Raw genomic sequence first — 56,941 nt, 5'->3', positions numbered from 1 at the left:
AGAATACCGATTCCATATGGGCAGCCTGTTGAGACCGGAGGAGATGTCCCGGTTTATTCGCATCTATACGGAAGCTTTGAAGGGATCGCATATCGACGTAGGCGGCATGTTTTTCATCGCTTGGGTTGCTCAAGTCTGTTCTGCTCTGCAGTATACCGTTTCTTGCCATCAAGCGGCCTTAAACCTGCATCTGGATCAATTGGAGCTGCAGCTCCGCCATCACTCCGATGGTCCTGCGCTGGCTTTCAGAGCGGATTCCTGCGTCGGCACGCCCTGCCCTGCCGATAACAGAGAAGAATGGCTGAGTGCGATTTTTCATCATTGGTATATCGGGCAGGTGAAGCCTCTCATCGCCTCCGTCTCCGAAGCCGCCGGCATTCCAACGGCTCAGCTGTGGGCCCAATTGGTCACCCGGCTGTATTATACGATTGACGTGATGATCGGGGAAGCGGAGGATGAAGAGACGAGAAGCCGGATTAAGGACGATTTTGCCGTTCTGGTACACCGCATCGGACCCCGGATTTTCGAGAAAAAAACCAATCTGCTGGATCTTAATTTTAAAATGGTCGAGTCTCCTGCTGATCCGGATCGTTTACTCCGGGTGAAAGCCGCGTGCTGCCTATACTACAAAACGGAAAAAGCATGCGGGAATTACTGCTTTACATGTCCCAAACTCAGCGATAAGGACCGTGAAGAGAAAAGGCGAAAGCTTTTGACAGGGACGCTTTGATCGGAAATATAAGATAAGAGTGCCGGTGTATCATACACAGCCCCGGATGAAAAAACAAGGAGGACCGGATCAGCATGCCAACGGCAAATGATCGTAGTCCTCCAACCGTGTCTGACACGGAAACCCCATTTCCTACTCTTTTCCTGTCGCCACCGGATTGTCCTTATAGCTGATCCAATCACTCCAGCTGCCTGCGTACAGCTTGACATTGTCGAATCCGGCCTCGCTAAGCGCCAGCACGTTCGGACACGCCGTCACACCGGAGCCGCAATAGACGATAAGCTCATCGGCGTTGCGCAAGTCTGCGAACCTGGCCTTTTGCTCCGAATCATCCTTCCATCCCCCTGAAGCTTGCAATCCTTCTTTCCAGAAATACTGCTTCGCTCCCGGAATATGTCCGGCCACCGGATCGATCGTTTCTTCGAGGCCAAGGTAACGTTTCTCTTCGCGAGAATCCACAAGCACCGTACCTGGACGCTTCAACCGGTCCTTCACCTGCTCCACATTCACCAGCATCTCGCTGCGCACCTTCGGCGTGAATACGGCCTGCTGCTCCACAGGCAGCTCCTCCGTTACGGGATACCCCGCTTCCTTCCATGCCGAGTAGCCCTTATCCAAAATATAGACTTCGTCATGACCAAGATATTTCAACAACCACCAAAACCGCGAGGCCATCGCACCGTCTTGATCGTCGTAAGCGACAACGACGGAATGCTCGTGGATACCCGCCCGGCCAAGCTTGGCGGCAAGCTCCCCGGGATCGGGAAGCGGATGGCGCCCTCCGTGCTTCTCTTTCGGACCGGACAAATCACGTTCGAGATCAAAATAAAACGCTCCGCAAATATGATCGATATCATAGCTTTGTTTTCCGGCCTCAGGCTGGCCTAATATAAAGCGGCAGTCCGCGATCACGATATGGTCCTGGATGCCGTGCTCAAACAACCATTCTTGACTGACTACATGCTTCAAGATCCAATCACTTCCTTTAATGGGGTGATATGCTGTATATTAACAGTATACACCCGAAGGGAGAAGCTGAAAAGAAAGTGATACCCAACGAGCCCCGGATTTTTTATATTGCCCCGCTCACGGAGGCGCACTGCCGCGACATCTGCAGCTGGGTTTATCCTCCGCCATACCATACCTACCATTTCCGGCCATGGGAGCTTATGCTTTCCGATCAAGAGGAATTCGCCGATGCTGAAATTCGAGTGAACCAGTACCGTGCCGTTCTGGACGCAAGCGGTGAGCTGAGCGGATTTGTGCAGTTTTTTCCTATGGTGGGCGTTACCCGGTTGGGTCTGGGCATGCGTCCCGATTTATGCGGCTGCGGCAACGGAATTCATTTTGTAAGAGCGATTGTACAGGAAGCCCAACGGTTGTCTCCGCAAAATCAAATCGACCTTGAAGTGATGACTTGGAATGAAAGAGCGATCCGTGTGTATACCCGCGCCGGTTTTATCATTACGGACACCTACCAACGGATGACCCCTACCGGCATGGAAGAGTTCCACTGTATGGTATGGTCCGCATAAGGATGCATGAGAACAGATTCATTTCCGAAAACCCGCATAAGCTTCGTCGTACCTCCGGGCGCTGGTAAAGTCAAGCTCCGTCAGTCCCCCGGCGTTCCACGAGGTGAGGCGAAGCGTCACCAGCCGATAATCGATGGAAATCATCGGATGATGGTTCAGTTCCTCGGCAATCCGGGCCACTTCATCCACGAACCCGATGCCGTCCATGAAAGACGCGAAGCGGTACTTCCTTGCGATCCATTTCCCGTTCTCTTCCAACGCCCAGCCTTCCGTCCGGTTCAGGCCGACTTTCACTTCCTCTTCCGTTAATCTCCTGTGCATGCCCATCCCTCCTATACCAAATAGATGACCGTCGTAAGCGTTTCTCCTTGGTCAATGCGGATCAAGTGCCGTTTGGGGTCATGCGTGACCATACAATCGCCTATGCTCATTTGCGCCTCTACTCCCAGTCCATAGAACAGATCATCCGCCAACGTCTTCATGCATTCCTTCTGTTCCTCCTCGCTCATGGCGTCCCAATCGTCCGCCGGCATCTCCAGAAATTCGCAGCAGCCTTCCACTCCCCGCAGTGCATCGGTAAAATCATTGATGATGTCGTTGTATTCCCTTCCGAATTTAATGCCCATGGCCACCTGTCCTTCCAGCGGTAAATTCGCTTTTGCCTCATTGTACTCACAAATCCCTTGTGCCCGCAACCAGTGACGGACCAACAAAAACTCGGGTCTCGACCAATTTTCTACGCATTCATATGCAAAATCTGATACACTATAAGGATAGACAAAACAGGCGGAGGGCGAAACATGCTCAAGCTGCAGATCCCTAAAAATCGAATACACGAGCTGACAAGGCATCTGCAGAGCGATTTTGAACTGGACCGGCTCGAGCGGGGATGGGAATATTTCCACAAAGGCCGTGTTGCCGGACTCGAGCTGAAGCACGGCGTGGAAGTGCATGCCTTGGTGCTCGAGCCAAATTGCGAGGTCGTCATCGACATCGACCATTTCAGTAAAAGCGAATGCAGTTGTTCAACCGTCAGGAACTGCGAGCATATTGCTGCGGTCGTCTTTACTCTGTATGCTTCTTACGCGCGGCCCGAGCTTCTCCTTCAACAGCTGAAGCAGGCCATTATGATTCGCAGCCGACAGCAGCAGATCCGGTCAGGCGGCCGTACGGCGGATAAACGTCAGCAGGATCGGCTTGAGCCACCCACAGAAGAACAAAGCCCCGTGCAATGGCAGCGTTTTTTTGACCAGCAGTTTTACGGCTTCTCGCTGTCTCAGCAGCATTCGATCGAGCTGTTCCACAACGCGGCCAAAGAAAAGCTTGCCCCCTACGGCGAGGGTTGGAAATCTCCCCTTAAGGAGCTCTATGATCTGCATTTGCTGCTGTTCATCATGCGGAAGATCGAGCAGTTTTACCAAGAGACGAAAGCATCGTATCTTTCTTACTATATTGAAACCGGGTGCAGAACGATCGGACGAAAGTGTCAGGAAGAGCTGCTCCGCCTTACGCCGACGCTGGATGTGGAAGCCTTGACGCAAAGCTATTCCGCGGAGTGGAAAGAAACGCTGCATCTGATTTCGGAGTCCGCTCTGTCCGGGAAGGAGTCCCCTGTTTCGTGGCCCACCGTGTACCGCAGCGTTTGGTGGCGGATGGCAAACCTCTCTTCATGGATCGCGGAGGAACAGACTCGACTGCAGCATATGCTGCAAGCAAAGGACCTGATGCCAAAGCGTAAGGATGCGCTGCTGATGGCGGACGCGCATTTTGCCGTCATCGCGGGGGATGACGAAGCCGCCAGGCGGCAGATGGAGCAGCTCAGCAAACGTGAGGCGCGGGATTTCTTCTTTTATTTGCACCACTGCCATAAAGAGCAGGCATGGGAACGCATGCTGGCATGGCTGCGATGGCTGCTGCCGGTGGTACAGCGCGCCCAGCAGGAGGAATTACGGCAGTTTTGCCAGTATTGGATGGAAGCCGTAGGGCGGCAATCCGACGATGCGGAATGGGTGTCCGTCATGGTAGCGCTGCTGCCGCGCACGTACAACTTCTATTCGGCATATCTGCTGAAGGGCCGGCGGTATAAAGCCTGGATCGATTTGCAGTTGGCCAACCGCGTTTCCCCGAATGACCTGTACTCCGTCGATCTGCAATCCGTAGAGAAGCAGAACCCGGCACTGGTACTGCCGCTGTATCACCAAGCGGTGGAACGGTGCATTGCCGGGAAGAACCGCACCGCTTACAAGTCCGCAACCAAATTGCTCAAAAAGCTGAACAATCTATATAAAAAGCTGGACCGTCTGAACGATTGGGAGGATTACATCTACCGGCTGGCCGTAAAATACTCTCGCCTTCGCGCATTACAAGAAGAGTTGAGGAAAGGAAAATGGATACCATGATCGATACGGGAAGCATCAGCGTAAATGTGCGATGGGCGCCTCAGGGCGGATTCTTCCTGTGGGGTACCCGTCACAACGGCGGCATCTGCGACGCTTACGACCTGCGGGACTGGTTGTTTGCCTGGCATGCTCCTTCCTTCTACGGCACGTTCATTGAGGTCATCGAATGGATGAATCTGGAAGGTGTGCTGCTTCCGACGCTGGAGGCGCTGGACTATTGGGCCGCTCCAAGCACCGTTATGCATCAGCGGCTGAACTACAGCCGCGAGCTGGAAGAGCTGATGCGGCTGGCGCCGGCCGTCAAAGAGGCGCTGACGCAAGGCCGCTTTATGCCCGATTTTGCCAAGTGGAAAGCCGGGACGCTCGGCTGGAAGCTATTGCTGGATGAAGAAGCGGCCGCTCTGGCTGCCTCTCCCGCAGCGGAGCTTTGGATGGACCAGCTCATTCCCGCCTGGATCGATGCAGACGGGGTCATGCGTCAAAATCTTGAGCGGCTGGAGCGCTCATTTCCTCTGCTCTCCCGCAGCAAATCGGCCGCCGATCTGTGGATGGACGAGGAGGATTGGCTGATCTCCATTGGCTGGCAGTCTGACGGCACGCCTTTTCGAACATGCCTGAAGCTTGAGGAGCCTGCAACTGCCGGCGGCGCCTGGCCGCTGCGCGTCGTGCTGCAGGACCGGGGGGACCAAAACGTGCAGTACGAGGCGGACCCTTCGGTTCTCAAAGCTTGGGCCACCGCGGAGACGGACGGGGAAGCGGCCGCCGGTGTGCCCGAGGCTTGGCGCAGACACCTCGGACGTGCCGTTCGCGATGCCGCCAAGTGGCGGCGCATGGTCCCCTTTCTCGCCGAAGGCGAGGAAGGCATACGCAGCCTGCTCACGCCGGACGAGGCCTGGGAACTGCTAGTGAATGGCAGCATTCGTCTGGTGGAGGCAGGCTACTCCGTATTCCTGCCGGCGTGGTGGGAGCGCATCCGCAAGTGGCGTCCCCGCCTCAAGGCGAAAATCAAGTCGTCGGTGGGGACCGGCCCCCAGCCGATGTTCGGCCTCAATCAGCTAATGCAGTTCGACTGGAAAATCGCCCTGGGCGACATCGAGCTGACGGAAGAAGAATTTCGCGAGCTGCTGGAACAAAACCGCAGGCTGGTGCAAATCCGCGGCCAGTGGGTACAGCTCGATCCCGTTCATCTCGCACAGCTGCAAAGCGTAATGCATCAGGTGCAGAAGAAGCAGGGCCTGTCCTTTCGGGACGTGCTGGAGCTGCACCTGCTGGGTACGAGCGACGGCGAGGAAGACAAGCAATTCCACCGCTCTTTGAAGATGGAGGTCGAGCTCAACGATCAGCTTCAGGAGCTGGTCGATCTTCTGAATCATGCCAAGCGGCCGCCGCTCACCGAGCCGCCCGACAGCTTCCGCGGCACCTTAAGGCCTTATCAGGTCGAGGGTATTTCGTGGCTTATGTTCTTGAGGGAATGCGGCCTGGGCGGATGCCTGGCCGACGATATGGGGCTGGGCAAAACGATTCAAATGATCACCTACCTGCTCCTTCTGCGGGAGAAACGGCTGAGCGAGGGAACGACGGATCCTTCACCCTCCCTGCTGATTTGCCCCACCTCGGTGCTAGGCAACTGGCAGAAGGAGCTGCAGCGCTTCGCTCCCGACCTGCGGGTTCATCTGCACTATGGTCCGGGACGCGCCAAGGGAGAACGTTTCACCGAAAGTTGCCGCGGCAGCGATCTTGTGCTGACGACTTATACGCTGGCACACTTGGATGAAGCGGAGCTCTCCTCCTTGCATTGGGAATCCATATGTCTGGACGAGGCGCAGAACATCAAGAACGCCTACACGAAACAGGCATCATCCATACGCAAGCTGACGGGACGGCACCGGATCGCTCTGACTGGTACACCCATCGAGAACCGGCTGACCGAGCTGTGGTCGATTTTTGATTTTTTGAACCCCGGTTACCTTGGAACGCTGCGCGATTTTACACAGCGGTATGTCGGAGCCATCGAACGAACCCAGGATCAAGAGCTCATCGCTAAGGTACAGCGGCTCATCCGCCCGTTCCTTTTGCGGCGGGTGAAGAAGGATCCTTCGATTCAGCTTGATTTGCCGGAAAAATACGAGTATAAAACCTATGTCTCTCTTACTACGGAACAAGCTACGCTTTATGAAAACTACATTCGCGACATGTTCGAGCGCATCGACACGCTTTCGCCGATGCAACGCCGGGGCATGATTTTAACAGCCCTGACCAAGCTGAAGCAAATCTGCAACCATCCCGCATTGCTCGCCAAAGAGTCGGCCCGGTCGCCATGGCGCGGACGTTCCAACAAAGTCGAAAGGCTGCTGGAGATGGTTCAGGAGCTGAGGCAGGAAGGGGACAAATGTCTTATCTTCACTCAGTTTGTAGAGAGCGGTCTGCTGCTGCAGCGGGTGTTCGAAGAAGAATTCGGCGGCAAGGTCCCGTTCCTGCACGGCGGGAGTTCCAAAGCGGAGCGTGACCGGATGATCGAGGTATTCCAAAATGAAGCGGAGCCGGACACCCCGGATTCAGGCATTTTCCTGCTCTCGCTGAAAGCCGGAGGCACAGGGCTCAACCTCACGGCCGCCAACCACGTGTTTCACTTTGACCGCTGGTGGAACCCCGCGGTAGAGAATCAAGCGACCGACCGGGCTTTCCGGATCGGCCAGACCCGCCATGTGCAGGTGCACAAATTCGTCACGCTGGGCACGCTGGAGGAGCGCATTGACGAGATGATCGATAAAAAGATGGAGCTCAGCCAGCAAATCGTTGGCAGCGGGGAGCAGTGGATCACCGAGTTATCGACGGAGGATCTCAAGGATCTGTTCTCGCTGCGCAGTGAGTGGGTCGAAAAGTAAACCCGGGAGGACCGGACAGCCGGTCCTTCCGCCCTTCTGTTGCTGCATCAAGCCCAACTTCATTGAACCGTGTAGACCGCCTCCGGCACCCAGCTCCGATGGCCGAAATCACGGCCCCGGATACATACGCGATCCGGATACACTTCAACGATGAGCCCTTCGCTCTTTCCCGCTTCAGGCGCGTAGGGTCCGGCTTCGTGCGACGGATCGCGGACAGAGGAGCTGTTCGCCATCACAAAGTGATCGCGCACGACGGTACGCGGCTGCGCCAGTTCCCGGTGGGAATGTCCCGAAAACAGAAGCACCTGAGGATAGGAAGACAACAGCGCCTTGAGCTTCCGATGCTGAACTACGCCTCTTCCGCTCCCTTCCCGTCCGCTCCCGGACACGGTATCCGGAAGGGGTTGATGCAGGAAGACGAATATCGGTTTCCTGACGGAGGCGGCTTCCTTTAATTTCGCTTCTAACCATTGCAACTGGCCGGCGGATAGAAAAGCATCTTCTTGCACCGACGGGTCGGACTGTCTATAGCGCTCCGTTCCAAGAAACAGAAACCGGAAGCCCCTAACCTCCCGTTCATAGTAAACTTTCGGCTCCCCGATAAAACTCAAAAATCGTTGGCTGGCAGCGGCTTCCGTCTCCCCGTTGGGGAATGTGTCCGGGCTCCAGCGTCCCAGCCGATCATGCCACATGCGGTAAAACTCATGATTGCCGATAGTATAAAAAATCCGCCGCGGATGGGGATGCTTATCCAACATTTGGCGAAGTGTACGGTAATCCTCCGGATTCCCGTTGCCCAAATCCCCGTTGATAATGAGCGCCTCAGCCTGGGGAACGGTATGGTGAAGATCGTCGAGTGCTTGTCCGAATGTTTGCAGGGCACGTTTGTCCCAGTTCTGCACATGGATGTCGCTGAGAACGGCGAACGTCATGATCCGTTCCTGCGGCTGGATCAAAGCCGCCCCTTCCACAGCATGGAGCGCGAGCCCCGCGGCAATCGCCGTGCCGATCATTAAGGCAAATCGAAAATGCAATTCATCCACTCTCCTGCTGATAATTCCAATGGATATGGATTTAATATGCCAATTTTCCCCGGCGATTACCCTAATCTATACTTCTCATGTTATAATTGGATGGATTGGGATGTAGAAGAACCGGAGCGCATCCGGACAGATCGGATGGTATGTACATGTACAAGCCGGTTTCAAGAAGCGCAACCGTGATGATGCATTCTTGTTGCGCCAATCCTACGTATAATGACGTAGAGTCAACCAGAACAAAATCCCGGAGAACCGGGATCCGTTCAATAATGGAGGTTAACGAATGCGTTACGCCATCAGCTACAAAGGTAAAATACTTGGAGAACCGATGACTCGTGAGCAGGCCGAAGTTGCACTGATGCGATTAAGCCTTTGTTTCAATAACCTGAAAATCGTTGAAGTCACTTCTGACTCATCTACGCAAGCGCTTTCTGCAAAGTATACCGGATAAGCATTCGGATGAGCATTAAGCTTAAAGTTCGTTTCAAAAGCTTCAATCGAAGAACAGTCAGACCGGCTATGCCGACGACTGGAAGGTGCCCGTAGTCCGAATAACCGGGAAATTCCACGAACAGGTTGCTCCCGTTCTGAATCGTGTTGATTACTCTTTATGTTTTATCCCGCAGATGTTTTTGTCAAACTACTTTCTAACATATCTATAATAAAAAGGAATCGCTCAGCTTCCCGAAATACATGGTCTGCCAGCAGGGGATGGATAATACTCTTTATACGACAAGACTCAATTAATTCTTTAGCAGTCTTTTTAAAATCGCGAAGAGATTTAACGGAAATTCGATTCTGATCAAGGAATTGGTCTAGTAAAGGAACTGTCTGGGATTGAGGTCGCATGGATTCCAAATCTCTGGCTTGAAAGAGCAATTGGTCGAAATCATGACTAAAGTTACGTGATTGTTCAACTAACTGCCGTTCAGAGGGGTCCAGTAAATGTCCAATAAATTTTGCATGGTCAGCCATTATCCTTAAGAAAAATACATTTTCATTAATGATTGCATCTGGTAAAGGGTCTAATCTTCCCGTATTCAGTTCTTCCAATCGGTTTCTAAAGTAAAATGCTTCTCTACTAATGTGATCGACCAACAATGGAAAGTTATTGGCTCCTGGAAGTTGGCAGCTTAAAATTAATCCTAACACTTTTCTTTTAAAAGCCCATATGCGGGAAGCCGCATTGTGCACTTCTACATTGAATCTTTTTATTACTTCAGGGTCTGTTTCAGATGTGAATGCGTTTGACCTTCTTTCAATTTCCTCAAACACCGCGTAAAACTGATTCGCCTCATGTATTAACTGGGTGTCATCGCAACGAAACCCTAATTTCAGAAAAAGCGAATGTTCCTTCATTATACGTGACCAAAACCGGACTTCGTCTAAAGAACGCATAACGAATCCATTGGACATAGTTACACCTCCATTTTACTCAATGATTAAATATTATGGACTTTGAAAGAAAGTATTCTTAAATGATGGATTCATGCGGTCCGTTTCCGCATTGACTGATCTGTGATCATCATTCATGACGGATGTTTCAGGGCATCCGTCTTTTTATTTGCCCGGCTAATTGGCAGAGAAGGGTATAGCATAAACTCCCCAAATCCACTTTAAATGATCTTGCTTGGGTAACGCACATTTTATTTAATTTCTATGGCTCAGTTCATATTGAGTTCACAAATCTGATTTATAGTATCATACATAGCGAAGTTAATTTAAAAATATGAACAGGAGGAAAAAATGAATGAAAGCTTGCTGTAATAAGATGAAACCGGGAAAGAAGGTATCCGTATTTTTGCCGGTGGTGATATCTTTTCTAGCTACCCAACACTGGTTTCATGCGCTCATCTTTCTGGTTATTGGAGGATCCGCAACCACCATGTTGAGCATGGAAGACATGATTTTATTTCGGCGTGCGATGATTGTATTAACACTTGGAACCTTGCTCTGGTCGGTTTATCAAATCGTTAGAGACGGATGGAAAAATAAAAAAATGATCGTCATGACATCCATTTCTTTCGTGGTTTCTATGACTTTTGTCATTGTTACGTTGGTTAAAATGGGATGGTGAGCCTCTGTCTAAGAATGATGTCAAATCGGTCGTTTTTACATGTCGTTATACCCTACTCCGGTATTGTAAATGAAAGACCTTAATCATCGAGGAGGAAATCAAATGAAGAAGTTATTATTGCGTTTCGTCGTTTATTTATGTAGTTTCGTTGTGTTTGTGGGAGGGGTCGGAGCGTTCGGATATTTTCGTTCTCAAAAAGATTTTTACGGTTCGGTTCGCCAAGAGCCCGTTCCTTCTTTGCAAGGAATAAAGCAACCCGAATATGATCCCAATAAACCTACGGTTGCCGTCTTGCTGGGGAATGAAACCACGGAAGGATTGGATTTCATGACTCCGTATCAATTGTTTTCTATGACTGGCGCATACAATGTGTTTGCCGTTGCTGCGGACAATCAGGTGAAGTCACTGACTGGCGGCTTGGATGTGGTGCCGCACTACTCTTTTAAAGAAATGGATGAACTGCTGGGTAAAAGTCCTGACATTATCGCGATCCCTTACATGACCATGCTTGACCAAAAGAGCTATCAACCCGTCCGTGAATGGATACAACAACACAAGGAAACCACTTTATTGAGCATTTGCGCGGGCGCGGACAATCTTGCCGCTACTGGATTATTAAATGGAAAGTCAGCGGCATCTCACTGGCAAACGATGTGGATTCTTTCAAAGAAATATCCTGAAGTGAACTGGAAAAGGGATCTGCGTTATGTTACTAATGATGATCATGTGATATCCTCAGCAGGTATTTCATCAGGAATCGATGCCGTCCTCTATGTCATCTCACAAAAACTGGGCGATCCGATGGCGGCCAAAATAGCGAAAGAATTGAATTATCCTTCTTATCACTTCCTTCAAAATCCAAAGGTCGAACCATTTTACATCGATCTGCGCTATGCAACCTATGTATTGAATAACGCTTTTCAGTGGAACAAGAAAAAGGCAGGCGTGCTGCTGTATGACGGTATGGAGGAAATGGCACTGGCTTCCGTATTTGATATCTATTCAGACACCGGAACGACAAAGGTCCTTTCCGTTTCAAGCGCGGATGCCCCCATTGTGACGAAACACGGTTTGAACCTGCTATCCAGATACACGATGTCGAATGCCCCGCAATTGGATAAAATGATCGTTTCGGGAACACAAGCCAAATCGCTGGCTGCGGAGGATGTTAAAAACTGGAACGAAAGAGGAAAGACCACGGAGCTCCAGCTCGTCCATAGCGATTCCCCGGATCGATTTATGTTCGAAGTCCAACTTGAAGATTTAGCCCGGCAAGAGGACCTTCAAACGGCCAGACATGCGGTGAAACGAATGGAATATCGTGCGAATGATATCCATCTTGAAGGCAACCCGTTTCCTCTTGAAACTTACGCGAACCTGCTTTTGACCGTTGTCATATCCGTGTTGGCAGCTTTTTATATTGACAGACAGTTCATCATGAAGAAGAAATAGAAATGCCCTTCACCTTTTTTTAAATTTTCGCGGAAGCATGGAGGGGAAAGTCACACCACTGCTAAATCGGATTCCCCTCACTTCCACGGCATTTTACCGCCGCGATTAAAGGTTTCCGCATAAACAATATGGTGTCCATAGCGTAAGTTCATTCAACGGACTGACCAAAATAATGATTGCGAGGGTTGGTTGAAATGGGTAAATGGGTCATATTTGATAAATGGGTCATAACGTCAATTCTTTATGTGGCAGTCATGATAGGTGGCTTTACCATATATGATGAGTTTATCGCTGATGATACAAAACCTGCATCTGTACAAGAGCATCAATACGATGAAAATCATGGCGAAGAGGATGGAAGCAGCCATGAACATGGAAGTCATTCACAGCATGAGGATCATAGCGAGGTAATTACGTTTGTTCAATCTGATGAAAATGAAATAAAGATTTTTTTGAAGGATAAAGCAGGAAACCCAGTTAACGATTTAGAAGTAAATCATGAGAAGCTTCTTCATCTGATCATTGTGGATGAACGTCTGCAGAAGTATTATCACGTGCACCCCGAACAGTCGGGCAATGGCGAGTTTAGAATTGGAAATATGCTGCCAGAAGGATTTTATAAAGCCTTTACTGATATTAAACCGAAAAATTTAGCATTTCATGCAGAACCGATTCCGTTTGTAGTCGGCACTCCAAGCGGATCAACGAACAACGAGGAGCTTAAGCCGGACAATACGCTTACTCAGCATATCGACGGAGAAACCGTAACACTGAATATGAGTTCTTTTGATGTCAATAAGCCTGTAACGTTAGCATTTGATCTCGATAAAACCAATTTAACTCCTTATTTGGGAGCGATGGGGCATGTTGTCATTCTTGATGAAACTGCACAGAAGTTTCTTCATGTTCATCCGGCCAATCATGAGGATCCGGTTTTTGAAACAGAGTTCAAGCAGCCGGGCATCTATAAAATATGGGCTGAGTTTAAACAACATGGAAAAGTGAGAGCATTTCCTTTTGTGGTAGAAATCAAAGGGGAGAATTAAATTTGCCAAGGATATTAGTGGTAGATGATGAAGCTCACATCCGGGAATTGATACGTTTGTACTTGGAAGATGAGGGGTTTGAGCTCGTAGAAAAATCGAACGGAGCGGAGGCGTTGGAGTATGCCGAAAATCATCGAGTTGACCTGGTGATTTTGGATATTATGATGCCGAAAATGGATGGATGGGTCCTATGCCGGAAGCTCCGTGAATATGGGGATATACCGATATTGATGGTTACCGCGAGGGGGCAGTCGGCAGATCGAATCAAAGGATTTATGCTTGGAACGGATGATTACTTGGCGAAACCGTTCGACCCGGTCGAGCTGGTTCTTCGGGTGAAGGCGCTGCTCAAGCGGTATCGTATTTCTACTTCCAGTGTGATTCAATTGGGTGACGTTTCTTTAGACCGCAATAGTTATCAGGTGATCTACAACGGCGGGAGGACCGTCACCATTCCGATGAAAGAATTTGAACTGCTTTACAAACTGGGCAGCTATGCCGGGCAGTTTGTTTACGCGGGAACATTTGATTGAGGACATTTGGGGCGTGGATTATGAAGGGGATGAACGGACGGTGGATGTTCACATCAAGAGGCTAAGGGAACGGTTTGCCGAATTTGAGTCTCAATTCCGCATTGTGACCATTCGCGGCTTGGGTTATCGGCTGGAGGTGTACAAAGATTAAATCGCTCTATACCCGCGTTGTATTTGTCTTTGTCGGCATTGTGATGTTGAGCCTGGTTACGGCATTTGTTGTTTCGTCCTTTTTGTATGAAGGCCGCATTCAAAAGCTAATAGAAAAAACGCTCATCCTGAACGGGGAGAAGATCATACATTCTTACCAGACAACATCATCCGCCGATTTGATTCCTTTCATGCAAAGCCTTTCTGGCCTTTCGGGTAACCTTCTTCAACTGTACAATAAGGACGGTACCCCCCTCCTTGATAGAAACAAGATATCCTTGCTAATGGATTCTGCTCAAATTGAACGCGTGCTTTCAGGCGATATCGTCCGCCATATCGATACCAGTGAGCACCAGAATGCACACGTCCCTCATTTTCCGGTCATCGGACTTCCATTTCAGGTCAATGGGGAGCCTTACGGTTTATTTGTAACCGTGGAGAAGAATCCGATCGAAGACGAGATCATGAATTCCATTCATCTCATGTATATTATTATCTTGTTTTTCGGGAGTTTTCTTATTATCGTCGCTGCCCGTTATATCGTCCACCCGATTCTTCGTTTGACAGAAGCAACAAAGCTTATGGCAAAAGGAAAGTTCGATGTTGAGCTGCAAACAAAACGGAAGGATGAAATTGGTGCTTTGAGCGTTAGCTTTACTGAAATGGCACAAGAGCTTGCGAAGCTGGATCAAATGCGGCAAGATTTCGTATCCAACGTCTCGCATGAAATTCAATCGCCTTTAACTTCGATTTCAGGTTTTAGCAAAGCGTTAAAGCAGAAGAAATTGAGTGAGGAAAGCCGAATCCATTATTTGACCATCATCGAACAGGAATGCGAGAGATTATCGCGATTAAGTCAAAATTTGCTTCAACTATCCTATTTACAGCAGGAACTTCATCCGTTGAAGCGAAGTACGTACCGACTGGATGAGCAGCTTCGAAAGGTCGTCATTGCGTTGGAGCCTCAATGGACAGCCAAAGACATTGAAATGGATGTTCAATTAGAGGCTATTACGGTACAAGCGGATGAAGATCAGCTCAACCAGGTGTGGATCAATTTACTGAATAATAGCATTAAATTCACGCCGGTCCGTGGAACGATTCGGATTGAAGCCGGTAAGAATAACCATCTGATCACCGTCTCTATAACCGATAATGGCATTGGGATTCCTGAGGAAGAACGTGCAGATATCTTTAAACCGTTCCATAAAGTGGATAAATCCCGCGATCCTTCCGTTAAGGGAAACGGACTCGGTTTGTCGATCGTGAAAAAAATCATCGATCTTCATACCGGTGATATTCAAGTATCAGGAGCACCAGGAACAGGTTCAACGTTTACGGTTACATTGCCACAGTCAATTAAAAGTTGATCGTTTTTTCACATAACAAACGCAAAAATCCTGACCGTTTCCATGAGCGGTCAGGCATCAAACCTCCCTATTGGACTCCCAAGTGCCTCAGGAAACGGCGGAAGCCTTGACGGCCATGCGCATCCAGCTTATATACGCCCGCATCCTGGAGCACATTCAAAAATTTGCGGCCCACTTCGTTCCGAAGCACTTCTGCAGCCTTCTCGTCCGGCAATGCCGTGCCGTAGCGTTCAACCAGTTCCTTCAGCCAAGCTTTATGCTTGTGCAGCGGATGCCCGGGGTCCAGCATCATCCGCTCGTCCAACGCTGTCTCTTCGGTCAGCAATCTTGCTGCCAGTTCCAGTTCGTCCTTTAAACGTCCCGGCAGCACCGCCAGACCCATGACCTCAATCAAGCCGATGTTTTCCTTCTTAATATGATGCAGTTCCCGATGCGGGTGGAAAATACCTTCCGGATGCTCCGCACTGGTTCGGTTGTTGCGCAGCACAAGATCCAGCTCGTAATCGCCGCTTGCATTTTTGCGGGCAATGGGAGTCACGGTATTGTGCGGCACCTTCGTCCCCTCTTGCTCGGAGTAGGCTTTGATGTCTTGTGAGGGATCGCTATATTCCTTCCAGCGCTCCAAAACCATAGCGGCAAGCTTCAGCAGAAGCTCCCGGTCACGGCTTGAGAGGCGGATGACCGACATGGGCCAATGGACGATGCCGAGCTTCACTCCTGCAAAGTCCGGATGGCTGAAGCTTTCCTCCACCTCCGCCCGTTCCATCGGAAATCGGTGACGGCCGCCTTGAAAATGGTCGTGATTCAGAATCGATCCGCCCACGATCGGCAGATCGGCATTCGAGCCGATAAAATAGTGTGGAAACCGGTCAACGAAGTCAAGCAGCCGCCCGAGGGTCATCTTTGTCATTTTCATCGGCCGGTGCAACCCGTCGAAAATAATACTGTGCTCATGATAATACACATAAGGCGAATATTGGAAATACCACGTTTCACCCAACAGCTCAAGCGGAATAACCCGCAAATTCTGCCTGGCAGGGTGATTCAACCTTCCCGCATAACCCACGTTCTCTACACAGAGCAGGCACCGGGGATAATGGCTTTGAGGGGCATTTTTGAGCATCGCGATGGTTTTGGGGTCCATCTCCGGCTTGGAGAGATTAACGGTGATTTCCAGGTCTCCATACTCCGTCGGTGCAAGCCAATACAGATTTTTACGGATCCGGTCCATACGAATATAGTTGGAATCGATACACAGCTTATAGAAAAAGTCCGTCGCCCGCTCTACTCCGTCCCTCCTCGCTATAGTCCAAAACCGCTCTGCCAGCTCCGACTGCCGCGGCATCAGTTGGCCCATGATACGGGAATCCATTAAATCGCGCAGCGTCGTATGGTTTTCTTCCAATATCCCCGTTTCGGCCGCGTAATCCAGCAGCGGTTCAAGCAGCTCTGCAGGACTGTCTGCGGCAGGCTCCCTCAGCTCTCCCGTATAAGGCTCGGCAATGCGAAGCAAATCGAGCAATCCGTTGCGCGCCGCGTAAACATCCAGCGGCTCAAGCAGCTTCTGCGCCAATCCGAACTGAAGCAAGCGTTCCACCAGGTAAGCCGCCTTTCGATCGGAAGTGCTGCAGCCCGTTTCCGTTTGGTTATATTCCATTGTCATCCCTCCCCCTTCTAAGCTGTGGTCCCCACTTCCAGTCTTATTTGCCGTAGCCGTTCGGATGTGTCCGATGCCATTTCCACGCAGAGGCAATGATTTGCGTAAGGATGTCCCGTTTCGGCTTCCACCCCAGCTCGGCTTTCATACGTTCCGAGGAAGCGACCAGAATGGCCGGATCTCCGGCGCGGCGCGCTTCCATGACGGCAGGAATCGGGTGCCCCGTCACTTCACGTGCGATATCGATAACTTCCTTCACAGAGAAGCCTCGGCCATTACCGAGATTGTATACGCTGCTTTCCCCGCCCCGACGCAGCTTCTCCACCGCGAGGATATGCGCATCCGCCAGGTCGCTGACGTGAATATAATCACGGATGCACGTGCCGTCGGGCGTCGCATAGTCATCACCAAAGATGGAAATGTGGGGCCGCTGACCCAACGCCACCTGCAGAATAATCGGAATCAGATGCGTCTCTGGCGTGTGGTCCTCTCCGATTTGGCCCCCTTCATGCGCACCTGCGGCATTAAAATAACGCAGGGATACATATTTGATCCCGTGGGCCGTATCGAACCAATGCATCATTTTTTCCATCGCCAGCTTCGTTTCCCCGTAAGTGTTGGTCGGAAGCGTTCGATCGGTTTCGAGAATCGGGATGTTTTCCGGCTCTCCGTAGGTGGCTGCAGTAGATGAAAAGACGATTTTTTTCACGCCATATTCGTTCATTTTTTCCAGGAGGCATAAAGTCCCGTAAACATTATTGTGATAATATTTACCAGGCTTCTGCATGCTTTCGCTGACAAGCGAATTTGCTGCGAAGTGAATCACCGCATCAATGTCATTTTCTCTAAATACCGAATCCAAAAACTCCGCATCACGAATGTCTCCCACATACAGTTTTCCGCCGAGCACCGCATCGCGATGCCCTTGCTGCAAATTATCGACCACCACGACCTCTTCTTCTTTTGCCAGCAGCTCCGCCACCGTATGCGAACCGATGTAGCCCGCTCCACCAGTAACCAAAATAGCCATGTTTCTCTCCTTCCGTCTCCCCATGGGCGACTCTCTTCTATATTTCCTTGACTCCATCTCCAATGTCACATACATAGAAGTCCGGATGCAAGCCGGTTTTTCTCAAATATTCGCGGCCGACCTCTTCGATGAACCGCTCTACGCTGTCCTGATGCACAAGGGATACGGTACAGCCTCCGAAGCCGGCACCGGTCATTCGCGACCCGAGCACGCCTGGAACCTGAAGCGCCGACTCCACCATCGTATCAAGCTCCGGGCCCGTCACCTCGTACAAGTCTTGCAGGGAGCGATGGGAATCCGTCATGAGTCCCCCGAACGCTTCCAAATCACCTTGTTCCAACACCTTAATGGACTGCTGCACACGGTCGATTTCTTCCACTACGTGCTGTGCCCGTTTCTTCACGGTTTCATCCTCAATGAGATGCTTGGCCTCCTCAAATTGTTCCAACGACAGCTGTCCGAGCAGCGTTAGTCCCGGATGCAGCGCTTGCAAATCACGTACCGCCAGCTCACATTGGGTGCGCCTTTCGTTATATTTGGAATCGACGAGCCCGCGTTTCTTATTGGTGTTGCCGATCACCAGCCTATAGACGCCGGTTTCAAAAGGCACATGCCGATATTCCAGCGTATCGCACATCAGCAGAATCGCGTGATCCTTCTTCCCCATGGCCACTGCGAATTGATCCATGATCCCGCACTGCACGCCAACAAACGTATTTTCGGCCTTCTGCGACAAAAGAGCAATGTCAACCTTGTCCGCGGGCTGTTCTTCCATGGACAGCAGACCGTAAGCCGTCACCACTTCGATGGAAGCCGAGGAAGACAAGCCGGACCCGTTCGGAATCGCACCGCTGTAAAGGATATCATACCCTCCGACAGCTACGCCCTTCTCTTGCAGCCCACGAATAATCCCTTTGGGATAATTGATCCAGCCGTCTTCCTGGTTGTATACCAAACCTTGAATGGAAATATGTTTGCGGAGAGGGAAATTCATCGAAGCCAAACCCACTTGCCCGTCGGCCCGCTTGCGAATCAGCATCGTCGTCCCGAAGGTAAGTGCCGCAGGCAATACGCAGCCCCCGTTGTAATCCGTATGCTCACCGATCAGATTCACGCGCCCCGGGGCATAAAACACCCGAATCGGACGGGAATCTCCAGCCCCGTAAAGCTTTACGAACTGCTCCTTCAATGCTTGGATTTCTGTCATGAGGGCTTCACCTCGTTTACCATAGTATATTGGAAAAATCCATTGTTGTTCTGATCAATCTATGCCTCAAGTATAACGCGGACGCTTCCGCCGACACTATGGAAGGATGTAAGCTTGATATGGATAAATGTTAGATTATTGCGGGTCCGCTGCCCATGACATGGTATAATGTAACCATAAATAAGAGGTTCCGGAGCGTGTTGTACCCCCTTTCCGCTGACGGCTTGACCGAAGCGGATCGGAACGCTCCGCCGTGCGCCATGCAAACATGGATCGTTTGCATACTGCGGAATACATTTCAATCCACAGCAAAGGAGGCAGCCCTTCTAATGCCCGTTTCCTCATCAGCCAAACGGACCTATAGCTATTACGTCGTTTCGAACCCGGAGACTCCGACGGAAGGCAGCCCGCTGACGGTGCTGTTCTCCGGCAACAGCCAAACCAGGCCCGGGCACAAACCGGGTCCGAAGGTCGTCGACTATTATCTTATTCATCACATCTTGTCCGGGAAAGGAACATATGCTTGTATGGGACGAACCTATCAGCTCGGCGCAGGGGACAGCTTCCTGATCGAGCCGGGCCAGCTGATTCATTACGCGGCGGATTGGGATGAGCCTTGGCATTATTGCTGGATTGCCTTTGAGGGTCCCCAAGCGTCCATGATGCTGCAGGACATCGGCCTCAGCTCGCTTGCCCCCATCGTCCATACCGGTCGCAGGCGAAAGATCGGCGCGTTGTATCGCCAGATTCAGCTTGCCTTTCAATCCCGCAGCGCCGGCGCCAATCTCCGGGCGAACGGGTTGCTTCATCTGCTGTTCGCGGAGTACGCCGAAGCCCTTCGTCCGCAGCAGACGAGCATGCCCAGACAAACCACGGGCGGAGAGCAGACGGTACAACAGGCGCTGCAATATTTGACCGCCCAGTATGCCGAGCCGATCACCATCGAGCTGATGGCCGAAACGCTGGGCTACAACCGCGCGTATTTGTCGACGTTGTTCAAAAAGCATACCGGGCTGACCCCCGTAACGTTTCTGCTGCGGCTGCGGCTGGATAAGGCGCGCCACCTGCTTCGGGAACGGCCGGAGCTTACCGTCGAACAGATCGCCTCGTCGGTCGGCTTCCAGGATCCGTTATATTTCTCCAAGCAGTTTAAACGGCATTATCAGGCTTCGCCTACGGAATACCGCAATGCGGTGCTTCATCCGATACCTCAAGGTTAACAGGCCATTCATCCGGCTTGGACAATGTTATATTTTATTTTATCTTAGATTGTAAATTATGGAAACGGGGATTTAGTCGGGGTCGTCAACAACTGGTTTAGGTGAGAAGACACTGGCCGGGGAAAAATCTTTATTGTTGAAAAGAGCCCCGGCACCTAACGCTTCCGGGACTCGAAATCGGCTTGTTGAGCCGCATCGTGGAAGTAAACGGCGTCTTGTCGCCGCTTGCCTCCCAAGACAGATTACAAAATTCAGGTGCCTGAATCCGTCACGTATGAGCTTCATGCCCGATCTGACGAAACAAAGCTTCCAGCTCATCAGGCTTGAGATCGCGCCACCGCCCTAACGGCAAATCGCCAAGCTTGATATTCATGATACGCACCCTCTTCAGCTTTCGCACCTCATATCCGAAAGCCGCGCACATCCGCCTGATCTGCCGGTTGAGTCCTTGGGTCAAAATAATGCGGAACGTACGATCGTCCAGACGTGTGATCCGACACGGCTTAGTCACGGTTCCGAGAATGCGAACGCCGCCGGACATGCCCTGAACAAACATCGGCGTGATCGGCTTATCCACCGTAACGATATATTCTTTTTCGTGCTCGTATTCCGAACGCAAAATTTTATTGACGATATCCCCGTCATTGGTCAGCAAAATAAGCCCTTCGGAATCCTTATCGAGCCGCCCGATCGGAAAAATCCGCTCCCGATGCCCCACGAAATCCACGATATTGCCTCGGATATGCCGCTCCGTCGTACTGGTAATGCCCACCGGCTTGTTTAGTGCGATGTACACATGCTTCTTTTTAGCACCCACTCTTTTCCCGTCAATCCGTACTTCATCGCCCTCGTTTACTTGAGTTCCCAGCTCCGCCAGCTTGCCGTTAATGGTCACGCGCTTCGCTTCGATCAATTTATCCACTTCACGACGGGAACAAAAACCCGTTTCGCTTATAAACTTGTTAATTCGCATGAAAACCCTACTTCCGCATATCATTGGCATTTTTCATTGCTTTATTATATCATGCCGGTTTCCCGTATCAAATTTCCGAAACCCGTGTCACGGTTTTCCGTTTTTCAGCCCGTCCACCAGCTTAAAAAGGGGGGTGGCTGCGAATAGGTTAGCAGAGATAGAAAGGGGTATAGATGGAATGAAACGTTCACCGATAAATGGCTGGTTGAGCCGGAACCCTAAAGAATCCAAACCGTCGGCCTCCCTCCAAAAGCCATCCGGTGTGAGGCATAATCCGTCCGGTTCCCCTGAAAGGAACCATAAGCAGGCGCTTCAGGCCGCACGTGCCGCTTGGGGCAAAACAGCCGGAAAATCGCAGGGGGCTAGCAGTTCCCAGGGACCTGCCGTGAAACCGGAACAAAAGCAGAACAAGACGGATATCGCTGGACCGGAAACAGAAGCACCGTCTAAAGTCGCAAAATCCGGGAAGTGGAGGGTCAAGCGCCGGATGCTGCTGTGGAGTGCTCTGCTGCTGTTTTGGGCCGGTACATCCTTCATCGGTCTGTTCGCATTGTGGGTTCGCGGCTTGGACATCAGCAAGCTCGAGCATCCGCTTCCCGAGCCGAGCTTCGTGATGGATGCCGGCGAACAGCCGGTTTCCCAGCTTTCCTCCTCGCGCATCATCCCTGTGCCGCTTGAGGAGATTCCGGCAGACCTGAAAAACGCCGTGATCGCCGTGGAAGATCGCCGCTTCTATGAACACGCGGGATTCGATCTCTGGTCGATCGGGAGGGCGCTGATCCGCGATCTGCAGTCGGGCTCCCTGAAGGAAGGCGGCAGCACGATTACACAGCAGCTGGCCAAAAACCTGTTCCTGGATTCGGATAAAACGCTCAGCCGGAAAGTGAAAGAATTGGGCTACGCCATCAAAATCAATTTTGCCTACAGCAAGGATGAAATCTTGGAGCTGTACTTAAACAGCATCTATTATGGAGAAGGACGCTGGGGCGTGGAAGGAGCGGCCCGGCAATATTTCGGCAAGCCGGTTAAAGAACTGACACTGGCGGAATCGGCTCTGCTCGCCGGGCTGCCGAAGGCGCCGACGCTCTACTCGCCTGTCAAAAATCCGGATAAAGCCTTGGAACGCCGCAATCTGGTTCTTTCCTTGATGCTGGAACAGGGGACCATTGACGAAGCGACTTACGCGCAAACCATCAATCAGCCGATTGCGCTCAAACCCGACAATGGAGAATCGCTCAAGGGACGATATCCCTCCTTCGTAGATTATGTGATGGATGAAGCGGAGAGGCTGTACGGCTTCACGGAGCAGCAAATACTGACGCTGGGACTCCGCATTCATACGACAATGGATGTGAAGGTGCAGCAGGCTGCCGAAGAAGTGTATCGCACCGATGCGCTGTTTCCCGCAGGTCCGGGGGATCGGCCTGTTCAAAGCGGAGTCGTCGTGCTCGATCATCGTACCGGCGGCATTCGGGCCATCGTCGGGGCACGCGGGGATCAGGTATACCGCGGCTTCAACCGCGCTACGAAGCTGAAGCGCCAGCCAGGCTCTACGTTCAAGCCGCTGGCTGTTTACGGCCCTGCGCTCGAACGCGGGTACACTCCCGACTCGCTGCTTTACGATGGCCGGCTCGACATCGGAGGCTACCGGCCCAGCAACTGGGATGGACAGACGCGCGGGCAGGTTACATTGCGGGAGGCCGTACTGCGCTCGTGGAACATCCCTCCCGTCTGGCTCCTGAACGAAATCGGGATCGATGCGGGGCTGGACTATGTACGCCGGGCCGGCATCGACCTGCCGGAGAAAGACCGCAACTTGAGCCTGGCTCTCGGCGGTCTGTCCGCGGGCGTCTCCCCCCTGCAGATGGCACAGGCCTACGGCGCCATCGCCAATCAAGGGGTGATGGAACGGGCTCACGCCATCACACGGATCACAACCAAGGACGGGCATCCCTTGGTCGAAGCCGTACCGCAGAGGACAATGCTCACAGCTCCCGTCCATGCTTATACGATGACGCAGCTTCTGCAGGAAGCCGTAGCCGTCGGAACGGGCCAAGCGGCTGCGCTTCTTGACGGACGCCCCACGGCGGGGAAGACAGGCACGACCCAGCTGCCGGATACCCCTGAATTTGCAAGGATTGGCGGCAACGGGGCGAAAGATGCCTGGTTCGTAGGATTTACACCCGAGCTAACCGCCGCGATCTGGCTCGGGTACGACAAGACCGATCAGAATCATTACCTGACGACCTCGGGCGGTGCGGTGCCGGCGGTGCTCTTTCGTGAAATCATGACCCGGGCGTTAAAGGATGTGCCGGTCACCCCGTTCCCTGTCCCGGATGAAGTGCTTGCCGCACAGCAAGCCCAACTGCAAGCCAAGCCATCCAAGCGGCAAAATATGTACCGTGACGAAGAAGATCGCAAGCCCGAACGCGAAGAAAGAAGAGCTAAGGAAGAAAGGAAAGATCGAAAGAGCGACGATTAACTTAGAGTTCGCCGAGCTTTTTGGCAGGCATACCTGCGTTTTCGTGCTTCATAAACAGAAAAAGAGTGGAAGCGAGTGCGACCAGCGCGACAATGAAGCCATAAAGGAACAGCCGGTGTATCCCGGTCATAAATTCGGGAGCATTCGTCAGGAGCGCCCCCATGATCGTTACTCCCGCCGCTGTCCCGATATTACGGGCAAACACCTGCAGCGAGGTGGAAATTCCCTTCTGATGGGAATCGACAAGCTGCTGGGAGCCGATGACGGAAACGGTAACCAGCAAGCCGAAGGCCATCCCCTGCAGCAGCAAGGCGCCATTAACGAACCAGAAGCCCCCCTGATCCGGTAAAAACAGCAAAAGCAGACCCGACAGAACCAAAAGGGCATTCCCGATCACGAGCAGCGGCCGGTAGCCGAATTTCAGTATCCATTTGCCTGCAGGCACCCCCATGAGGCTCCACCCAACGGACATGCCGATGAGCGCCAGCCCGCTCATAAAGACCGAATATCCCTGGTGCTGCAAATAATATGGAATGTAGCTCGAAGCGCCGAATAAAGCTGCACAGGTCAAAAAGGCATTCAGATTCATCCACGCTACCGTCCCGTTTCGCATCAGCTCCATCGGTACGATCGGGGACGGATGCCTTCGCTCATTCCATATGAAAAGCGCCATGAACAGCAGGCCCAGGACGGTATACAGCAGATAGCCTTCCGCAACCACCGTGTTGAGAAGGAGAAGTCCGATCCCCAACCCGAACAAAAGCGATCCTGTATAATTGATTGTGCTTTTGCGGGCCTGGTATACTTCCCGATATGGAATCAGCAGCAATAAAGAGGCCAGACAAATCGGGATGTTGATATAGAAAATCCAGCGCCATGTTAATCGCTCGATAAACAAACTGCCCAGGAGGGGCGCCAATACAGCCGATAATCCCCACATACCTGTAAAAAGCGCCTGGATTTTGCCCCGCGCTTCCACTGAGAACAAATCGCCCGCAATGATAGCCGGAAAGGCAATCATCGCTCCGGCCCCCAGCCCTTGGACGCCGCGGTACAGAACCAACTCCAGCATGGAGGATGCCATTCCGCACAGGATGGAGCCTACCAAAAAGATTAAGATCCCAACGGCCAGTACTTTTTTCCTCCCGAATATATCGGAGATCCGTCCGCTGAGCGGCGTTACGATCGTACAGATAATCATATAGGAAGCGAAGCTCCACGCATACAGCTTTACATTTCCAAGCTCTTCGGCGATTAACGGCATCGTCGTATTCATAATGGTCGTATCTATCGATGAAATCAGCACGGCGAGCACTATGCTGGTCATCACGGCCATGCGGTTCCATTGGAGGCTCATCGGATTTCCCCACCCTTCCGTTCCTTCGATTTTTGCAGTACTTCCAATATATCACAGCTTCCGGGTCCGATCTACCAATGCATGAATGACTCTCTCATCGGAGAGGATAAGAAAAGTTCACATTATCCGAATGCCGATAGAAGGAGCTTGACGATGAAAATCGAAACCAAATCTTATCAAGTCGCCCGTTTGCCGAAAACATCAGAATCGGAGACGGTCAGCATCATTCAGGAGGCCGAGTCCAAGCTTTCCGGGCTGACCGGACAAGCCATTACCCTGATCGCTTATTCCAAGTCGGAAGAGGGAGATTCTCATGCCTGAAAGCCGCAAATCCCGTATAACGCCGGAACACAGACATAACGAACCGACCATTGCGCCGGGCTTAAACACTCACGATCCTTTGGAGGAGAAAGCTTCCCGCGAGGAAATCGAGCATGGGGATTCCACCTCGGTCATTCGGTTGTATCTTGACCGTACGCCCGAGGAGTAATCATTCAATCGAGTAGGAGGGGGCGTGACATAGAGGGTCTTGCCCTCAGCTACGGTAGGCGCTCGCCAGCCCCCGTTCGGGACTCTCACCCTAAAGATGACGCCCATGCTGGGCGTACCAAAAAAAGGACCTGACGGAACAGCGTCAGGTCCTTCTACGTGTCTGATGAAGGCATGTTGACCTTTTAATCGTCGTCGTGGTCATCATCGTCGTCATCGTGCTTGCCGCGGTCTTTGTCATGCCCTTTTCCCTTGTTGTGCTCCTTCTCCTTTCCTTTGCCTTTGAGCTCCGATTTCGGATGTTCGGCCGGAGGGATTATCACGGCACCGGTATCGTCTTTCCATTGAATATCCAGCTTCCATTTGGCGGAAGAGACATCCCGCAGTTTGAACTCCGCTGCTAAACGCTGCTTCAGCGCCTGCACCCAAGCGGCTTTATCCTCGGGCAGCCCCTGCATCAACATTAACAACACGTGCTCTGCCTCCGCGCCTTTCATGCGGATCACCGAGCGATCCTTCATTTTGATCTGCAGTTCCGCTTCTGCTTCTTTGCCCTTCGGCTCGTGCTCCAGCTTGAGCTCCAGCTCCTTGCTTTTCAGTTCAAGCTCCAGCTCTTTCCACGGCCAGGCATAGAGATCCTGCTCCATTGGAACGTGTGTGCTGCCTGCAGAAGGCTGAGCAGCCGGCGGCACGGCAGAGACACCGGAGTTCACATCCGATGAAGGCGCAGACCCCCCGCTACTGTCAGGTTTTGTTTCCGCAGGCGAAGCTGCTTCCACCGAAGGTGCTGCTTGTGCGGACGGAGCCGGACCGGCATCAGCAGGCACGGCAGGAGCCGCTTCTGCATCCGTGCTTTGATCCGCCGCTTTGATATAAGCCGCTTGATTTTTACTGTTAAAGATGATGTCCAGTGTATCGCCCTGCTTCAGTTCCGCCAACGTCGCCTTTTGCGAATTCCGGTATACCCACACATCCGCTGCAAGCGGATACGTTCTCTCCATGTCCTCATAGGCCACAGTGATTCTACGGTTTCCTTCGTCCAGACAAACGAATTGGCCCTTGACCTGCTCCGAAATTTCCGCCGAAACCGGCTGGTCACCGATCCAAGCCGCGCCGCTGATCAAGCTGATGATCAGCAAACCCGCGATCACCATCCATGCGATTTTTTTTCTTGCCCCCATGGTTCCCCCTCCTGCTTCAAAATGGCCTCAATAAAACCCATTACCGCTCGATGTCATTGTTGAAGAGTCACCATAAGGTTCGCATGTTCCGCCAATTTTCAGGCCATCCGTTTACACCCATTCCCAGCGATGCTCGTACTGGAGCAAACGCGGGTGGATTCCTCCGACTCCCTTACCAGATATCAAGAGGCGGAGCTTTCTGATCCAGGCTTCGAATGAATCATAAGAGGCCAGCAAATTCGCCGTGTCGCCAGTAACATATACGAAGAAAGGCCCATCGTATTTATCTTCGAGGAAACGGAAGGCTGTGTCGACCGGAGTGTATTTTTTACGTTTGTTTTCAAACCGCTCGATCACATAATCCAGATCGGTCCCGGCGGCATCAAGCAAGGCCTGGAGCGCATCCACCCTGCGATAGTGCGGCGTGAAGGCGCCTTTGACCATTCTGCGGAGCGTCTCTTCATGAAGAGGGTAAAATACGGTCTTGGCCAGGTTTCGCCGGTCGGCCAGCTCCCAAACCTTCTCCAGATCCCGCTCCGTAAATTCCTCGAAACTATCGTATACCCAAAGACTTCCTCGTTCCTTATTCCGCGGATCAGGCGGCTCGTAACCGAAAGGCACCCGGATGTTATCGCACGCCATTGTCTTCTACCTCCTTACCGAAGTCTCCGGATTAGTATCCCGTGAAGCCTTTTTCCCATGCGGGAAGGAAGGGATACCGGGTCCGAAGTATATTTTCCCAGATTGAGGAGCACGTTAAATCATGAAATCAGCAGCAGGTAAGCGAAAGGAGGACGCTCGCATGTCGGAGAACAAAAAGCATCAAGGCAACTATGAGGGAACGGCATCTACGGAAGCAGAAAATCAAAGCATGGAATTTGTGAACGATACGGTAGAGAACGTCAAAACCACGAAAAATTTGATCGGCGCCACGCAAAAAGAAAAAGAATAAGCGTCGAACACCCGGGTGGGATAGCCGATCCGGGTGTTCGTCCTGCTTTTATCCTTCCGCTCCACTTAACCAAGCCTCCCGAAGCGGCTGCCACGCCTCCAGCTTGGCGCTGAACGTCATTGCCCGGGCCGGACTCGACGACGGCAGCAGCCTGTAGCATCGAAGCGCGGCATCCTTCTCCACAGGCTTCACATAACGCCGATACAACTGCTCCGAAGCGCTCCCGTTAAAGAAAACAAATCGAATATACGGGCAGCGCTGATAAAAACGTTCAAAATCGTTAGCTTCCGGCCGACGGATCGCCGTATCAAGACTGCCTTGGCGCTCGCATGACCGCAACACGTCCCAAAGCGCCACCCGGCGCGATAAAGCGAACCGAATCCGGGCCTCATAAGAAGGCTCCGGGGCGCCACCGTCCAGCAGCGCATAGAGAAGCCTCCAAAAATGATTGCGCGGATGCCCGTAATACTGCCCCACGTCAAGCGACGCCTTCCCCGGCATGGAACCGAGTATCAGGATTCGGCACCGTTCATCGGCCACCGGGGGAAATCCCGTCAAAAGCGGCCCCCGAGGCTGATTAGTCTCCTTCATCTTACATCCGCCCCTCCGCTTGGCCCCGCCATTTTCCTGGATATCTGGCGTTCCACCGCCGAACGAAGAGGCAAATTCAGCAGCACCAGCCCGGCGACAAAAAATCCTCCGCCGCCGATCACATAGATCGTAATCGGATCATGGTAAAACAAATAGGCCCACAAAATCGAAAAGAGCACCCAGCTGTTGCTGACGATGACCGCAATGGGGAAAGAAACCAGCTTGAGCGCGAGTGAGAACCAATAGAAGCCAAGCCCCGTAATGACCCCAAGCAGCACCAGAGCCAGCAGGCCGTAAACGCTGAATTCGCCTGACCAGGAAAAGGTCCAGGGCAGCGGAAGCGCCAGCAGAACCGTGCACACCAGAAAGACAGAGAAATTCATATTCCCTGCATCCATCTCCTTGATCAGCACCTTTTGGCTCAGCACGTGAAACGCCGTACCGAGAGCAGCAAGCCCATACAACAGCGTGGTCACCATCCCGCCTTGGAGCAATTCGGATAACGAGAGGCCGTTCCAGCTGATCAACAGGACGCCGACAATACAAAGCGCCGCGGCGATCCACCCTCTGACCGATACGTGTTCCTTAAACCAGAAAGCCGACAGCACCAGCAAAATGACCGTCTGAATCGGTCCGATCAGAATATTGCCGTAAGAATAACCGATCGATAAGGCGATATTTTCAAATAAATAATTGCAGCATTTCCCTGCCGCCCCGATCCATATCCACTTCATGTTAAATCTCAGCTTCAAGGCGCGGTCCTTCAGGAGCAGCAGACCTCCCAAAAACACAATGCCAAACGCAAACCGGGCAAAGGCAATGGTTGTACTATCCACAAAACCGGTCGTTGATTTAACCAAAATGCCGACAAAGCTCCATGACAGCGTCGCCAGCAGCAGCAATAAATACCCCAAAACCCGGCACCTCGATTTTATGCATTCTTGAATGAATGCTTTGTAGGATTGTCTTATTGTAATACAAGCAGCCGGAAGCGGATGATCCTTTTCTCCGCCCACCCGGCTATGACTTCAGCAAGGCTGCCAGCTCCGGCTTCATCGCACGCTCCAAATAAAGATCCGCCTGAAGAAAGTTACGGAAGGCGATATAGCTCTCCGCCAGCTTGGCCTGCTCCGCAGGCGGCAGCGGCTTCTCGCTGCGGACCGCGCGAATGAGAATATTTTTCGGCGTGTGTTCCATATCGATAAACTCAAGCAGCTGTGTCCGGTAGCCGAGAAGCTCCAGCAGCTTGGCGCGAATCGCATCCGTAGCCAGCGCCGAGAAACGTTCCTTCAAGATTCCGTGCTGAAGCAGCGGCCCCAGCACCTCGCTGCGGACCTGCCGGAACAGCTCATGCTGGCAGCAGGGCACCGACAAAATCACCGAAGCGCCCCAGCGGACCGCCTTCTCCAGCGCCGCATCGGTCGCCGTATCGCAGGCATGCAGCGTCACCACCATATCCACCTGCTGCAGCCCGTCATATTGGGCGATGTCGCCTACCAAAAACCGCAAGCCGTCATAGCTGAGCCGTTGGGCAAGCGCGCTGCAGCTGCTGATGACATCTTCTTTAAGATCCAGGCCAACAACCCGCAGATCGATCCCCTGCATCACCTTCAAGTAATGGTAGAGAGCGAAGGTCAAATACGATTTGCCGCAGCCGAAGTCCACCATATGCAAGGTCCTCCCTTGCGGCAGATGAGGCAGTACGTCAGCAATCATCTCCAAAAAACGATTGATTTGACGGAATTTATCGTATTTCTTCGCCAACACCTTTCCCTCTGCATTCATGATGCCAAGCTCGACAAGAAAGGGAACGGGCTCCCCTTCTTCGATGACATAATTCTTTTTCCTGTTATGGGTGATGGCTGCGACCGCTTGCTTGGTCGGCGGTTTCTTCAGAATGCCGGTCTTGCCTTTTTTGCTGATCAGCACCTGGTAATCCGCCTCCCCGGTCTGCAGAAGCCCTTGGCGGAATTGCTCCGCGAACAGCTCGGCAAACCTTGCTTCCGCTTCTTCCGGGCGCAGGTTGTCATGAAACACCTTCGGACCGCAAAATGAGCTGAACTGGTAGTTCAGCTCACCTTTTAGCTCCACCGGCTTGACCGTCACCTTCGTGCACCCGTTACCGCTCGGGTCGCGGCGGCGCACCTGGCTGAGCGTCGCTTGAATCAGCAAGCGTTCACCCAGCAGTCTTTTGATTAGCTCCAACAGCTCTTCTTGCATGGTTAAGTCACAATCCTCATCCGTTTATTTATTGAAAGCGGGAATGAAGCGAACGATTTTATCATCGTCGTCCTTCGGATTCCCTCGGCCATCGCGGTTATTAGTCAAAATATAGATTGAACCGTCCGGCGCTTCGGTTACTGTGCGAATGCGCCCAAACTCCCCTTTGAGCAAAGCATCCGAGGCATGCACGCCCTTGCCATCCTCCGTCAGAACCACATGCAGCACCTGCGTGCCGCGAAGATTCGCAACAAGCAAATGGCCTTTCCAAGGCCCTTGACTGATAAACGTCATACCTGACGGCGCCCAAGTGACGGTATGGCTGTGCAGTATGGGCTTCATCAGCGGTCCGGGACCTGCCTTGTCCGTATGGTTGTTGTCCGGCTTTGCCTCGGTTTCATCGCCTTGAACCAATGGCCATCCGTAATTGGCACCCGGCTCAATCCGATTGATCTCATCGTGCGCCGATTGTCCGTGCTCCGAGCTGTACAGCTGTCCTGTCTCCGGATGCCACGCCAGACCTTGCGGGTTGCGGTGACCGAAACTGTAAACCGGCGAGCCCGGGAACGGATTGTCCGCCGGAATTGAACCGTCAGGGTGAATACGGAGGATTTTGCCCGCGGGTACACCAATATCCTGCGCCACGGATGGGGAGGCAGCATCTCCGTTCGTCACATAAAGTAATCCGTCCGGCCCAAATTTAATGCGTCCGCCGTCATGAATCCGGTTGCCCGGCATGCCGTCCAGCAGCACCTTGTCGAGAGTCGCTTTACCTCCGCTCTCCTTCAGCCGGACAACCCGGTTGAGCGGTTGATTTCCATTCATGTACGTGTGATAGGCATACATATAATGGTTCTCGTTAAATTTCGGGTCCAGCGCAAGTCCGAGCAGTCCCGCTTCCCCTTGGGTGTACAGCTTGTCGTCAAAGCGGAATACCGGCTCGTCGACGAGCTTTCCCTGATCGATCAGCCGCAGCGAACCTCCGCGCTCCGTAAAAAAGATACGGCCGTCCGGTGCAAATTCAATCTCCCATGGGATATCCAATCCGGTGGCGATAATTTCCTGTTTATACGGAATGGGAGATGATGCCGAATCGTTTGAAGCAGCGGGATTTTCGTTTACCGGCGAAGGAGCGGTTTGGCGGGCGGCATCGCAGCCGCTAAAAGCAAGCACGCATGCTAATCCTAAGAAAATGACCGATGGTCGTCCGAACATATGAGTTCCCCTCCATCCCTTTTGTTTCCATTATACCCAAACGAAGCACAAAAAAGCGAACCCGTCTGACCGAAGAGGTTCGCTTGGCTTGATCTCCTTATTTGCCCAAAAACGATTCCAGCATCCACGTATGCTTTTCCAGCGAGCTGTGAATGGCAAGCAGCATATCGCCTGTCGTTTCATCGTCCGCCGCCTCGGCAATCGCCATTCCTTCCTTCAGCTCCGCGGCCACCGTGTTGAAGTCATTGGCGATAGCGCGGACCATCTGCTCCGCATTCTCGTTCCCCGTTGCCTCGTGTACGGTCGCCAGTTCCAAAATTTCACGCATGGTAGCTACCGGCTGGCCCTTGAGCGCAAGCAGACGCTCGGCCAGATTGTCCACATGCAGCGCAGCTTCGGTATATAATTCCTCAAATTTTACGTGCAGCGTGAAAAACTGAGGGCCTTTGACATACCAATGGTAATTGTGCAGCTTGATATACAGCAAGCTCCAGTTCGCAATCTGTGTGTTTAACACTTCGTTTAAGTTTTTGGACATCGGGGGATCCTCCTTGAAATTTTCAATTTCACAAGCATAAGGTATGCTTACGAACGGTACTACGTATTATCTTGTGCGGAACGCCGCATGTTCATGTAGCAGGCTTTCATATACGGTTGTTACGAACCGTTTGGCCCCGCTTTTTAGAATGACCCGTCTTCCGTCCATTGACGGATGCCGTATCGGCGCCTCATTACCATTTCGCCGACAAGTTTGTTTTTCCTGCCAAAAAAGGAAAATTGTCATTTCACAAGCGGCCAATCCGCCGCGGTTTCGTCCGCCTAATTACGAGCCGGCTTTTTCCACATCCGGTAACCGATCCGGACGGCGTTTAATATGAATTCAGGAATCGGCACCCGGCGAAGCGGCGGAATGTACAACAGATCGTATGCCTTTTTTAGGTCGTTCCACATGGAACAAGGCTCCTTGCGCAAAAAATCCGAGACATCCACCACGATGCCCCGGCCGTCTTTCATCATGACATTCTTGCCGTGGACATCGTGCGGATAGAGCCCCTTCTGTACGGCATACGCCAAAGCGTCGTCGATATCTTCAATCACCTGCCGCGGAATCGGGATGGCGCGCCGGACGCAATCATACAGCGTAACGCCGCTCAACCGGCGAAGCACCAGATAGACATCTCCCACGTGTAAGCATTCGGAGAACGCCGGATGTTTTCCAAGCCGCCTGTACACCTCCGCTTCCTCTTCCAGGCCTTCACGTCCCGGTGCATACACCTTCACCACGCGGTCAGGATATGAGGGGTGCGCAAACACCCCTGCATAATTCCCCGCCCCGACCAGCCGCCACGGCTTCGGGTACCTGTGGACGACAACCGGATTGTGCGGCTGCTCGCTGGTCAGCGTCAGCCCGGGCAAAAGCTCCGATTCGACGAGTTCGATCCACCGCTGCCGTTTCCCGCAAGCTTTTTCCTCTTCCGACGGTTTCGCTAGATGATCCGCCATAACAGAATGTTGGTCTCCCTTTCACTCCGAGTTTGAAGCGAAACACCCTGCGGCATGAGGCTGTTCGGCGAGCTGCTCCTCCGTGACCCACGTGCAGCAGCTGGAAATTCGACCATCCGCAGGAGAATAATCATAAAAGACAACACGCTTCGTCGGAGATTAATATAGACAAGGTGTGCCCGTCAGGACTCCAGCCTATTCCAATTACTGTCATTGTAGCATAGAAGGTGCCGGAAAAGCGATGAAACACACGATACCGCCAAAGCTTGTACAGGCCATCCGCACAACCTGGAAGTAATGGGTACATACGTCCGGATCAGAGATAACCGCAGCTGACCTATGAGCATGAAGTAAAAGAAAAAAGCCGGGCGGTTCCCGGCTTCATCGGCTACTCCTCTATTGGCTTCAAACTGTGCAAAGAGCTTTCATCCTCAGCCAGCATGTCGGCGGCCAGCTGTACCGGCTCTTGATTATGGCTGAGCGACGCCTGCTCGATCGACCGTTGCGCCTTCTCCACGGCTGCCTCGGCCTGTTCAATCATCTGCCCGGACGGATGCGACTCTGCCTGCTTTACGGCATTATGCGCCTTCTTCACCGAGTTTTGTGCTTGCGAAATCGGATTTTGCGACTGCAAGCTGGAATCGTAACGGGACATTCGCGGGTCCTCCTTTCTCCCTCAGTTCCTGCAACCGGGTCTTAAGGAACGGTCGCATCGGGTTGGTGTTAATGTGGGAAGAAACGGTGAAATTTATGCGAATGAAGAAGCCTTTTCCCGAAGTTGGGCAGGGTTCGTCAGGAGAAAGTATGTACTTGAAAAATATACCCTTGGCGGCATGCAGCGAATGCCGGAATGAACGGCTTAAGAAAAGGTCCCGTCGATAAGATCACCCGCTTTCGGAAAAAAGGCCATGGTTGGTCTTGGCGGTGGAGCGATCTCCGGCCTTTCAAAGGTCATGCCTGACCCTAACCAACCACAAAGACGTCGAATTCACGGGCCATCAGTGGCCTCCCCCTTTTTCATACTCGCATCTCTCATGAAGAATTCCTGAAGCCTCTACTTGTATGGTCGTATGATGAATATGGAATCGGGATGCAATGATTTGTATCGCGCTTTGCAGAATGTGCTGGCTGTCCCGGCCGTCCTCGATACGCAGATGGCAGCTTAGTGAATCCAGCCCGGAGGTAATGGTCCATATATGCAGGTCGTGCACATCGATCACGCCGTCTATGGTCTCCAAGGTCTTTTGTACCTCTTTCGAATTCAAACGGGCAGGCGCCCCTTCCATTAGAATGTGAACCGCATGCCGAATGACTCCCCATGCGCTCTTCAAAATCAGCAGCGCGACCAGCACGCTGATGATCGGATCAGCTACATACCAGCCGAACAGCAGCATCACCAACCCCGCGGCCATGGCGCCTACAGAGCCCAAGGCGTCTCCGATCACGTGCAGATACGCGCTGCGCAGATTGACGTTGTTGCGGACGTCGCCTTTACGCATCAAGGCCCAGGCACTCAGCAGGTTGGCGGCCAGGCCCGCGGAGGCGATCAGCATCATCGATCCGCTGGCGATTTCAGGAGGGGCCAAAAATCGGCCATAGGCTTCTTGTATAATAAAAAAGGCAATAACGAACAATGTCACGCCATTGAACAGCGCCGCTAGAATCTCGACCCGGTAAAAGCCATAGGTTTTGCCGGAGGTGGCCGGTCTCGCCGCAAAGCTGATCGCTACCAGACTGAGAAGCAGCGATCCCGCATCGCTCAGCATATGGCCGGCGTCGGAGAGCAGCGCCAGACTTCCCGTCACAAGCCCTCCGAAAAACTCGAGAAGCATGATGCTCGTGGTAATGATCAAGGCGAGGATGAGCCCTTTCTTATTGCCATCGCGGGCATGATCATGACGATGGTGATGGTGATGATGGCCGTGGTGGTCATGGTGATCGTGTTGGTGATGGTGTCCGTGATGATGACTGCTTGATTGAGACAAGATGCATTCCCCCTGACTGCGCAAATCAGCAAGTTCTATTATTATATGCCATAACATGGGTTTGTTTTACTTATATATGAACAATTATTCATATGTTCATTATGAATCTGCTTCCCTGATTTGTCAATCGTAACATTTCGCGCCCGGCATCCAGCGACAACGGGGTGAGTCAGGCGCGAAATGATTCAGAACAAGTCCAATTGCTGAGGCGCAAACGGTTTCGTCGGCTGATCCAGCAGTCTCATCAATTGGGCTGCATTGTGTGCCGCGTCTCCTCCCGAGTTGTTGTTGAAGATGACGCACACCTCGGCCGTCTGCTGCTGCAGCCGCTCCAAATGGCCTTTCCACTCCAGCAGCTCCGCCTCATTGTACCGGTATAAGTAGCGCACCTCCCGCCAATTGGGGCTGCCTCCCTGGTTCCAGCCTTCTGCGTTGCGGCCATGCATACGGACGATGGTGAGATTCGGATCAGTAGGATGCAACACGGTCGGAACAGATCCGACCCCCGCCTGCGGTTCGTCACAAATGCTGTGAATCCAGCCCTCCCGCTCCATAAAGGACAAGGTTTTCTCCTTCATATCGTCGTAAAACCAGCTTTGATGACGGAATTCCAAAGCAACGGGCAGGTCATCCATCCGCTTTCTTGTTTCCCGGAGCTGCTCCACGTTCATCCTCGTGCAGTCGAACCATGGCGGATACTGGAACAGCACCGCTTTCAGCTTGCCCGACTCTTGCACGGGACGGATCGAGCTGCAGAACGCTTCGAACATCGTCTTCGAGTCGGAGAATCGGCTCGGACCGCGAAGATGGCCGGTCATGCCTTGATAGGCCTTGATAACAAACGAAAAATCGGACGGGGTATCGTTTACCCACCGTTCGTAGGTGCTTTCCGACTGTATGGCATAAAAGGAGCTGTCCACCTCCACCACGGAAAAATAACGGCTGTATACCTTCAATTTATCCCTTGCCCCGACACTCCGTTCGTAAAGCTCATCATGATCCCCCCAGCCGGCAAGTCCGATTCGAATCATTCGCTCACCTCCAAACCCGTTATCGTTATTGTATCTTGTCCTTGTCCGGGTCACAAGCTTGCGAAGCCGGTCCATGAGCCAAGCAGACGAGTCCATTTCCATACAGGTACGCCATTTTGACGGCTGCTTTACCGCAAAAGACGCGTGTGCAAGAAAGGCCGGGAGGCCTGAAGTCATTGTACAAATTCGCCGCCCTATATGTCTGCCGACCCTAAATTCATAGATTCGTGCTTAAAAACCATTATAATTGCGGTTCATTTTGTGTATTATAGATGTTAATAGATTTTTGCAGTTATTCATGTTAGAAAGGTTGATATCTGTGGAAACAACAAAACCTGTATCTGCTTCATCCTCCAATTATATTAAAACGATTATGGCCGAAGACTTAAAGGCGGGGAGAGTAAAAGAAATCGTGACCCGGTTTCCTCCGGAGCCCAACGGCTATCTGCATATCGGACACGCCAAATCGATCTGCTTGAATTTCGAGCTGGCGGACGAATTCGGCGGCAGGACGCATCTGCGCTTTGACGATACGAATCCGCTGAAGGAAGATACGGAGTATGTCGAATCGATCAAAGAAGATGTAAAGTGGCTCGGCTTTGACTGGGAGAAGTTGTTTTTCGCCTCCGATTTTTTCGAAGAAATGTACAATCGCGCCGTCCTGCTGATCCGTAAGGGCAAGGCGTATGTATGCGACCTGACGGCCGAGCAAATCCGCGAAACCCGCGGCACGCTCACCGAGCCCGGCAAAGAAAGCCCGTACCGGAACCGCAGCGTGGAGGAAAATCTCGACCTGTTCGAGCGGATGCGCAAGGGCGAATTCCAGAACGGCGAGAAGGTGCTCCGCGCCAAAATCGACATGGCCTCGCCGAATATCAACATGAGGGACCCGGTGCTGTACCGGATTTCGCACGCTCATCATCACAACACCGGTGACAAATGGTGCATTTATCCGATGTACGATTATGCCCATCCGCTGGAGGATGCGATCGAGGGCGTCACTCATTCCATCTGCACAATGGAGTTTGCCGACCATCGCCCCTTGTATGATTGGGTCGTCCGTGAATGTGAAATGGAATGTGTGCCTCAACAATATGAATTCGGCCGGTTGAATCTGACCAATACCGTCATGAGCAAAAGAAAGCTCAAGCAGCTTGTGGACGAGAAGCTCGTGGACGGCTGGGACGACCCCCGGATGCCGACGATTTCCGGCCTGCGCCGCAAAGGTTATACACCGGAGGCGATTCGTGAGTTATGCCGCGAAGTCGGCGTGGTCAAGACGAACAACAGCGTGGTGGACGATAAACTGCTGGAGCATTTTATCCGTGAGGACCTGAAGCTGAAGGCTCCGCGCACGATGGCCGTGCTGCAGCCGTTAAAAGTCGTCATCACCAACTATCCGGAAGGTCAAGTGGAGATGCTGGATGCAGAGATCAACCCGGAGAACGAAGCGATGGGGACGCGCCAGATCCCGTTCTCCCGTGAGATTTACATCGAGCGGGACGACTTCATGGAGGAGCCGCCGAAGGGGTATCACCGTCTGTTCCCCGGCAATGAAGTACGCCTGAAGCACGCTTACTTCATCAAGTGCGAAGAAGTGATCAAGGATGCCGACGGCAACGTGGTTGAGCTGCGCTGTACCTACGATCCCGAGACCAAAAGCGGCAGCGGGTTTACCGGCCGCAAGGTGAAGGGGACGATCCACTGGGTTGAGGCTACAAGCGCTAAGCCGGCGGAATTCCGTTTGTATGAGCCGCTTATTCTCGACGACAACATGGAAGAGAGCGAATCATTCCTTGACAAGGTGAACCCGAATTCATTGGAGATCCTCCACGGTTATGTGGAGGACAACATGAAAAACGCGAAGCCTTATGATAAGTTCCAGATGTTCCGCCACGGCTACTTCAATGTAGACCCGAAACATACGACAACCGATAAGCTGGTATTCAACCGAATCGTATCGCTGAAAAGCTCGTTTCAGGTGAAATAAGCAAAATGCCCGCAGAGCATAGGCAGCAAGTGCTCTGCGGGCATTTCTCTTTTAGCCTTTGATCGATCCCGCGAGTAAGCCGCGGATGAAATATTTGCCAAGAAACACGTAAACCAGCAGGGTCGGCAGAGCGGCCAAAAGTGCGCCGGCCATTTGGACGTTCCACTGCACCACCTGACTGCCGGACAGATTCTGCAGAGCGACCATGATCGGCTGCTGCTTTTGGGTCGTAAGCGAAACTGCAAACAGAAACTCATTCCAGATGTTGGTGAACTGCCAAATGCCAACGACCACAAATCCTGTAATGGAAAGCGGAAATATGATGTAGCGGAAAATACCGAAAAATCCGTTGCCGTCGATTTTAGCCGCTTCAAGGAGCTCGGTCGGAATGCCCGCGTAGAAGTTCCTCAGGATGAGTGTACAAATCGGCAGTCCGTATACGACATGCACCAAAACCAGACCGGGAATCGAGTTGTACAGGCCGATCGTCTGCAGAAATTGAATGAGCGGAATCAGAATACTCTGATACGGGATGAACATCCCGAACAGCATCAGTGTAAACAATGTGTCGCTGCCGCGGAACTTCCATTTGCTCAACACATAGCCGTTCAGCGCTCCGAGCAGTGCAGAGAGCACCGTGGCAGGCACGGCGAGCAGCAGGCTGTTCCACAGATTCGGCGCCAGCTTGCTGAATGCTTCGCGATATCCCTCAAAGTAAACCCCGGAAGGAAGCTTCCACATCTGGTCGAGCGTAATCTCGTCCATTCCTTTGATGCTGGTGGTGACCATCACATACACCGGAAGCAGATAAAAGAGCGCCAGCAGAACGAGCAGCATATACAGCCCCCAGCGTCTCGCGTTCAGAGCGGTCGTCATGCCGACTCCTCCTTTCGCATACTGGCCATCAGGTAAGGTACAATGAGCAGCGACACCAGCACAAGCATAATCATCGATATGGCTGCGCCCTGGGCGTAATGATTGCCCCGGAACGTCGTCTCAAACATATATACGCCAGGCACATCCGTAACGAACATCGCGCCCGGTCCGGTCATCGCATAGACGAGATCGAAGATTTTGAGCGAAATATGCCCTAGAATAATGATGACGCTTACCGTAATCGGCTTCAATTGAGGCAGAATGATCTGAAACCAGATTTCCCGTTCCTTTGCCCCGTCTACCCGAGCCGCCTCCCTTAAGTCGTCCGGGATTGCGCGCAGCCCCGCCAAATACATCGCCATCGTGAATCCGGACATCTGCCAGACCGTAGCAATGGCGACGGCAATAAGCGCAAGCGGCAGGCCGAATTCGATTTGTCCAATGGAAATCGCTGGTACGATCCTGGTGCTGATATACCAATCCGGCACATTCGTTACGCCCAACGACTGCAAAATCAGGTTCAAGCCCGTGGACGGGTTGAGCAGCCACTGCCAGACAACGCCGGTAACAACAAACGACAGCGCCATTGGGAAAATGAAAATGTTTCGGAACAGCACCTCCGCTTTAATTTTCTGATCGATCAGGAGAGCCAGCAAAAGTCCGATGCCCATCGTTGCTGTAATAAACAAGATCGTAAACGCCAGCGTATTGCGCAAATCTGACTGAAACCGGAAATCCTGAAACAAAAATGAATAGTTTTTCAGACCCGCGAAGCTCAGGTTCTTCACCAGTGTATTCCAATCGGTAAACGAAACGTAGCCGGTCCATGCGATAAAACCATATACAAACACAGCAATGGCTATAGCTGAGGGCAGGATCATGAGCACAGGGATCCACCGCTCCGAGGCTGATGTATTCATTTGTCATTCACCTCCCCAAACCAGACCCGGAACAGCCGGACAACGGTCTTGCCGCCGCCCGCGCCACCGGGTAAATTCCGTGTTACTTTTTGATACCGCTTGCGGCTGCAGCCTGCTGAAGCGACTTCGTAAATTGATCGACATCGCCCCTCGTAACAAAAATCGTCATGGCCTGATTAGCCTGTGTCACGAAGCCCTCAGGAGCGGCGGACCCGTGAGCCATGCTCGGCGCCAGCTTGCTTGTCTTGAAATCTTCAATCGTTTGTTGCCCGTACACGTCGTATTTGGTGACATCCGCATCGATCCGCCCCGGAATGGACCCTTTGAGCGGATTGAACACATCCTGCCCTTCGACAGACCCTAGTACCTTCAGGAACGATTTGATCGATTCCGGATCCTTCACACCCTTCGGCAGCCCGAACGTATCCGTGATGACCATAAAGCTTCCCTCCGAATCCGGTGTGGGCGCCCACCCGAAATCCTCATTCGGTTTCAGCTTGAGATCCGTAGTGAAGTACCCCTTCACCCAGTCGCCCATGACGTTCATGGCCGCCTCGCCCTTCGCTACGAGCTGGGCTGCATCCTGCCAGTTGCGCGCCGCATGGTCTTTATTGACGTAACCGATCATTTTTTTGAAGGTTTCCGCGGCTTTCTTGACCGATGCATCCTCAAAGCTCAGTTCACCGGTCCACAGTTTCTTGTAGCCGTCGGGACCGAGGGAGCCGAGAAGCACCGTCTCAAAAAGATGCGATGCCGTCCACGGCTCCTTATCTCCAAGCGCCAGCGGGGTGACCCCTTTGGCTTGGAGCGTATCCGCGACCCGGAAGAACTCCTCGAACGTTGTCGGAGCCTTCAGGCCATGCTGATCGAGCACCTTTTTGTTATAAAAGAGCACGTTGCCCCGGTGAATATTCACAGGAACGGAGTAAATTTGGCCGTCTTTGCTGACCAGCTCGATCAGTTCCTTCGGAAACTTATCCTTCCAGCCTTCCTGATCAAACAGATCGTTCAGCGGCTCCATTTTGCCTGCGGCGACCCATCCGGCATTCAGCTCCGCGCCTCCATGAACCTGGAACGTACCCGGGGGATCTCCGCCCTGCATCCGGCTTGCCAAAACGGCTTTGGCATTCGTACCCGCTCCGCCGGAGACGGCGGCATTGATGACTTCAATGTCCGGGTTTTTCTCCTTATACAGCTGAATAAGCCCCTTCAGTCCGGCTTCCTCGCCCGCTCCGGTCCACCAGCTGAAAATCTCCACCTGCTTCTTTGCATCGGTTTTGGCAGGTTCGGACGGCTTCGGCGGCGTCTCCTGTCCCTGCGGATTCGGCGTTCCGGAGCTGCAGGCCGCAAGCAGCAGGCCACCGGCTGTCAAGACGGAAAGAACCTTTACCGTATTTCTTTTCATTTGTAATCTCCCCTTTGATCTGAGTTAAAACCGTATAGCGCTCTATATGAAGTTTCACGATAGTATGCGCTTACATCATATCAAGGAGACCCCGCTTACACACCGGTTAAAGCCAGCATTTCTTTGGCATGAATCTGGATTGTTTTAATTCCGGATGAAAACGCTAACTATCAATTTTCATTTTCTAGTATTTTTTTGGCACTACAGCAAAAAAATCCATTTCCCTATAGAAAATGGACTTTATCCCGCTTTGATTTGGTCAAGCTTGATCAGCGCCGGCCGACAGCTCTTTTTGCTGCCGATACTGCGACGGGGAAACCCCTGTCGCTCTCTTGAAGGCGCGGCTAAAATAGTTCGGGTCATGATAGCCGACCTGATAACAGATTTCCTTTAAACTGTACTGTTCATCCGCGAGCAGTTCCTTGGCCTTGCCGATCCGCAAACGGGTAATATGGTCAATAAACGTCTCTCCCGTCTGCAGCTTGAACAGCTTGCTGAGGTAAAATGGATTCAAACCCGCATGATCGGCTGCCTGCTCCAACGAAATGTCCTCCCGGTAATGCTTCCTTATATAATCAAGCACCCGGTCCAATACCGATCCGGCCCGCCTTCCCCTCTCCTCCTGAAGCTGGTCCAGCTGCCGGTTCATGTCGTCCCCTCGCGGAAAAACGGTGACTTCCAACCCCTTGGCCGCTCCGGCCGCCTCTTCGGGCAACCGGTCGAACGGCTGCAGCCGCTCGGATCCTTCCGCAGCTGCCGCATACAGCGCTTCCCTAAACGAGACGCGCAAACCTTCGATACCCGGTTTTACGGTTCCCAGACCGAGCCTGGCGCCGATCATTAGCTGCCCGGTAATAAAGCTGCTCAGCTCCTTGCCCCACTGCAGGGATTCGGTACGGAAGGTGAAGAACGGCTTGCTCTCATCCCCGTTCACAAGAAACAAGGCGATCCATCTGCCCACTACAGGACCGGCGACAGCATGCGGCACCGTCGCTTTGGCCCGGCTCCGCACCGCTTCATACAGCTGCTCGCTGCTCATACCCTCTGGAGTATCGATCGTCCCATCTTCCTTTACCGGCAGCGAAATCACGCAGGCGCATCCGCATACCACGCGCAAATCCAGCAGCCCAAACAGAGGTTCCAGATGGTGGTCATACAAGGGATCGAGCATCAAGGACAGCGCAATTTCCTTCTCTGCAAGCGGCATGAACTCCATCGCCCGTTCGCTCAGGCGCAGCTCTTCCTCCCGCTTTTTGTGTTCTGCTGCGATTTCTTCCGTCAGCTTCCCCAAAATATCTGCGATCTGATCCCGCCTCATCGGTTTGAGGAGGTACTCCTTTACACCAAGTGAGATCGCCTCTTTCGCATAAGCGAAATTATCGTACGCCGTCACGAGCACGAACTTTGCCTGCGGATGCCGCGATTTGATCTCCCTGATCGCCTCCAGACCTTGAATGCCCGGCATCTTAATATCCATAAATACAATATCAGGCCTGATTTCATCCGCCCGTTGAATGGCTGTCCGTCCGTTCTCCGCATGCGCGATATCGAATATGTCCGGCATAAAGCGCTTTACAATCAGCTCCAGCCCCTCGCGTTCCAACGCTTCATCATCGGCGATCAGCAATCTGTACATCCGGCTTAACCTCCTCCGTAAGCATAGGCAGCCTTAACTCCACCACCGTGCCCTGTCCCTGTCTTGTATTCCCCAGAATGCTTACCAAATCATCTCGGCCATAAAAAAGGCGGATCCGCTTAAACACATTATGCGTTCCAAGGCCCGTCGATGCCTTCTTCTCAGTCGGCGGTTCCCCCGACATGCTCCCCGCGGTTTTTACCGGCTGCTCGTCCTGCCGCATCAGCGCGATCCGGGTCTCCTCCGGCATGCCGACCCCGTTATCCTCCACCCGTACGATCACTTGGCGTTGATACGGTATTGTCCAAATGCGAAGGGCAATCTCCGCACCTTCCTCCATATTCTCAATCCCGTGCACGAACGCATTCTCAATGAGCGGCTGCAGCGTTAGACATGGAATCAGCTGGCCCAGCGCGGCCTCCTCAATCTCCGTTACAAAGCGTACTCTATCGCGAAACCTTGAACCTTGGATGGTAAAATACTCCTTTGCATGCTCTACCTCATCCCGGAGGGTTACCGGCTGGTCGAGCTTGCGCAAATTGTAGCGGAGCAAATGGGATACGGACACAATTAAATCGCTGGTCCGGTCCGCTCCCTCAATCAACGCCAGCTTGGACAAACTGTTCAGCGTATTAAACAAAAAATGCGGATTGATCTGGCTCTGCAGCGCCTTGATCTCCAATTCCTTGACAAGCCGGTCCATCTCCAGCCGCTCCTTATCCCGGGCGATCAGCTCCTTGAGATTGTACAGCATGTGCCGAAACGTCCCGGTCAGAATGCCGATCTCATCGTCGGTTTGCGATGCCGGCGGCTCCACATTGAGGTTTCCCCTCGAGATCTGCTTGGCCGTCTGCACCAGCCGGCCGATCGGCTCCGTAATGCTTTGCGACAGCCAGATGGCAAACAAGATACTCAAGAGGGTTCCCACGAGAAAGATCGCAAATCCCAGGCTGTTGATATGATTCGTAAGTTTAAGAATACTCTGGTAATAGGGCTGGTAATGGGTAAGCTCCAAGTCAACCAGATGCTGCCCTTCCTGCTGGATAAAGCCGGCCGTTTTCTCCGCCTGCTCATAAAGAGAAACATAGGAGGACAGCGTCCCTCCTTCCAAAGATTGCACAACCGATGTTTCCTGATGAATGAAGGTTTCCAGCAAATTGGTGTAATTGGTGAGCCCCAACGGATTCAGCTCGTTTCGGCTTGCCGTCAGAAGCGCTTGCAACTGCTGCAGGCGCTCTCTCCGATCGGCCACGATATCCCGGTTGCCCGTGCTCGGCTCAATCAAGTAAGAGCTCAGGGCGCTTAAATTTTCTTCCGTTCCTTGTGCGACCTGCTTATATAATAAAATCCGTTCCATCATGAGATTGTAGCTTTCCTGAACCGTTTTGCCGCTTTGGAAGATGAAAAAAGACACCGAGTTAATCAGCACAACAATCAGCGGGATAAAGACGAACAGCTTTCGGCGGATACTCATTGCGAATCCTCCCCGCCCAAATCCTCCCGAGTCAAGAGTCCCGTTTCGGTATAATGCTCCCGCGGCAACGCAGCCCCCTGCTTATGCTCAAGCATCAGCTTCACGGCGTCGTACCCCATCCGATACGGCTTCTGTACGACCGTCGCTTGAATATCACCGCGCCTGATCGCCTGCTGCGTTTCTTCCAAATCGTCAAAACCGAAAATGAGCAGTCCTTCCCGGCCGCTCTTCTTTTTGGCCTGTAGAATACCGATCGCATCCAGCGCGCTCGTTCCGGCCATGATCGTTAAATTCGGATAGCTTCTCATCAGATCCTCCGCCTGTTGTGCCGCCTGAATCCGCGAGATATTGGATGCGCGGACTTCCACCACCTTGAGCTCCGGGTAAGCTTCGATGACGGAAAGAAATCCCTCCAGCCTCAAGCGCTGATTGGCCGCTTCTTGACTGCCGATGATGACGCCGATCTCTCCCCGCGTTCCTGCCGTCTTGACTACCGCTTCACCCAGCAAACGTCCGGATAGATAGTTATCCGTCCCGACATATGTAAGCCTGGCGCTTTCCGGCGCATCCGTATCCACCGTCACCACCGGGATGCCGTGAGCTACCGCCCGATTAATCAAGCCGATATAATCGCTGTCGGCCATGCCCTGCGCGAGGATGCCGTCGGCCTTGGCTGCGATCACCTTCTCGAGCAGATTTTTCTGTTCCTGCGGGTTGTTGCGATAAGGCCCGATATATTCGATATCCGCCCCCAGCTTCGATGCCGCATCCCGGGCGCCCCGCTCCACCGTCCGCCAATACGGATTGTCCAGCTCTTGTGAAATAAGCACCAGATGCGGACCCGACCGTTCAGCCGACGCCCCGCTCTCCATTTGTCCGACAACGGATTGAATGGCCAAGCTGGTCTGAATGAACTGCCAGAGCAGCAATAAAAATACGATAAACAGCGCGTACACGCCGATCGCCCATTTGTTACGCGACATGGTTCAGCACCTATCCTTTGCTAAGCGCCCGTCGTGATGCCAACGCTTTCATTTTACGTGTAAGCCCATTATAGGAGAAACCGCAAAGGTCGTCCAGCCGGGCTGGAACAGCGGGTAATACCTATGCCTTGGCGGTCTTCTTTCCACGTTGCAGGCCGCTCTTCCCGTGATAAGCCGGAAGACGGAAGGCGGAGCTTCGCTGGTTCCGGGGGTCAAGTGCAGAAACAGGCCCCAGCCCGAAGGCCTTCCCTCGATCTCCTTCGGGGACGTGACCGGTCAAAAGAGCGTTCATAGAAGGAAACATGAAGGCAAAGCCGATACCGTATATCGCCATAACTGCGAAAAGGCTCTCCTCCCGGCCGGCCAGTGAAAGTCCAAGCAGGGCCGCGGCAATCGTCAGCATCCCGGCCAGCAAGGTGGAAAGCGGCGGTACCCGGTCGAATATCCGGTTGGTCGGCAGCAGGAACACGCCGATCGTCACCATGCCGAAGGTGCTTAGCAGCAGCCCTGCAGCCTGCTCGCGGAGAGCGAGCGCGTCCGCCTTGAGCGGCAGCATTACCGATCATATTCGTAAGCGAATAAACGCCTACGGCTAATCCGATCATGAACGGATCTGCTCCGAGACTCTGAGCCCAAGAACTAATCACGGGCAGCTGACTGAACATATCGAGAAAGGCGATGATAAGAAGGATGTACAGTACCGTTTTTTTTGCGGATCACCGGTGGTATGCCCCTTTCGTATGACCTTTACGTTTTCCACGTGGAACAAACATTCGTTCGAGGGCCCGTCAGGCCTATTCTGACTTGGTGCGGCGGAACGCATGAGCTGCCATCAGAGCTTTAGCACGAATCGTTGCGGCACCCGATCATGGCAACCTTAATCCCCCTGCTGCCGGCTTTCCATCATTATTCCCATTTTGTCTATCGCTTTAGATCCCGTCGTATTGTCTAATCCAGCACGTAAGCGGCCAACACGCTCTGCAGCTCATAGATATTCAAGCTCTTGTTAAACTGCTTCTGGATGGGTGTCGCATTCCCGGAAATCCAGATTTTCAGTTCGGCATCCAGATCAAAGCTCCCCGCGGTTTCAATGCTGAAGTGCGTGATGCTCCGATAAGGAACGGAATGGTACTCCATCTTTCTTCCGGTCAAGCCCTGCTTATCCACCAGAATCAGACGTTTGTTCGTAAAAATGAACAGATCGCGTATGACCTTATACCCCTTCTCAATCGTTTCGCCTTTGGCCAATATTCGTGCGTATTCTTTCTGGAGATCAACCGCATTCAATTCCGATGCGTTCCCCATGAGCCCGTCGAAAAATCCCATTCCTTTCACCTCTGCCTCTGTTTTCCTTCAGGTTATCATGCCGCCGTCAAGACCGCTACCTCTAATTTTGCGCGTTCATACTGTAAACACCAAACGCACAGCTATGCTGGAAGTCAGTTCCCTAACAAAAAACGCCCTCCCCTGAACAGACAGCTTCAGAAGAGAGCGGTGCTTTCATTTAAAATATTTGGATTCCAGCTTACGCCCGAACAGCCAAATGATAAAGAACACAAGAAAAATCAGCGCTATTTTCAGGGGATGTTTGAGCAGGCTGTCCAAATTATGGCCGGCAAACGATACGAGAAAGATCATGACGCCTTTGCCCAAAGCCGTAGCCAAGACAAAGGTATGCATGGGAACCTTGGAGAGCCCCGCTATTATGTTCACAAGAGAGGATGGTGTAAACGGGAAGCATGCGAGCAGGAAAATGGGGGTAAACCCGTGCTGCTCCAGCCAATGCACTAATTTCTCCGACCTGGGATGCTTCCGCTCGATCCAACCGCGAAGCCTGCCACCAAATTTACGGAAGATTGCAAACACGCTGATGCTTCCGCACACTACTCCGATCCAGGACAGCAATACGCCTTCGCCTAATCCATAGGCATTCACATTGGCAATCAAGATAGCCACCAGAGGCAAAGCGGGGAGAAAGGATTCTGCCATAGGGGCTAGAATACCGGGAAGCGGCCCTAAGGCTTCATATTGCTTTAGCCAATGTTCCACATCATGCCAATCCAAACTTGTAATCGTCTCCATCCAATTCATCTCGTGTCGCTTCACCTCAGTATAGTTAATACAACTATACTATCCCCGTTGGTCTAATGCAACGGGCAACCCTTGATTAAGAAACCATCATCACCGTACGATCACAAATCGCATCAACGTCCTGGTGGTCGTGACTTACGAACAAACAGGTCATCTCCGCTTTTCTCAGGATATCTCTAAGCTCGCTGCGGATAGAGACTTTAAGGTCTGCATCCAGGTTGCTGAACGGTTCATCCATCAGAAGAATGGAAGGACGCGGGGCAAGAGCCCTTGCCAAGGCTACACGCTGCTGCTGGCCCCCGCTTAATTCGTGGGGATAACGCTTCTCAAAGCCTGATAGCTGCACCAGCTCCAGCATTTCTGCAAGCCGCGCGGCACGTTCTTTCTTCGACAGACGATGCAGGCCAAATTCGATGTTGCCTGCTACGGTCATATGCGGAAACAATGCATAATCCTGAAACACCATGCCGACGCCGCGGTTTTCAGGAGGTATGAAGGAGGTATCGTCCACCACGGTACGCCCGGAAATCGCAATGCTTCCGCCGGTTGGCGACTCCAACCCGGCAACAAGCCGCAGCAGCGTACTTTTTCCACTCCCGCTAGGCCCCAAAATCCCGACGATCTCCCCTTTTTCCATATCGAAGGAGAAGCGGTCAATCACTGGCTTCTGTTTGGAGGAATAGGAAAATGAAAGTTTACCAATATTCACGATCTTCATGAATTCAACCTCTTCCCTAATTGATGAAATACGATAACAGAGACCATACTGACACCGATAATAAACAAAGAGGGTATGGAAGCTTCATAGATGCGTTCGTCGCTTGCGTATTGATAGGTCTTGGTCGCCAGCGTTTCAAAGTTAAACGGTCTAAGCAGCAAGGCTAACGGTAATTCTTTCATAATTTCCACGAACGTTAGAATAACGCCGCTGAACAAGGCGCCCTTGATCAGCGGGGCATCCACCTTGAAAAAGGTCTTCGTCATCCCCAGGCCGAGCAGCCTTGAGGCTTCCGTATATTTCATCCCGATCTTCTCAAAACCGGCCTCGACCGCATTGTATCCGGTGGCCATAAAGCGGACCACATAAGCGACAACCAGCATAACCAAGGACATGCTGAGCACAAGCGGCGCTTTCCCCAGGCCCATGCGGGCATATAGCGGGGCCAGCCATTGATCAAGGCCGATAAACAGCGCCAGTACGCCGATGGCAATAATCGCTCCGGGAACGGAATAGCCGGACGTCACCGACCGGGCCAGCACATAGGTCAGCACATTCGATTGCTGACGAACTACATTGGCTGTAATCACCGAGAACACCATAATGATCGCCGTGGCCGTCAAAGCAAGGCCTATCGTGTTATACGTCAATTCGAAAAAAGCCGGGGTAAGCACATCGTCATAGCTCCAGGCGGCCCATACGATCAATTGAATGACAGGGATAAGGAAGGAGCACGCAAACATAAGCCCGCAGAACATGAAAGCAGCCGCAGCGCGGATACCTTTCAGCTTCTTGGGTGTAAGCGGTCTCGATTTACTGGTGGAAGCCGCGAAGCTCCGCTGATGGCGGAGCAGCCGTTCCACCACGAATATCCCGACGACCCCCGCCATCAGCCATGCGGCCAAACGGACGGCAGAGTCGACATCGTACATTCCGAACCAGGTCTGAAATATCGCCACGGAGATGGTCTGGATACCGTAATAGCTCGATACGCCATAATCGCTAAGCACTTCGAATACGACAAGTATGACACCGCCGACGATGGCAGGCCGGGAAATCGGCAGCACGATAAAGACAAATATGGAAAAAGGTTTTCTCCCGAGCAGAGCGGCATTCTCAATATAAGAGCCGCTCTGATGCTCCAGATAGGATCTGGTAATCATGTATACGTATGGAAACAAGAACATCGTAAATATGAAAATGGCGCCTCTCATCGACATGATGCCAAACCACTCCGGGTTTGGCATCACCCCGAATTCATTGCGCAGCGTGGTTTGGACAATGCCGGTATAGCTCAACATCGTGCTGTAGGTGTACGCCGCAATGTACGGAGGAACGGCCAGCGGCAGCACAAGCGCCCAGCGAAAAAAGCGTCTGAGCGGAAAATCATAAGCCGCGATCAGCCAAGCCAACGTTACCCCAAGCAGCACGGTAAACAGACAAGTAAACAACACAAGCCAAACGGTCTGGAACACATAGTCCTGCAGTAAATACTGCTTGATGTGCTGCCAGTTTTCGTTTGGCGGTTGGAACAGCGACACGAATATAGTAAAAATGGGCAGCAGAACGACCACTGCCCCCAGAAGGCTGGCATAAAGCCAGCCGTTTGTATGTTGTTTTATATTGCGTATAGCTGCTCTAAAGCGCATTTTTATTTCCAACCTACTTTATTAGAAATCTCAACTGCCTTTTTATTATGTTCTCCCAGCTTGGCAAAGTCAATTTGCTGGGCCTTAAACTCTCCCCAAGATTTCAGAAGCTCCGGTTTCTCCGCCTTGGGGTTTACCGGGAATTCAAAGTTCTCCTTGGACATCAGTTCCTGCGCTTCCGTATCGGTCAAGAACTCGATCAGCTTCACGGCATTTTCTTTATTTTTGCTGTGCTTTGCAAGACCCACTCCACTGATATTCAGATGCGTGCCGGTCGTGCTTTGGTTAGGGAAGAACACGCCGAGCTGCTGTGCAACCTTCACTTCTTCCGCATCTTTGGAGTTCAGCATCTGTCCAAAGTAATAAGTGTTCATAATGGCTACATCTCCGGTTCCCGCAGCAATGGCTTTTGCTTGGTCACGGTCCCCGCCTTCCGGCGCACGGCCGAGGTTAGCGACGATGCCTTTAGCCCACTCTTCCGCTTTCTGCTCCCCGTTCAACTCGATCAGGGAAGCAAGCAGCGATTGGTTATACAAGCTTGTGGAGGAACGCACGAGCACTTTTCCTTTCCACTTATCGGTAGCCAAATCTTCGTATGTAGAGAGCTGCTCCGGTTTAACCCGATCTTTGGAGTATACGATCACACGGGCCCGCGTCGACAGACCGATCCACTCGTTGTCTTTATCCCGGAGCTGTGCAGGAACATTAGCCTCAATGACATCCGACTTTACAGGCTGCAGCACTCCGTTCAGCTTGGCGTTATTCAGCACTCCGCCGTCCACTGTGATGAACAAATCGGCGGAAGTGCTCTCTCCCTCACGCTTTAACCGTTCAATCAATTCTTCCGCCTTGCCTTTGACGACATTGACTTTAATACCGGTTTTCTCCGTAAATTGAGCATAAAGAACGTCGTCCACTTCATAATGTCTTGCCGTATAAAGATTGACGACTTGTTCCGTCTTCGATTCGGAAGCTCCGCTATTCGGCTCTTGCGGCTGCGCAGCTTGCTGTCCGCCTTGTGATGCCGTTCCACATCCTGCCAAAAGCCCGACGCTCAGAATAGCCGTTATTGCGGATGATAAGAATCTCCGGTGTTTCTTTAACATCATTACACTCCCCTTTTTAAAGTTGGTACTGATAATCATTATCATTTATTTGCAACTTGGATTCTAGCAAGAATAAACCCTACTGTCAACCCATTATTTTATAGTCACCGCAAACGGTTCCATCAAAAGCAGATTTCGGTATGAATACAAAATAAACCCCCACATCGATGTGAGGGTTACGGATAAATTAATAATTTTTCGTCTGCAGCTGGTCCAGGCTCTTGAATTCATATCCTTGCTTCCGGGCATCGTCAATAATTTTGGCTAACGCCTCCGCGTTGTCTTTCGATACAGAGTGAAGCAGGATGACCGCACCGGGATGCAGCTGCGACATGATGCTTTCGTATGCGTAAGCCCATCCTCTTTGCAGCTTCGGATCCCAGTCCTTATAAGCAATCGACCAAAACACGTTGGTATACCCGTATCCTTTGCTGGCCGCAAGCATCCGTTCGCTAAAAACCCCCCGCGGCGGGCGCAAATACGGCATTTCCTTTTGGGAGGTCAGCTCCGCTACTTTCGTTTTGACACGATCCAGTTCTTCCTTCAGCTTCTGGTCGGATACCTGTGTAAGGTCGGGATGGCTCCAGGAATGATTGCCTATGAGGTGGCCCTCCTGCACCATTCGCTTCAACAGCTCGGGCTGGTCTTGAATATAATGTCCCGTCACAAAGAAGATGGCCGGTACCTGCTTCTCCTTGAGTACATCCAAAATCCTGCTCGTATACCCGTTCTCATAGCCGTTATCAAACGTAAGATAAAGCTCCTTTTGCTTCGTATCGCCCAAAAAAATGGCATCATGCTTCTGGACAATGGACCGGAACCCCTCTTCCTGAATCGATGGAAGCTCATGGTTCCTGCTCTTCTTAAACCCGAAGTGATAAGGTTTGTTCGCATTGGCTTCGGCCGAATGGGGTAAAATCAAACACAAAAGCACAACGAATGCGGCGAGGAAAGAGACATAACGTTTCATGTAACCATTTCACTCCTTAGGCGATGGTTTTTCTTATGCGGTCATCGGCTAAGGGGTAATGTTCCACAAAAAACAGAAAGTTATGTGTTTCCTTGTAGAAGGAAAGATAAGCAGGCCAATGGATATGTTTTCACTCCGCATACCCATCCGTTAACCCTCTTGCTTGGCACTTAAGTCCTGTAAAATTGCAATTATTGACATATGGAAAAATGTAAAGGTGTCGATAACACACCGCCAGACTTGATGCCTTTGTGTACGGGGATTGAACCTATGGGCCTCTGTTACGATGTGTGTTCCTCCCAGTTCCAAATTTCGATCCTTCCCAATTGAAAATAAAACAGGTCCTGCTCCTGCTTCAGCTTCTCCAGCTCGCGCACCGGTCCTGTAACAACGGCGCCATATACTTTCACTCCGTTCTCTTTCAGGTAGTCCAACCGCTTCCCGTCGTTTTCGGACTCCCGGTAGCTTCTCTCCTGTCTCAGCCATTCGATATCTTTGAGCATTTGATCGACGGATTGCTTGAGGGTGTCCGCATTCTCCAGCCAACCGGCCCAGCTCATCCCGTTTCCCTCTTCTTGATACTTTACAAAAGGCCTTAACGTAAGATGGGGCACGAAATGGAGTTCATTTGAAGTCGAATGGGGAATATTCTTCAGATCTCCCTTCAGCTCTCCCGCATAAACCGGCATGCTGAGAACCCGCACTTGATAGTTGGAAAGCCGCTTGAGAAGCTCCTCGGGATCCATCCCCACAACCGTGGAAAAAGCCAACTCCGCTACATAACCGTCCTCGATATGCTTGAGCTGCTCCCAAACCGAACGGTTGGAGGGAGCCTGTGTGCGGCTGGGGTCACCGGCAATCAGATCGGGCGGGACGGCGAAAGAAAACCGGCTGGGTGTTCTTAAATAGGTTACATTTTCATTGATCGAATAGGTTACGTCACCGAAAAGCGTTTGGGTGGCCGTAACTTCCCCTGCGATGATCTGCCATTCACCCACCTGCTTAAACAGCTTCAGCGTGGCTTTTTTCGTCAGAAAAGGCGTCAGCTCTGCGTTCCAATGACCGCCTTTCTCCACTTTTAAACCCGGTTCATGCGTTTCTACCAAGGTAGTGACATAGCGGATAAATTGGTCGCTTTTCCCGCTGCTGTGATAATAACTCGTTACGAGCATCATATAAATCCATACCAGCAAGAAAATCCCCAGCAGTGTGGAGACCACGCTCCTTACGACGGTAAACCGGGTGCGCCAGATCATGCGCTTGAACTTTTTCTCATCCCAGGCCGGGGAATCCGGTTCGTTGGCATCGGATTCCCAGTTATGCAGCAGCTTTTCTTCGTTAGTAAAGCGCTGTTCACTCATGTCCATTTCCCCTTTCCCATTGATCCGCCAGTTCCCTGAATTTATCCCTGCTGCGGTGCAGCATGACTTTGACTTGACTCATGCTGAGATCCAAAGTCTCGGCCAGCTCCTGATAGGAGAAGCCTTCCATTTCCCTCAAATAAAGAATCGTCCGGTAATGCTCGGGCAGCTTACGCATGACCCCGGTCATTTTTCTCCGCTGCTCCTGCAGCTGCAAAGCCTCTTCAGGAGTAGGCATCGGGCTAGTGCCGGAAGCGTGAATCTCTATGGCCTGCAGCATCTCCGCCTCCCCCTTCCGCTTGCGTACCCAGTCGATAAACAGATTTCGGGCTACTTTATATAACCAGGCCCGGGCCAATCTCATATCCTCCAGCCGAAGCGAGAGCATGGCCCGATAAAACGTCTCCTGAAGCAGCTCTTCGGCCACCTCTTTAGACCCGCACATGCGGTATAAATAGCGATAGAGAGAGGGCTGAAACATCCGGAACAGCTCTGTAAACGAATCCTTCTGCATGCCTCTCCCCCTTTCGCAAGAGTTATAACGATTGATCTCTGTTTTTGTTACAGATAAAAACAAAAATATCCGATGGTAAATGATCCATGGTTGCCTTTCGCCGGCAAATCGATCATACTATAACAAAGTAAGTGACTGACTGGAGGTAAATATCGATGATACAAATCGATGTCTTTTCCGACATGGTATGTCCATGGTGCCGAATCGGCAAGAAAAATTTACAGGATGCTCTGGCTGCATGGGGTCCTAAAGACGAGGTGGAGATCCATTTTAGGGCTTTTGAGTTGGATTCGACGCTGCCGGCCGAGGGACTTCCCTTTCAGGACGCTATGATCAGAAAAATGGGCGGCAATGCCGCTTCCTTGAAGCAAATGACCGATCGTGTGACCCAGGCGGGGGAAGCGGTGGGGGTGACATTTCGTTTCGATCAGGTGACCCGCATGCCGAACACCAAGCTGGCCCATCGGCTGACAGCCCTGTTGCCCGCCTCCGAGCAGGAGGCTATGATCGATGCCATCATGAACGCTTACTTCGAACAGGGCCAGGACATAGCCCAGCTGGATATTCTGCTTGGCATCGCCGCTTCCCTCGGTCATGATCCGGTCCATCTGCGGGAACAGCTCGAACAGGGGAAAGGAAGCGACAAGGTAACGCATGACCAGACAGCAGCCAGACAAATCGGCGTTACCGGCGTACCTTTCTTTGTATTCAATAACAAGTACGCCCTCTCCGGAGCTTACCCGCCCGCCGAGCTGATCAAAGTACTCGAGAAAGTCGCAGCGGAATAGACAGACAAAGGACACCGGGGCGGGTGTCCTTTGTTTTTCTTATATTATACCTTCAGCTGAATGCGATCAGAATGACGCCGATGGCAATGAGACTTATGCCGATTCCGCTGATCCAGCTGAGGCGTTCCCCCAGAAACACAACGGCCGCTATCGTCGCAATGACCACGCTTAATTTATCGACCGGGGCGACTTGCGAAACTTTACCGAGCTTTAAAGCCCAAAAATAAAACAACCAGGAAGCGGCACCGGCGGCTCCGCTCAGCACGATGAACAGCAGCGTTTTTTTGTCTTCGAAAAGAGACGGGATTTTACCGATATTGCCTTGAAACGCAACCACGGCCACTAAAAATACCGCCATAATGACGGCCCTGACCGCCGTTGCCGTGTTGGCTTCCACCGACTGCAGCCCGATCTTGCCGAAAATACTGACCAGCGCGGCGGTTATGGCCGATAATAAAGCGAAAACCAACCATAAATAACTCATATGATCCCTCTTCGCAGTAATATGGTAGTACTCTTAGGTTGGCTTCAAGAAGAATTAACATACTAAGGCACACCGGCTGAACGGCAAAGCGGTGACCCGGTACCACCGCAAGGGCACCTGGTTATGGTTTACTCCGTATGTTCACTCACGATTTCTATCTGCTCCTTGATCGTCATCCAACCTAAGAGCTATTTTGGAGAGCAGCTCGCCTTTCTCCCAGCTGGAGAAAAAATCCTCCCACACGACGTGGTATACATCATCGTTCGCCTCCATAATAATGCCCCTTGCCCGGTCCAGGGAAAAAACAACGCAATCGCCGATCTCAAACATAGGCTTCACCCCAATCGAAAGACGATCCCATGGCCGCCTTTCGGGTATTCCCATTTGATATTCTGATGAGGACAGCCGATTCTGCAGCTGCCGCATTCGTGACAGCCCTCGTAGCCGACATGCATCCGGATCTCCTCCCATTTATACACTTCGGCAGGGCAGAAGATCGTGCATATTTTATCGGGGCAATCGGTTAAACAAACCTCCGCATTCAACACATGAAGATGAGATTTCGTATCGGCGTTAAAACGAAGGAGATACTGCTTCTCCTCTATCGTTGCGGCTTTGGCCTGCTCACTCATGGCTCACTTCATCACCTTCCATGCCCGGTATAGGTCGCGGGCGATTTTGAGCTTCTCTTTGACCGGGCCAATCTCATTCCATATCTTCCTCTGCTTCTCTTTCTTGGAGGAACCGTCTACGGTAAACATTTGGCTGGCCGCTCGATTCATCATGGGAATATATTGATCGAAATATTGGGGAAAGCGATCGAAATGGTGAGTGGCGTCTTTATATTTTTTCAAATCCTGACCGACGAAGCTGTCCATCAGCCGCTTGCGGTAATGATCGAGCACGCGCTCGGAATAATCTCCCTCTTCTTTGGCCTTCACGACCGTTTCGGCAGCCAAACGGCCGGAGGTCATCGCCATGTTCGATCCTTCCCGGTGAATCGCATTGACAAGCTGTGCGGCATCACCCACGACAAGGACGCCGTCTCCGACAACCTTAGGCATGGAATAATAACCGCCTTCCGGGATCAGATGGGCCAAATATTCCTGGGGTTCGCCCCCTTGGAGGTACGGACGAATCATCGGATGATGTTTGACATATTCCAGCAGCTCGTATGGTTTTATTTTATGCTTGATGAGTCCCGAGAGTAAAGTGCCGACGCCTATGCTGAGCGTATCTTTATTGGTATACAGAAATCCTGTGCCCAAGATCCCTTTGGTGGCATCGCCGAACAGCTCGATGGTACACCCTTGATCCTGCTCCAGGTTAAAGCGGTCTTCAATGATTTTGCGGTCCAGCTTAATAATCTCCATGGTAGCCAACGCCACTTCGTCCGGCCTGAACTCTCTGTGAAACCCGAGCGACTTCGCCAACAAGGAGTTCACTCCGTCCGCCAGGATCACGACATCCGCATACAGGTCCCCGTCCGGACGGTCCGTACGCACGCCCACCACGCGGCCGTCCTCTACAATGCATTCCAGCACCACCGTCTCGTTCACGAGCAGTGCGCCTTGATCCACCGCCTTCTGAGCGAACCATTGATCGAATTTGGCCCGAAGCACGGTAAAGTTGTTATAAGGCTCCTGTCCCCATTCCATTCCTTTAT

Annotated in this window: 56 protein-coding genes and 1 pseudogene (2 of these 57 only partly in view); 17 read left to right on the top strand and 40 right to left on the bottom strand. The window is 52.2% G+C overall.

Annotation, left to right across the window (positions count from 1 at the left end):
* Positions 1 to 730, top strand: partial view of a hypothetical protein gene (locus NR121_RS08480; protein ID WP_054817034.1) — the 3' portion only. 74 nt of this gene lie to the left of the window's left edge; the window shows 730 of its 804 coding nt (coding positions 75-804); its start codon lies off the left edge, out of view; it ends in the stop codon at positions 728 to 730.
* A gap of 132 nt (positions 731 to 862) precedes the next feature.
* Here the strand turns inward: NR121_RS08480 and NR121_RS08475 are convergent, their stop codons facing one another.
* Positions 863 to 1,699: a sulfurtransferase gene (locus tag NR121_RS08475; RefSeq protein WP_054817033.1), complete on the bottom strand. Its 837-nt coding sequence runs from the start codon at positions 1,697 to 1,699 to the stop codon at positions 863 to 865.
* A gap of 29 nt (positions 1,700 to 1,728) precedes the next feature.
* Here NR121_RS08475 and NR121_RS08470 point away from each other — a divergent pair, with 29 nt between their 5' ends.
* Positions 1,729 to 2,265: a GNAT family N-acetyltransferase gene (locus NR121_RS08470; protein ID WP_174351211.1), complete on the top strand. Its 537-nt coding sequence runs from the start codon at positions 1,729 to 1,731 to the stop codon at positions 2,263 to 2,265.
* 18 nt (positions 2,266 to 2,283) lie between these two features.
* Here NR121_RS08470 and NR121_RS08465 read toward each other — a convergent pair whose 3' ends face one another.
* Entirely contained in the window at positions 2,284 to 2,586 is a 303-nt protein-coding gene (locus NR121_RS08465; protein ID WP_054817032.1) for a 4a-hydroxytetrahydrobiopterin dehydratase, read from the bottom strand.
* Between the two features lie 11 nt (positions 2,587 to 2,597).
* The gene (locus NR121_RS08460) at positions 2,598 to 2,891 is read right to left on the bottom strand and encodes a hypothetical protein (protein WP_054817031.1); all 294 of its coding nucleotides are present in this window, start codon (positions 2,889 to 2,891) and stop codon (positions 2,598 to 2,600) included.
* Positions 2,892 to 3,065: 174 nt separating this feature from the next.
* Here NR121_RS08460 and NR121_RS08455 point away from each other — a divergent pair, with 174 nt between their 5' ends.
* Together NR121_RS08455 and NR121_RS08450 are read left to right on the top strand one after the other, a co-directional pair.
* The gene (locus NR121_RS08455) at positions 3,066 to 4,664 is read left to right on the top strand and encodes a hypothetical protein (protein ID WP_256831070.1); all 1,599 of its coding nucleotides are present in this window, start codon (positions 3,066 to 3,068) and stop codon (positions 4,662 to 4,664) included.
* Complete coding sequence (locus NR121_RS08450) at positions 4,661 to 7,549, top strand: DEAD/DEAH box helicase (protein ID WP_375162517.1); 2,889 nt, start codon at positions 4,661 to 4,663, stop codon at positions 7,547 to 7,549. Before NR121_RS08455 ends, NR121_RS08450 begins: the two co-directional genes overlap by 4 nt.
* Before the next feature lie 59 nt (positions 7,550 to 7,608).
* On the opposite strand, the gene NR121_RS08445 is transcribed toward NR121_RS08450, so the two are convergent.
* Positions 7,609 to 8,583 carry a metallophosphoesterase family protein gene (locus NR121_RS08445; RefSeq protein WP_137670987.1) on the bottom strand — a complete coding sequence of 325 codons (975 nt, stop codon included), beginning with the start codon at positions 8,581 to 8,583 and terminating at the stop codon, positions 7,609 to 7,611.
* 289 nt (positions 8,584 to 8,872) lie between these two features.
* Between NR121_RS08445 and NR121_RS08440 the strand changes: the two genes are divergently transcribed.
* The gene (locus NR121_RS08440; RefSeq protein ID WP_171006005.1) at positions 8,873 to 9,040 is read left to right on the top strand and encodes a hypothetical protein; all 168 of its coding nucleotides are present in this window, start codon (positions 8,873 to 8,875) and stop codon (positions 9,038 to 9,040) included.
* Between the two features lie 164 nt (positions 9,041 to 9,204).
* Here the strand turns inward: NR121_RS08440 and NR121_RS08435 are convergent, their stop codons facing one another.
* Positions 9,205 to 10,005, bottom strand: a complete 801-nt coding sequence (locus tag NR121_RS08435) for a DUF2935 domain-containing protein (RefSeq protein WP_054817028.1) — start codon at positions 10,003 to 10,005, stop codon at positions 9,205 to 9,207.
* 334 nt (positions 10,006 to 10,339) lie between these two features.
* Here NR121_RS08435 and NR121_RS08430 point away from each other — a divergent pair, with 334 nt between their 5' ends.
* The 5 genes and pseudogenes from NR121_RS08430 (at position 10,340) to NR121_RS08410 (ending at position 15,217) form a co-directional block, all read left to right on the top strand.
* On the top strand, positions 10,340 to 10,666 hold the full coding sequence (locus tag NR121_RS08430; protein ID WP_074728914.1) for a hypothetical protein: 327 nt from the start codon (positions 10,340 to 10,342) through the stop codon (positions 10,664 to 10,666).
* A gap of 102 nt (positions 10,667 to 10,768) precedes the next feature.
* On the top strand, positions 10,769 to 12,118 hold the full coding sequence (locus NR121_RS08425; protein WP_054817026.1) for a DJ-1/PfpI family protein: 1,350 nt from the start codon (positions 10,769 to 10,771) through the stop codon (positions 12,116 to 12,118).
* Between the two features lie 194 nt (positions 12,119 to 12,312).
* Complete coding sequence (locus NR121_RS08420; RefSeq protein ID WP_054817025.1) at positions 12,313 to 13,164, top strand: hypothetical protein; 852 nt, start codon at positions 12,313 to 12,315, stop codon at positions 13,162 to 13,164.
* A 2-nt stretch (positions 13,165 to 13,166) separates the two neighbouring features.
* A pseudogene (locus tag NR121_RS08415) lies at positions 13,167 to 13,848 on the top strand (response regulator transcription factor).
* A gap of 283 nt (positions 13,849 to 14,131) precedes the next feature.
* Positions 14,132 to 15,217 (top strand): sensor histidine kinase, encoded by a 1,086-nt coding sequence (locus tag NR121_RS08410; protein ID WP_235594194.1) that lies wholly within the window; start codon positions 14,132 to 14,134, stop codon positions 15,215 to 15,217.
* Between the two features lie 67 nt (positions 15,218 to 15,284).
* Here the strand turns inward: NR121_RS08410 and NR121_RS08405 are convergent, their stop codons facing one another.
* From NR121_RS08405 to NR121_RS08395, 3 genes are read right to left on the bottom strand one after another with little or no spacing between them, the layout of a single operon-like run.
* Positions 15,285 to 16,874: a UDP-glucose--hexose-1-phosphate uridylyltransferase gene (locus NR121_RS08405; protein ID WP_137670990.1), complete on the bottom strand. Its 1,590-nt coding sequence runs from the start codon at positions 16,872 to 16,874 to the stop codon at positions 15,285 to 15,287.
* 43 nt (positions 16,875 to 16,917) lie between these two features.
* On the bottom strand, positions 16,918 to 17,904 hold the full coding sequence (gene galE / locus NR121_RS08400; RefSeq protein ID WP_062410285.1) for a UDP-glucose 4-epimerase GalE: 987 nt from the start codon (positions 17,902 to 17,904) through the stop codon (positions 16,918 to 16,920).
* A gap of 37 nt (positions 17,905 to 17,941) precedes the next feature.
* The gene (locus NR121_RS08395; RefSeq protein WP_256831068.1) at positions 17,942 to 19,111 is read right to left on the bottom strand and encodes a galactokinase; all 1,170 of its coding nucleotides are present in this window, start codon (positions 19,109 to 19,111) and stop codon (positions 17,942 to 17,944) included.
* A 329-nt stretch (positions 19,112 to 19,440) separates the two neighbouring features.
* Here NR121_RS08395 and NR121_RS08390 point away from each other — a divergent pair, with 329 nt between their 5' ends.
* Positions 19,441 to 20,331 carry an AraC family transcriptional regulator gene (locus tag NR121_RS08390; RefSeq protein ID WP_054817024.1) on the top strand — a complete coding sequence of 297 codons (891 nt, stop codon included), beginning with the start codon at positions 19,441 to 19,443 and terminating at the stop codon, positions 20,329 to 20,331.
* 268 nt (positions 20,332 to 20,599) lie between these two features.
* Here the strand turns inward: NR121_RS08390 and rluF are convergent, their stop codons facing one another.
* On the bottom strand, positions 20,600 to 21,304 hold the full coding sequence (rluF, locus tag NR121_RS08385) for a 23S rRNA pseudouridine(2604) synthase RluF (protein ID WP_054817023.1): 705 nt from the start codon (positions 21,302 to 21,304) through the stop codon (positions 20,600 to 20,602).
* A gap of 178 nt (positions 21,305 to 21,482) precedes the next feature.
* On the opposite strand from rluF, the gene NR121_RS08380 reads away from it, so the two are divergent.
* Positions 21,483 to 23,786 carry a transglycosylase domain-containing protein gene (locus tag NR121_RS08380; RefSeq protein ID WP_256831067.1) on the top strand — a complete coding sequence of 768 codons (2,304 nt, stop codon included), beginning with the start codon at positions 21,483 to 21,485 and terminating at the stop codon, positions 23,784 to 23,786.
* 1 nt (position 23,787) lies between these two features.
* On the opposite strand, the gene NR121_RS08375 is transcribed toward NR121_RS08380, so the two are convergent.
* A complete protein-coding gene (locus NR121_RS08375; RefSeq protein WP_074728901.1) occupies positions 23,788 to 25,143 on the bottom strand; it encodes an MFS transporter in 1,356 nt (451 codons plus the stop codon).
* Positions 25,144 to 25,296: 153 nt separating this feature from the next.
* On the opposite strand from NR121_RS08375, the gene NR121_RS08370 reads away from it, so the two are divergent.
* A complete protein-coding gene (locus NR121_RS08370; protein ID WP_235594192.1) occupies positions 25,297 to 25,464 on the top strand; it encodes a hypothetical protein in 168 nt (55 codons plus the stop codon).
* Positions 25,457 to 25,633 carry a hypothetical protein gene (locus NR121_RS08365; RefSeq protein ID WP_171006006.1) on the top strand — a complete coding sequence of 59 codons (177 nt, stop codon included), beginning with the start codon at positions 25,457 to 25,459 and terminating at the stop codon, positions 25,631 to 25,633. The genes NR121_RS08370 and NR121_RS08365 overlap by 8 nt, the downstream gene beginning before the upstream one ends.
* Before the next feature lie 184 nt (positions 25,634 to 25,817).
* Here NR121_RS08365 and NR121_RS08360 read toward each other — a convergent pair whose 3' ends face one another.
* A complete protein-coding gene (locus NR121_RS08360; protein ID WP_054817022.1) occupies positions 25,818 to 26,813 on the bottom strand; it encodes a hypothetical protein in 996 nt (331 codons plus the stop codon).
* Between the two features lie 111 nt (positions 26,814 to 26,924).
* The gene (locus NR121_RS08355) at positions 26,925 to 27,455 is read right to left on the bottom strand and encodes a hypothetical protein (protein ID WP_256831066.1); all 531 of its coding nucleotides are present in this window, start codon (positions 27,453 to 27,455) and stop codon (positions 26,925 to 26,927) included.
* Positions 27,456 to 27,615: 160 nt separating this feature from the next.
* On the opposite strand from NR121_RS08355, the gene NR121_RS08350 reads away from it, so the two are divergent.
* Positions 27,616 to 27,765 (top strand): hypothetical protein, encoded by a 150-nt coding sequence (locus NR121_RS08350; protein WP_174351194.1) that lies wholly within the window; start codon positions 27,616 to 27,618, stop codon positions 27,763 to 27,765.
* Positions 27,766 to 27,813: 48 nt separating this feature from the next.
* On the opposite strand, the gene NR121_RS08345 is transcribed toward NR121_RS08350, so the two are convergent.
* From NR121_RS08345 to NR121_RS08305, 9 genes are all read right to left on the bottom strand, one after another.
* Positions 27,814 to 28,356, bottom strand: a complete 543-nt coding sequence (locus NR121_RS08345) for a DNA-deoxyinosine glycosylase (protein WP_054817021.1) — start codon at positions 28,354 to 28,356, stop codon at positions 27,814 to 27,816.
* On the bottom strand, positions 28,353 to 29,270 hold the full coding sequence (locus NR121_RS08340; RefSeq protein ID WP_054817058.1) for a DMT family transporter: 918 nt from the start codon (positions 29,268 to 29,270) through the stop codon (positions 28,353 to 28,355). The genes NR121_RS08345 and NR121_RS08340 overlap by 4 nt, the downstream gene beginning before the upstream one ends.
* Positions 29,271 to 29,376: 106 nt before the next feature.
* On the bottom strand, positions 29,377 to 30,576 hold the full coding sequence (locus NR121_RS08335; RefSeq protein WP_062410278.1) for a class I SAM-dependent methyltransferase: 1,200 nt from the start codon (positions 30,574 to 30,576) through the stop codon (positions 29,377 to 29,379).
* A 24-nt stretch (positions 30,577 to 30,600) separates the two neighbouring features.
* Positions 30,601 to 31,791, bottom strand: coding sequence for a PQQ-dependent sugar dehydrogenase (locus tag NR121_RS08330; protein ID WP_074728893.1), 1,191 nt, complete (start codon positions 31,789 to 31,791; stop codon positions 30,601 to 30,603).
* Positions 31,792 to 31,888: 97 nt separating this feature from the next.
* The gene (locus NR121_RS08325; protein WP_054817020.1) at positions 31,889 to 32,329 is read right to left on the bottom strand and encodes a Dps family protein; all 441 of its coding nucleotides are present in this window, start codon (positions 32,327 to 32,329) and stop codon (positions 31,889 to 31,891) included.
* A gap of 281 nt (positions 32,330 to 32,610) precedes the next feature.
* Positions 32,611 to 33,294 carry a serine/threonine protein kinase gene (locus tag NR121_RS08320; RefSeq protein WP_217437425.1) on the bottom strand — a complete coding sequence of 228 codons (684 nt, stop codon included), beginning with the start codon at positions 33,292 to 33,294 and terminating at the stop codon, positions 32,611 to 32,613.
* Between the two features lie 388 nt (positions 33,295 to 33,682).
* A complete protein-coding gene (locus NR121_RS08315; protein WP_054817019.1) occupies positions 33,683 to 33,949 on the bottom strand; it encodes a hypothetical protein in 267 nt (88 codons plus the stop codon).
* A gap of 343 nt (positions 33,950 to 34,292) precedes the next feature.
* Positions 34,293 to 35,279, bottom strand: coding sequence for a cation diffusion facilitator family transporter (locus tag NR121_RS08310; protein WP_062410275.1), 987 nt, complete (start codon positions 35,277 to 35,279; stop codon positions 34,293 to 34,295).
* A gap of 185 nt (positions 35,280 to 35,464) precedes the next feature.
* Complete coding sequence (locus NR121_RS08305; protein WP_062410274.1) at positions 35,465 to 36,310, bottom strand: DUF72 domain-containing protein; 846 nt, start codon at positions 36,308 to 36,310, stop codon at positions 35,465 to 35,467.
* A gap of 298 nt (positions 36,311 to 36,608) precedes the next feature.
* On the opposite strand from NR121_RS08305, the gene NR121_RS08300 reads away from it, so the two are divergent.
* Positions 36,609 to 38,300 (top strand): glutamine--tRNA ligase/YqeY domain fusion protein, encoded by a 1,692-nt coding sequence (locus NR121_RS08300; protein WP_074728933.1) that lies wholly within the window; start codon positions 36,609 to 36,611, stop codon positions 38,298 to 38,300.
* Between the two features lie 51 nt (positions 38,301 to 38,351).
* Here the strand turns inward: NR121_RS08300 and NR121_RS08295 are convergent, their stop codons facing one another.
* From NR121_RS08295 to NR121_RS08225, 15 genes are all read right to left on the bottom strand, one after another.
* The gene (locus NR121_RS08295) at positions 38,352 to 39,176 is read right to left on the bottom strand and encodes a carbohydrate ABC transporter permease (protein WP_054817018.1); all 825 of its coding nucleotides are present in this window, start codon (positions 39,174 to 39,176) and stop codon (positions 38,352 to 38,354) included.
* Entirely contained in the window at positions 39,173 to 40,096 is a 924-nt protein-coding gene (locus tag NR121_RS08290; RefSeq protein WP_062410273.1) for a carbohydrate ABC transporter permease, read from the bottom strand. Before NR121_RS08290 ends, NR121_RS08295 begins: the two co-directional genes overlap by 4 nt.
* Positions 40,097 to 40,178: 82 nt before the next feature.
* Entirely contained in the window at positions 40,179 to 41,501 is a 1,323-nt protein-coding gene (locus NR121_RS08285; protein ID WP_062410272.1) for an ABC transporter substrate-binding protein, read from the bottom strand.
* Positions 41,502 to 41,760: 259 nt separating this feature from the next.
* Entirely contained in the window at positions 41,761 to 43,137 is a 1,377-nt protein-coding gene (locus tag NR121_RS08280) for a response regulator transcription factor (protein WP_062410271.1), read from the bottom strand.
* Complete coding sequence (locus tag NR121_RS08275; RefSeq protein ID WP_062410270.1) at positions 43,112 to 44,611, bottom strand: sensor histidine kinase; 1,500 nt, start codon at positions 44,609 to 44,611, stop codon at positions 43,112 to 43,114. The genes NR121_RS08280 and NR121_RS08275 overlap by 26 nt, the downstream gene beginning before the upstream one ends.
* The gene (locus NR121_RS08270) at positions 44,608 to 45,594 is read right to left on the bottom strand and encodes a sugar-binding protein (RefSeq protein ID WP_054817015.1); all 987 of its coding nucleotides are present in this window, start codon (positions 45,592 to 45,594) and stop codon (positions 44,608 to 44,610) included. The genes NR121_RS08275 and NR121_RS08270 overlap by 4 nt, the downstream gene beginning before the upstream one ends.
* 121 nt (positions 45,595 to 45,715) lie before the next feature.
* Complete coding sequence (locus NR121_RS08265) at positions 45,716 to 46,150, bottom strand: MFS transporter (RefSeq protein WP_054817014.1); 435 nt, start codon at positions 46,148 to 46,150, stop codon at positions 45,716 to 45,718.
* 392 nt (positions 46,151 to 46,542) lie between these two features.
* Positions 46,543 to 46,920, bottom strand: a complete 378-nt coding sequence (locus NR121_RS08260) for a PH domain-containing protein (RefSeq protein ID WP_054817013.1) — start codon at positions 46,918 to 46,920, stop codon at positions 46,543 to 46,545.
* Positions 46,921 to 47,094: 174 nt separating this feature from the next.
* Positions 47,095 to 47,685: a TVP38/TMEM64 family protein gene (locus NR121_RS08255; protein WP_054817012.1), complete on the bottom strand. Its 591-nt coding sequence runs from the start codon at positions 47,683 to 47,685 to the stop codon at positions 47,095 to 47,097.
* A 76-nt stretch (positions 47,686 to 47,761) separates the two neighbouring features.
* Positions 47,762 to 48,403 carry an ABC transporter ATP-binding protein gene (locus NR121_RS08250; RefSeq protein WP_054817011.1) on the bottom strand — a complete coding sequence of 214 codons (642 nt, stop codon included), beginning with the start codon at positions 48,401 to 48,403 and terminating at the stop codon, positions 47,762 to 47,764.
* A complete protein-coding gene (locus NR121_RS08245; protein ID WP_054817057.1) occupies positions 48,400 to 50,052 on the bottom strand; it encodes an ABC transporter permease in 1,653 nt (550 codons plus the stop codon). Before NR121_RS08245 ends, NR121_RS08250 begins: the two co-directional genes overlap by 4 nt.
* Before the next feature lie 2 nt (positions 50,053 to 50,054).
* The gene (locus tag NR121_RS08240; protein WP_373864990.1) at positions 50,055 to 51,161 is read right to left on the bottom strand and encodes a Fe(3+) ABC transporter substrate-binding protein; all 1,107 of its coding nucleotides are present in this window, start codon (positions 51,159 to 51,161) and stop codon (positions 50,055 to 50,057) included.
* A gap of 184 nt (positions 51,162 to 51,345) precedes the next feature.
* The gene (gene pdaA / locus NR121_RS08235) at positions 51,346 to 52,128 is read right to left on the bottom strand and encodes a delta-lactam-biosynthetic de-N-acetylase (RefSeq protein ID WP_062410265.1); all 783 of its coding nucleotides are present in this window, start codon (positions 52,126 to 52,128) and stop codon (positions 51,346 to 51,348) included.
* Positions 52,129 to 52,409: 281 nt separating this feature from the next.
* Complete coding sequence (locus tag NR121_RS08230) at positions 52,410 to 53,489, bottom strand: anti sigma factor C-terminal domain-containing protein (RefSeq protein WP_054817010.1); 1,080 nt, start codon at positions 53,487 to 53,489, stop codon at positions 52,410 to 52,412.
* Positions 53,482 to 54,003, bottom strand: coding sequence for an RNA polymerase sigma factor (locus NR121_RS08225; protein WP_054817009.1), 522 nt, complete (start codon positions 54,001 to 54,003; stop codon positions 53,482 to 53,484). The genes NR121_RS08230 and NR121_RS08225 overlap by 8 nt, the downstream gene beginning before the upstream one ends.
* Positions 54,004 to 54,158: 155 nt before the next feature.
* On the opposite strand from NR121_RS08225, the gene NR121_RS08220 reads away from it, so the two are divergent.
* Positions 54,159 to 54,791 carry a DsbA family oxidoreductase gene (locus NR121_RS08220; RefSeq protein WP_217437424.1) on the top strand — a complete coding sequence of 211 codons (633 nt, stop codon included), beginning with the start codon at positions 54,159 to 54,161 and terminating at the stop codon, positions 54,789 to 54,791.
* Between the two features lie 52 nt (positions 54,792 to 54,843).
* On the opposite strand, the gene NR121_RS08215 is transcribed toward NR121_RS08220, so the two are convergent.
* From NR121_RS08215 to NR121_RS08200, 4 genes are all read right to left on the bottom strand, one after another.
* Positions 54,844 to 55,275, bottom strand: coding sequence for an EamA family transporter (locus NR121_RS08215; protein WP_062410264.1), 432 nt, complete (start codon positions 55,273 to 55,275; stop codon positions 54,844 to 54,846).
* Positions 55,276 to 55,416: 141 nt separating this feature from the next.
* A complete protein-coding gene (locus NR121_RS08210) occupies positions 55,417 to 55,605 on the bottom strand; it encodes a hypothetical protein (RefSeq protein ID WP_054817008.1) in 189 nt (62 codons plus the stop codon).
* A 5-nt stretch (positions 55,606 to 55,610) separates the two neighbouring features.
* Positions 55,611 to 55,907 (bottom strand): ferredoxin family protein, encoded by a 297-nt coding sequence (locus NR121_RS08205; protein WP_062410263.1) that lies wholly within the window; start codon positions 55,905 to 55,907, stop codon positions 55,611 to 55,613.
* A gap of 3 nt (positions 55,908 to 55,910) precedes the next feature.
* Positions 55,911 to 56,941: the 3' portion of an FAD-dependent oxidoreductase gene (locus tag NR121_RS08200; RefSeq protein ID WP_054817007.1), read on the bottom strand. It continues 265 nt past the right edge of the window; 1,031 of the gene's 1,296 nt are visible here — the last part of the coding sequence; the start codon falls outside the window, past its right edge — the gene reads right to left on this strand; it ends in the stop codon at positions 55,911 to 55,913.

The organism is Paenibacillus sp. Pae15, from assembly GCF_024519685.1.
GTDB lineage: Bacteria > Bacillota > Bacilli > Paenibacillales > NBRC-103111 > Paenibacillus_G > Paenibacillus_G naphthalenovorans.
The sequence above is the reverse complement of the archived record's forward strand: the minus strand, read 5'-3'. Positions and strand labels throughout refer to the sequence as shown.

Bases quoted from the DNA above. Each gene is read 5' to 3' on its own strand.
- NR121_RS08205 (WP_062410263.1), bottom strand. From the start codon at position 55,907: ATGAGTGAGCAGGCCAAAGCCGCAACGATAGAGGAGAAGCAGTATCTC.
- NR121_RS08360 (WP_054817022.1), bottom strand. From the start codon at position 26,813: ATGGGGGCAAGAAAAAAAATCGCATGGATGGTGATCGCGGGTTTGCTG.
- NR121_RS08380 (WP_256831067.1), top strand. From the start codon at position 21,483: ATGAAACGTTCACCGATAAATGGCTGGTTGAGCCGGAACCCTAAAGAA.
- NR121_RS08315 (WP_054817019.1), bottom strand. From the start codon at position 33,949: ATGTCCCGTTACGATTCCAGCTTGCAGTCGCAAAATCCGATTTCGCAA.
- NR121_RS08470 (WP_174351211.1), top strand. From the start codon at position 1,729: ATGCTGTATATTAACAGTATACACCCGAAGGGAGAAGCTGAAAAGAAA.
- galE (WP_062410285.1), bottom strand. From the start codon at position 17,904: ATGGCTATTTTGGTTACTGGTGGAGCGGGCTACATCGGTTCGCATACG.
- NR121_RS08300 (WP_074728933.1), top strand. From the start codon at position 36,609: ATGTTAGAAAGGTTGATATCTGTGGAAACAACAAAACCTGTATCTGCT.
- NR121_RS08375 (WP_074728901.1), bottom strand. From the start codon at position 25,143: ATGAGCCTCCAATGGAACCGCATGGCCGTGATGACCAGCATAGTGCTC.
- NR121_RS08265 (WP_054817014.1), bottom strand. From the start codon at position 46,150: ATGCTGCCGCTCAAGGCGGACGCGCTCGCTCTCCGCGAGCAGGCTGCA.
- NR121_RS08430 (WP_074728914.1), top strand. From the start codon at position 10,340: ATGAAAGCTTGCTGTAATAAGATGAAACCGGGAAAGAAGGTATCCGTA.
- NR121_RS08325 (WP_054817020.1), bottom strand. From the start codon at position 32,329: ATGTCCAAAAACTTAAACGAAGTGTTAAACACACAGATTGCGAACTGG.
- NR121_RS08330 (WP_074728893.1), bottom strand. From the start codon at position 31,791: ATGTTCGGACGACCATCGGTCATTTTCTTAGGATTAGCATGCGTGCTT.
- NR121_RS08320 (WP_217437425.1), bottom strand. From the start codon at position 33,294: ATGGCGGATCATCTAGCGAAACCGTCGGAAGAGGAAAAAGCTTGCGGG.
- NR121_RS08450 (WP_375162517.1), top strand. From the start codon at position 4,661: ATGATCGATACGGGAAGCATCAGCGTAAATGTGCGATGGGCGCCTCAG.
- NR121_RS08295 (WP_054817018.1), bottom strand. From the start codon at position 39,176: ATGACGACCGCTCTGAACGCGAGACGCTGGGGGCTGTATATGCTGCTC.
- NR121_RS08220 (WP_217437424.1), top strand. From the start codon at position 54,159: ATGATACAAATCGATGTCTTTTCCGACATGGTATGTCCATGGTGCCGA.
- NR121_RS08225 (WP_054817009.1), bottom strand. From the start codon at position 54,003: ATGCAGAAGGATTCGTTTACAGAGCTGTTCCGGATGTTTCAGCCCTCT.
- NR121_RS08435 (WP_054817028.1), bottom strand. From the start codon at position 10,005: ATGTCCAATGGATTCGTTATGCGTTCTTTAGACGAAGTCCGGTTTTGG.
- NR121_RS08355 (WP_256831066.1), bottom strand. From the start codon at position 27,455: ATGGCGTGCGATAACATCCGGGTGCCTTTCGGTTACGAGCCGCCTGAT.
- NR121_RS08260 (WP_054817013.1), bottom strand. From the start codon at position 46,920: ATGGGATTTTTCGACGGGCTCATGGGGAACGCATCGGAATTGAATGCG.
- NR121_RS08245 (WP_054817057.1), bottom strand. From the start codon at position 50,052: ATGCGCTTTAGAGCAGCTATACGCAATATAAAACAACATACAAACGGC.
- NR121_RS08215 (WP_062410264.1), bottom strand. From the start codon at position 55,275: ATGAGTTATTTATGGTTGGTTTTCGCTTTATTATCGGCCATAACCGCC.
- NR121_RS08285 (WP_062410272.1), bottom strand. From the start codon at position 41,501: ATGAAAAGAAATACGGTAAAGGTTCTTTCCGTCTTGACAGCCGGTGGC.
- NR121_RS08395 (WP_256831068.1), bottom strand. From the start codon at position 19,111: ATGACAGAAATCCAAGCATTGAAGGAGCAGTTCGTAAAGCTTTACGGG.
- NR121_RS08305 (WP_062410274.1), bottom strand. From the start codon at position 36,310: ATGATTCGAATCGGACTTGCCGGCTGGGGGGATCATGATGAGCTTTAC.
- NR121_RS08255 (WP_054817012.1), bottom strand. From the start codon at position 47,685: ATGAATTGGATGGAGACGATTACAAGTTTGGATTGGCATGATGTGGAA.
- NR121_RS08420 (WP_054817025.1), top strand. From the start codon at position 12,313: ATGGGTAAATGGGTCATATTTGATAAATGGGTCATAACGTCAATTCTT.
- NR121_RS08365 (WP_171006006.1), top strand. From the start codon at position 25,457: ATGCCTGAAAGCCGCAAATCCCGTATAACGCCGGAACACAGACATAAC.
- NR121_RS08390 (WP_054817024.1), top strand. From the start codon at position 19,441: ATGCCCGTTTCCTCATCAGCCAAACGGACCTATAGCTATTACGTCGTT.
- NR121_RS08370 (WP_235594192.1), top strand. From the start codon at position 25,297: ATGAAAATCGAAACCAAATCTTATCAAGTCGCCCGTTTGCCGAAAACA.
- NR121_RS08455 (WP_256831070.1), top strand. From the start codon at position 3,066: ATGCTCAAGCTGCAGATCCCTAAAAATCGAATACACGAGCTGACAAGG.
- NR121_RS08460 (WP_054817031.1), bottom strand. From the start codon at position 2,891: ATGGGCATTAAATTCGGAAGGGAATACAACGACATCATCAATGATTTT.
- NR121_RS08240 (WP_373864990.1), bottom strand. From the start codon at position 51,161: ATGATGTTAAAGAAACACCGGAGATTCTTATCATCCGCAATAACGGCT.
- NR121_RS08425 (WP_054817026.1), top strand. From the start codon at position 10,769: ATGAAGAAGTTATTATTGCGTTTCGTCGTTTATTTATGTAGTTTCGTT.
- NR121_RS08230 (WP_054817010.1), bottom strand. From the start codon at position 53,489: ATGAGTGAACAGCGCTTTACTAACGAAGAAAAGCTGCTGCATAACTGG.
- NR121_RS08290 (WP_062410273.1), bottom strand. From the start codon at position 40,096: ATGAATACATCAGCCTCGGAGCGGTGGATCCCTGTGCTCATGATCCTG.
- NR121_RS08410 (WP_235594194.1), top strand. From the start codon at position 14,132: ATGGATTCTGCTCAAATTGAACGCGTGCTTTCAGGCGATATCGTCCGC.
- NR121_RS08465 (WP_054817032.1), bottom strand. From the start codon at position 2,586: ATGCACAGGAGATTAACGGAAGAGGAAGTGAAAGTCGGCCTGAACCGG.
- NR121_RS08405 (WP_137670990.1), bottom strand. From the start codon at position 16,874: ATGGAATATAACCAAACGGAAACGGGCTGCAGCACTTCCGATCGAAAG.
- rluF (WP_054817023.1), bottom strand. From the start codon at position 21,304: ATGCGAATTAACAAGTTTATAAGCGAAACGGGTTTTTGTTCCCGTCGT.
- NR121_RS08350 (WP_174351194.1), top strand. From the start codon at position 27,616: ATGTCGGAGAACAAAAAGCATCAAGGCAACTATGAGGGAACGGCATCT.
- NR121_RS08210 (WP_054817008.1), bottom strand. From the start codon at position 55,605: ATGTTTGAGATCGGCGATTGCGTTGTTTTTTCCCTGGACCGGGCAAGG.
- NR121_RS08250 (WP_054817011.1), bottom strand. From the start codon at position 48,403: ATGAAGATCGTGAATATTGGTAAACTTTCATTTTCCTATTCCTCCAAA.
- NR121_RS08270 (WP_054817015.1), bottom strand. From the start codon at position 45,594: ATGTCGCGTAACAAATGGGCGATCGGCGTGTACGCGCTGTTTATCGTA.
- NR121_RS08335 (WP_062410278.1), bottom strand. From the start codon at position 30,576: ATGCAAGAAGAGCTGTTGGAGCTAATCAAAAGACTGCTGGGTGAACGC.
- NR121_RS08345 (WP_054817021.1), bottom strand. From the start codon at position 28,356: ATGAAGGAGACTAATCAGCCTCGGGGGCCGCTTTTGACGGGATTTCCC.
- pdaA (WP_062410265.1), bottom strand. From the start codon at position 52,128: ATGAAACGTTATGTCTCTTTCCTCGCCGCATTCGTTGTGCTTTTGTGT.
- NR121_RS08440 (WP_171006005.1), top strand. From the start codon at position 8,873: ATGCGTTACGCCATCAGCTACAAAGGTAAAATACTTGGAGAACCGATG.
- NR121_RS08275 (WP_062410270.1), bottom strand. From the start codon at position 44,611: ATGAGTATCCGCCGAAAGCTGTTCGTCTTTATCCCGCTGATTGTTGTG.
- NR121_RS08280 (WP_062410271.1), bottom strand. From the start codon at position 43,137: ATGTACAGATTGCTGATCGCCGATGATGAAGCGTTGGAACGCGAGGGG.